Annotated in this window: 51 protein-coding genes (1 of these 51 running past the window's edge); 38 read left to right on the top strand and 13 right to left on the bottom strand. The window is 60.5% G+C overall.

Annotation, left to right across the window (positions count from 1 at the left end):
- The 4 genes in view from AC3WJW_RS27920 to AC3WJW_RS27905 are tightly spaced (at most 39 nt apart) and all read right to left on the bottom strand, a layout consistent with a single transcriptional unit that may run on beyond the window.
- On the bottom strand, positions 1–2,761 hold the 5' portion of the coding sequence (locus AC3WJW_RS27920; RefSeq protein ID WP_493728232.1) for an RHS repeat-associated core domain-containing protein. It extends 1,442 nt beyond the left edge of the window; the window shows 2,761 of its 4,203 coding nt (coding positions 1–2,761); the start codon lies at positions 2,759–2,761; the stop codon falls past the left edge of the window.
- A gap of 3 nt (positions 2,762–2,764) precedes the next feature.
- Positions 2,765–3,232, bottom strand: coding sequence for a DUF1795 domain-containing protein (locus tag AC3WJW_RS27915; protein ID WP_258681540.1), 468 nt, complete (start codon positions 3,230–3,232; stop codon positions 2,765–2,767).
- Between the two features lie 39 nt (positions 3,233–3,271).
- Positions 3,272–3,856, bottom strand: a complete 585-nt coding sequence (locus AC3WJW_RS27910) for a DcrB/PsbP domain-containing protein (RefSeq protein ID WP_258681543.1) — start codon at positions 3,854–3,856, stop codon at positions 3,272–3,274.
- A gap of 11 nt (positions 3,857–3,867) precedes the next feature.
- Positions 3,868–5,718, bottom strand: coding sequence for a type VI secretion system Vgr family protein (locus tag AC3WJW_RS27905; protein ID WP_493728231.1), 1,851 nt, complete (start codon positions 5,716–5,718; stop codon positions 3,868–3,870).
- Between the two features lie 711 nt (positions 5,719–6,429).
- Here AC3WJW_RS27905 and AC3WJW_RS27900 point away from each other — a divergent pair.
- The 7 genes from AC3WJW_RS27900 (at position 6,430) to AC3WJW_RS27870 (ending at position 12,015) form a co-directional block, all read left to right on the top strand.
- Positions 6,430–7,884, top strand: coding sequence for a polymorphic toxin type 46 domain-containing protein (locus tag AC3WJW_RS27900; RefSeq protein WP_493728230.1), 1,455 nt, complete (start codon positions 6,430–6,432; stop codon positions 7,882–7,884).
- The gene (locus AC3WJW_RS27895; protein ID WP_218483827.1) at positions 7,881–8,177 is read left to right on the top strand and encodes an immunity protein Tsi6 family protein; all 297 of its coding nucleotides are present in this window, start codon (positions 7,881–7,883) and stop codon (positions 8,175–8,177) included. The genes AC3WJW_RS27900 and AC3WJW_RS27895 overlap by 4 nt, the downstream gene beginning before the upstream one ends.
- A gap of 445 nt (positions 8,178–8,622) precedes the next feature.
- The gene (locus AC3WJW_RS27890; RefSeq protein WP_493728229.1) at positions 8,623–8,856 is read left to right on the top strand and encodes a hypothetical protein; all 234 of its coding nucleotides are present in this window, start codon (positions 8,623–8,625) and stop codon (positions 8,854–8,856) included.
- A 144-nt stretch (positions 8,857–9,000) separates the two neighbouring features.
- Positions 9,001–9,465: an SMI1/KNR4 family protein gene (locus AC3WJW_RS27885; protein WP_493728228.1), complete on the top strand. Its 465-nt coding sequence runs from the start codon at positions 9,001–9,003 to the stop codon at positions 9,463–9,465.
- 52 nt (positions 9,466–9,517) lie between these two features.
- Positions 9,518–10,633 (top strand): ADP-ribosylarginine hydrolase Tri1, encoded by a 1,116-nt coding sequence (gene tri1 / locus AC3WJW_RS27880; protein WP_493728227.1) that lies wholly within the window; start codon positions 9,518–9,520, stop codon positions 10,631–10,633.
- Between the two features lie 76 nt (positions 10,634–10,709).
- Positions 10,710–11,618, top strand: coding sequence for an immunity protein Tsi6 family protein (locus AC3WJW_RS27875; protein ID WP_493728226.1), 909 nt, complete (start codon positions 10,710–10,712; stop codon positions 11,616–11,618).
- Positions 11,619–11,736: 118 nt separating this feature from the next.
- Positions 11,737–12,015 (top strand): DUF6966 domain-containing protein, encoded by a 279-nt coding sequence (locus AC3WJW_RS27870; protein ID WP_493728225.1) that lies wholly within the window; start codon positions 11,737–11,739, stop codon positions 12,013–12,015.
- Positions 12,016–12,281: 266 nt separating this feature from the next.
- Here the strand turns inward: AC3WJW_RS27870 and AC3WJW_RS27865 are convergent, their stop codons facing one another.
- The 4 genes from AC3WJW_RS27865 to AC3WJW_RS27850 form a co-directional block, all read right to left on the bottom strand.
- The gene (locus tag AC3WJW_RS27865) at positions 12,282–12,755 is read right to left on the bottom strand and encodes a hypothetical protein (protein WP_493728224.1); all 474 of its coding nucleotides are present in this window, start codon (positions 12,753–12,755) and stop codon (positions 12,282–12,284) included.
- Between the two features lie 5 nt (positions 12,756–12,760).
- Positions 12,761–12,985: a hypothetical protein gene (locus tag AC3WJW_RS27860; protein WP_493728223.1), complete on the bottom strand. Its 225-nt coding sequence runs from the start codon at positions 12,983–12,985 to the stop codon at positions 12,761–12,763.
- A gap of 46 nt (positions 12,986–13,031) precedes the next feature.
- Positions 13,032–13,574, bottom strand: coding sequence for a CbrC family protein (locus AC3WJW_RS27855; RefSeq protein ID WP_218500409.1), 543 nt, complete (start codon positions 13,572–13,574; stop codon positions 13,032–13,034).
- 127 nt (positions 13,575–13,701) lie between these two features.
- On the bottom strand, positions 13,702–15,867 hold the full coding sequence (locus tag AC3WJW_RS27850) for a M48 family metallopeptidase (RefSeq protein WP_493728222.1): 2,166 nt from the start codon (positions 15,865–15,867) through the stop codon (positions 13,702–13,704).
- A 702-nt stretch (positions 15,868–16,569) separates the two neighbouring features.
- Here AC3WJW_RS27850 and AC3WJW_RS27845 point away from each other — a divergent pair.
- From AC3WJW_RS27845 to AC3WJW_RS27735, 23 genes are all read left to right on the top strand, one after another.
- The gene (locus tag AC3WJW_RS27845) at positions 16,570–17,322 is read left to right on the top strand and encodes a hypothetical protein (protein WP_007978741.1); all 753 of its coding nucleotides are present in this window, start codon (positions 16,570–16,572) and stop codon (positions 17,320–17,322) included.
- 68 nt (positions 17,323–17,390) lie between these two features.
- Positions 17,391–17,924, top strand: a complete 534-nt coding sequence (tssB, locus tag AC3WJW_RS27840) for a type VI secretion system contractile sheath small subunit (RefSeq protein WP_007978739.1) — start codon at positions 17,391–17,393, stop codon at positions 17,922–17,924.
- Positions 17,925–17,934: 10 nt separating this feature from the next.
- Positions 17,935–19,437 (top strand): type VI secretion system contractile sheath large subunit, encoded by a 1,503-nt coding sequence (gene tssC / locus AC3WJW_RS27835; RefSeq protein WP_007978737.1) that lies wholly within the window; start codon positions 17,935–17,937, stop codon positions 19,435–19,437.
- 25 nt (positions 19,438–19,462) lie between these two features.
- Positions 19,463–19,945 (top strand): type VI secretion system baseplate subunit TssE, encoded by a 483-nt coding sequence (gene tssE / locus AC3WJW_RS27830; protein WP_102701753.1) that lies wholly within the window; start codon positions 19,463–19,465, stop codon positions 19,943–19,945.
- Positions 19,945–21,777, top strand: a complete 1,833-nt coding sequence (gene tssF / locus AC3WJW_RS27825; RefSeq protein WP_493728221.1) for a type VI secretion system baseplate subunit TssF — start codon at positions 19,945–19,947, stop codon at positions 21,775–21,777. Before tssE ends, tssF begins: the two co-directional genes overlap by 1 nt.
- Positions 21,741–22,811, top strand: a complete 1,071-nt coding sequence (tssG, locus tag AC3WJW_RS27820) for a type VI secretion system baseplate subunit TssG (protein WP_493728220.1) — start codon at positions 21,741–21,743, stop codon at positions 22,809–22,811. Before tssF ends, tssG begins: the two co-directional genes overlap by 37 nt.
- On the top strand, positions 22,808–25,411 hold the full coding sequence (gene tssH, locus AC3WJW_RS27815; RefSeq protein ID WP_493728219.1) for a type VI secretion system ATPase TssH: 2,604 nt from the start codon (positions 22,808–22,810) through the stop codon (positions 25,409–25,411). Before tssG ends, tssH begins: the two co-directional genes overlap by 4 nt.
- A gap of 23 nt (positions 25,412–25,434) precedes the next feature.
- Positions 25,435–26,181, top strand: coding sequence for a type VI secretion system lipoprotein TssJ (tssJ, locus tag AC3WJW_RS27810; RefSeq protein WP_493728218.1), 747 nt, complete (start codon positions 25,435–25,437; stop codon positions 26,179–26,181).
- Entirely contained in the window at positions 26,178–27,521 is a 1,344-nt protein-coding gene (tssK, locus tag AC3WJW_RS27805; protein ID WP_007978722.1) for a type VI secretion system baseplate subunit TssK, read from the top strand. The genes tssJ and tssK overlap by 4 nt, the downstream gene beginning before the upstream one ends.
- Complete coding sequence (gene icmH, locus AC3WJW_RS27800) at positions 27,518–28,231, top strand: type IVB secretion system protein IcmH/DotU (RefSeq protein WP_102701748.1); 714 nt, start codon at positions 27,518–27,520, stop codon at positions 28,229–28,231. The genes tssK and icmH overlap by 4 nt, the downstream gene beginning before the upstream one ends.
- A 30-nt stretch (positions 28,232–28,261) precedes the next feature.
- Positions 28,262–32,134 (top strand): type VI secretion protein IcmF/TssM N-terminal domain-containing protein, encoded by a 3,873-nt coding sequence (locus AC3WJW_RS27795; RefSeq protein WP_493728217.1) that lies wholly within the window; start codon positions 28,262–28,264, stop codon positions 32,132–32,134.
- Between the two features lie 31 nt (positions 32,135–32,165).
- Entirely contained in the window at positions 32,166–33,092 is a 927-nt protein-coding gene (gene tagF / locus AC3WJW_RS27790) for a type VI secretion system-associated protein TagF (protein WP_493728216.1), read from the top strand.
- The gene (gene tssM / locus AC3WJW_RS27785; RefSeq protein ID WP_493728215.1) at positions 33,089–35,563 is read left to right on the top strand and encodes a type VI secretion system membrane subunit TssM; all 2,475 of its coding nucleotides are present in this window, start codon (positions 33,089–33,091) and stop codon (positions 35,561–35,563) included. Before tagF ends, tssM begins: the two co-directional genes overlap by 4 nt.
- Positions 35,564–35,726: 163 nt before the next feature.
- Positions 35,727–36,245, top strand: a complete 519-nt coding sequence (locus tag AC3WJW_RS27780; protein WP_428605106.1) for an Hcp family type VI secretion system effector — start codon at positions 35,727–35,729, stop codon at positions 36,243–36,245.
- 94 nt (positions 36,246–36,339) lie between these two features.
- Positions 36,340–37,425, top strand: a complete 1,086-nt coding sequence (gene tssA, locus AC3WJW_RS27775) for a type VI secretion system protein TssA (protein WP_493728214.1) — start codon at positions 36,340–36,342, stop codon at positions 37,423–37,425.
- A gap of 458 nt (positions 37,426–37,883) precedes the next feature.
- Entirely contained in the window at positions 37,884–38,474 is a 591-nt protein-coding gene (locus AC3WJW_RS27770; protein WP_007978708.1) for an amino acid synthesis family protein, read from the top strand.
- A gap of 44 nt (positions 38,475–38,518) precedes the next feature.
- Positions 38,519–39,352: an alpha/beta fold hydrolase gene (locus AC3WJW_RS27765; RefSeq protein ID WP_007978706.1), complete on the top strand. Its 834-nt coding sequence runs from the start codon at positions 38,519–38,521 to the stop codon at positions 39,350–39,352.
- Positions 39,349–40,830: an aldehyde dehydrogenase gene (locus AC3WJW_RS27760; RefSeq protein ID WP_493728213.1), complete on the top strand. Its 1,482-nt coding sequence runs from the start codon at positions 39,349–39,351 to the stop codon at positions 40,828–40,830. Before AC3WJW_RS27765 ends, AC3WJW_RS27760 begins: the two co-directional genes overlap by 4 nt.
- A 12-nt stretch (positions 40,831–40,842) precedes the next feature.
- Complete coding sequence (locus tag AC3WJW_RS27755; protein WP_007978701.1) at positions 40,843–41,328, top strand: flavin reductase family protein; 486 nt, start codon at positions 40,843–40,845, stop codon at positions 41,326–41,328.
- Between the two features lie 146 nt (positions 41,329–41,474).
- Positions 41,475–42,926: an NAD-dependent succinate-semialdehyde dehydrogenase gene (locus AC3WJW_RS27750; protein WP_493728212.1), complete on the top strand. Its 1,452-nt coding sequence runs from the start codon at positions 41,475–41,477 to the stop codon at positions 42,924–42,926.
- A 19-nt stretch (positions 42,927–42,945) separates the two neighbouring features.
- Positions 42,946–43,335 (top strand): carboxymuconolactone decarboxylase family protein, encoded by a 390-nt coding sequence (locus AC3WJW_RS27745; protein WP_104447626.1) that lies wholly within the window; start codon positions 42,946–42,948, stop codon positions 43,333–43,335.
- Positions 43,336–43,423: 88 nt separating this feature from the next.
- Entirely contained in the window at positions 43,424–44,176 is a 753-nt protein-coding gene (locus AC3WJW_RS27740; RefSeq protein WP_007978695.1) for a GntR family transcriptional regulator, read from the top strand.
- 1 nt (position 44,177) lies between these two features.
- Positions 44,178–44,741, top strand: a complete 564-nt coding sequence (locus AC3WJW_RS27735; protein WP_493728211.1) for an NUDIX hydrolase — start codon at positions 44,178–44,180, stop codon at positions 44,739–44,741.
- A 524-nt stretch (positions 44,742–45,265) separates the two neighbouring features.
- Here the strand turns inward: AC3WJW_RS27735 and AC3WJW_RS27730 are convergent.
- Together AC3WJW_RS27730 and AC3WJW_RS27725 are read right to left on the bottom strand one after the other, a co-directional pair.
- On the bottom strand, positions 45,266–46,024 hold the full coding sequence (locus AC3WJW_RS27730; RefSeq protein WP_493728210.1) for an HvfC family RiPP maturation protein: 759 nt from the start codon (positions 46,022–46,024) through the stop codon (positions 45,266–45,268).
- The gene (locus AC3WJW_RS27725) at positions 46,017–46,859 is read right to left on the bottom strand and encodes an HvfB family MNIO-type RiPP peptide maturase (protein WP_493728209.1); all 843 of its coding nucleotides are present in this window, start codon (positions 46,857–46,859) and stop codon (positions 46,017–46,019) included. The genes AC3WJW_RS27730 and AC3WJW_RS27725 overlap by 8 nt, the downstream gene beginning before the upstream one ends.
- A gap of 434 nt (positions 46,860–47,293) precedes the next feature.
- On the opposite strand from AC3WJW_RS27725, the gene AC3WJW_RS27720 reads away from it, so the two are divergent.
- Positions 47,294–48,340: a class I SAM-dependent methyltransferase gene (locus tag AC3WJW_RS27720; RefSeq protein WP_493728208.1), complete on the top strand. Its 1,047-nt coding sequence runs from the start codon at positions 47,294–47,296 to the stop codon at positions 48,338–48,340.
- A gap of 133 nt (positions 48,341–48,473) precedes the next feature.
- Positions 48,474–49,316: an NAD-dependent protein deacetylase gene (locus tag AC3WJW_RS27715; RefSeq protein WP_493728207.1), complete on the top strand. Its 843-nt coding sequence runs from the start codon at positions 48,474–48,476 to the stop codon at positions 49,314–49,316.
- A gap of 116 nt (positions 49,317–49,432) precedes the next feature.
- Here the strand turns inward: AC3WJW_RS27715 and AC3WJW_RS27710 are convergent, their stop codons facing one another.
- A complete protein-coding gene (locus tag AC3WJW_RS27710; RefSeq protein ID WP_493728206.1) occupies positions 49,433–50,332 on the bottom strand; it encodes a LysR family transcriptional regulator in 900 nt (299 codons plus the stop codon).
- Between the two features lie 229 nt (positions 50,333–50,561).
- On the opposite strand from AC3WJW_RS27710, the gene AC3WJW_RS27705 reads away from it, so the two are divergent.
- Genes AC3WJW_RS27705 through AC3WJW_RS27695 form a run of 3 tightly spaced genes read left to right on the top strand, consistent with a single transcriptional unit; the run spans position 50,562 to position 53,155 of the window.
- On the top strand, positions 50,562–51,260 hold the full coding sequence (locus AC3WJW_RS27705; RefSeq protein WP_007975747.1) for a CoA transferase subunit A: 699 nt from the start codon (positions 50,562–50,564) through the stop codon (positions 51,258–51,260).
- Positions 51,261–51,296: 36 nt separating this feature from the next.
- On the top strand, positions 51,297–51,962 hold the full coding sequence (locus AC3WJW_RS27700) for a CoA transferase subunit B (RefSeq protein ID WP_007975748.1): 666 nt from the start codon (positions 51,297–51,299) through the stop codon (positions 51,960–51,962).
- A gap of 11 nt (positions 51,963–51,973) precedes the next feature.
- A complete protein-coding gene (locus AC3WJW_RS27695) occupies positions 51,974–53,155 on the top strand; it encodes an acetyl-CoA C-acetyltransferase (protein WP_493728205.1) in 1,182 nt (393 codons plus the stop codon).
- A 275-nt stretch (positions 53,156–53,430) separates the two neighbouring features.
- Here AC3WJW_RS27695 and AC3WJW_RS27690 read toward each other — a convergent pair whose 3' ends face one another.
- A complete protein-coding gene (locus AC3WJW_RS27690; protein WP_493728204.1) occupies positions 53,431–53,961 on the bottom strand; it encodes a chalcone isomerase family protein in 531 nt (176 codons plus the stop codon).
- Positions 53,962–54,129: 168 nt separating this feature from the next.
- Here AC3WJW_RS27690 and AC3WJW_RS27685 point away from each other — a divergent pair, with 168 nt between their 5' ends.
- From AC3WJW_RS27685 to AC3WJW_RS27675, 3 genes are all read left to right on the top strand, one after another.
- On the top strand, positions 54,130–54,924 hold the full coding sequence (locus tag AC3WJW_RS27685) for a hypothetical protein (RefSeq protein WP_493728251.1): 795 nt from the start codon (positions 54,130–54,132) through the stop codon (positions 54,922–54,924).
- Positions 54,925–54,982: 58 nt separating this feature from the next.
- On the top strand, positions 54,983–55,900 hold the full coding sequence (yddG, locus tag AC3WJW_RS27680) for an aromatic amino acid exporter YddG (RefSeq protein ID WP_493728203.1): 918 nt from the start codon (positions 54,983–54,985) through the stop codon (positions 55,898–55,900).
- A gap of 323 nt (positions 55,901–56,223) precedes the next feature.
- Positions 56,224–56,790, top strand: a complete 567-nt coding sequence (locus AC3WJW_RS27675; protein ID WP_493728202.1) for a DcrB/PsbP domain-containing protein — start codon at positions 56,224–56,226, stop codon at positions 56,788–56,790.
- A gap of 3 nt (positions 56,791–56,793) precedes the next feature.
- Here AC3WJW_RS27675 and AC3WJW_RS27670 read toward each other — a convergent pair whose 3' ends face one another.
- The gene (locus AC3WJW_RS27670; protein ID WP_493728201.1) at positions 56,794–57,510 is read right to left on the bottom strand and encodes an alpha/beta hydrolase; all 717 of its coding nucleotides are present in this window, start codon (positions 57,508–57,510) and stop codon (positions 56,794–56,796) included.
- Positions 57,511–57,671: the final 161 nt, after the last annotated feature.

Below are 57,671 nucleotides of genomic sequence, written 5' to 3'. Positions count from 1 at the left end.
CGCTGATGAGCTGCCCGTCGAGGTTGAGTTGGTGCAGGTGGCCGCTGCCGTAGTACAGGTGATTGAGGTGTTGGCCGGTGGGCAACGTCAGCGTGGTGAGGTTGCTCAGTGGGTCGTACTCGTAGGACAAGGCGCCTTGCGCTGTGGTCTCCTGGATCAGGCGGCCGAGCAGATCGTAGGAGAATTCGAGGGTTTCTTCGCTGACGCCGAGTTGCTTGCCCTGCACGGTCGGCAGGCGCTGGATCGACAGCAGGCGATCCGCGTCGTCGTACAGGTAATCCTGACGGGCATCGGTATTGAGTTTGGCGAGCAGGCGGCCAATCGCGTCGCGCTCGAATTCGGTGCGACGCTGTGGCCGTTCGCCGCGCTCGCCGTAGCCGGTTTCGTCGACCTGGGTCAGATGCCCGCCGAGGTTGTAGCTGAAGCGCCGGGTCAGGTTGTCGATGCGCTTTTCTTCGACCAACCGGTCGGACGCATCGTAGGCGAACTGGTACGCCGCGTTGTTTTCGTTGATCAGCGCAGTCAGGCGAATCGCCGGGTCGTACTCGTAGCGAATGCGCTGACCCTTGGCGTCCTGGCGGCTGCTCGGCAGGCCACGGGCGGTGCGTAGCAGGCGCGTGGTTTGGCCTTTGCCGTCGGTATGGCTGAGCAATTGGCCGAGGGCGTTGTAGGTGAAGGATTCGGCGCTGCCGTCCGGGTGATGGATGCGCAGCACTTCGCCGTCGGGCTTGCGTTCCAGCGTGGTGGTCTGACCCAGCGCGTCGGTGACGGCGACCAGGTGCTGGCGCTCGTCGAAGCGGTATGTGGTGTTTTTACCCGAGCAATCCTGGAAGCGCTCGACCTGGGCCAGGGTGTTCCACCACAGGTATTTGGACTTGTGGGTCGCGTCGATGATGGTGTGTGGCAGGCCGTCGTCGCCGTTGAGGTATTCGGTGGTGTGACCGAGGGCGTCGACTTCGGCGATGAGGTTGCCCTTGGCGTCGTAGCGGGCCTGCCAGACGCTGCCGTCCAGGAAGGTGGTTTCTGTGACCAGCGTAGTACCGAGGTGGTACTTGTATTTGATCTGGCGGCCCAATGGGTCGGTTTCTTCAAGCAAACGCGAAAAGTTGTCGTACTTGAACCCCAACCGGTTTCCATCCGGCAGCTTGAGACCGGTCATGTTGCCCGCTTCGTCGAGGTCGATGGCGTACTGCTCACCGCCGAAGTCGCGACTGGCAATCACGCGGCGATCTTCGTTGTAGTGGATCTGGAGCTCGCGCCCCAGTGCGTCAGTGGCCCACGAGGTGCGCTGCTTGAAGTCGTAGCGGTAGTGAAAGTGTTCGCCATCGCTGGTCCAGTGCTCCACCACACGCAGCTGGCCTTCAATGGTTTCCCAGCGGTAATGACAGCTCAGGCCCAGGGCGTTGCTGTGGCTGGCCATCACACCGTCGGCGTAGCTGAAGCGGCGCATCGAATCGCTGTTGCGATTGATCACCTCGATGAGTTGGCCGTTGTCGTCATAGCGATACTGCACCAGGGTTTCAACCGCCTGGTTGTCGACGACGCGCTTGACGTCGGTCAGGCGCCCCAGCGGGTTGTCATAGTGCAGGTGCACCCGAACACCACCCGTGGCGCTGATGTCGGTCAGCCGGCCTTCTGCCGTGCGGGTGAAATGCAGGTAATGCCCGAGGGCATTTTCCAGGCGTTGCAGCGGGACATCGCTGTTGTCGTCCGGCACCTCGCCGAAGTAGAAGAACAGGTTGTCGAGGGTTTGCAGCAGGTAATGGCCGCCTTCGGTGCGGACCAGGTGGAGCTGCTCATAGGGGTTATAGATGCGATCACCTGGCTCCACATCCACAAAGGGCACGCTGCGCCCCTGGTTATCCGTGAGGTAGACGAAGCTGCCGCTTCTGCGCAGGCTTTGCTCCCAAGGCAAGACCCAGCCTCTGCCGAGCACGCTGTCGACGGTCAGATCGCTGGCATAGAAGCGAGACCATTCAATCGGCATGAGCCCCGGGAGCGCAAAGTCGGTTTCTCCGGACTCGGGCAATAGCTTGCGCCCGCTGGTAAGGTCGACGGGGTTACCGCTCAAACCGCCGATTGCGCGCTCAACGGCCGGACCGATGACAAAGCGCCCGGCCAGATAGCTGGCCGCCACGGTCGCTCCAAACTTCAATGCGCAAGGCCCGGCAGCCTTCAGACCTTGCGTCATGCCCAATCTGAAGATCGGACCTACTGCGCGGCCCATCGAGGCGACAATCATCAGCACGTCGACGGTGACCCGCAGCCAGCCGGGAATTTCTTCGTCGACATCCAGATAGCGCTCTGTCCCGCCGCCGATGAACACATTGTTCGAGCCGCTGGAGATCTTCGCGCCACAGGTCAGTTTGTCCCCCTTGCGCGAAGCCGCCACATTGTTGATGAAAACGTTGGAAGAGCCTTCGGCAACCATGACCGGCGCAGGGTGTTTATCGCACGTGCCCATGCTCAACTTTGCGTGGGCGGCATTGCGGCTGTTGATGAACACATCCGTCGAGCAGCCTTCAAGCTTGATCCCCCCGGCGGGCGAACTCATTGCCGACCCTATGCTTTCGCCAATCATGGGGACGAAACTGGCAGCCAGTCCTACGGCAATTCCCAGCAGAATTCCGCCGAGCCCCGCCGTGCAGATCATGAATGCGGCTGCCGTCGCAATCGCAAGCCCGATCACTGCACCGGCGAGAAAACCGCCGAGCGCACTGGTGTGTTCAATTTCATCGCCCCAACGCGCAGCTTCGAACATGGGTTACTCCTGTTCGGCACTGTCGGTGGACACCGTATCGGCCTGGCGCGGTTTGAAACTTGCCAGCAGCTGCAGCCAATTCTGGTTTTGTGTGACGCTGAAATCAGCCTGGCTGGTCGTGGAAAACACAAGGATGCGACCGGGTTCGATTTCGAACGCTGCCTGCCGTTGGTAAACCGGTCGACCATCGTTCATGTAGTAAGCATCCACCTGGATGCCGGAGAGCGGTTGCTCCCCGGACAGCGCTGCCGGCTTCTTGCTGAGCAAGGTATAGCCGCGCAGTTTGGCGGCAATGAGTTTTACCTGGCGCTCGATGTAAGCCTTCAGATCCTCTGCCGGCAGCATGTTGTCGCGCGACAGTGTGATGTTCAGCGGCGCAGGAATGCTGTTGCCGAGCACAAACATGTTCACCGTGCGGTCCTGAAAACCTTCCGGCAAAGTGATGGATCCTTCCTGAAGCTGATAGTCCATTGGGCGTGCGTTCCGTGAATAGGTGAAAGAGGAAAAGGCTTAGTCAGCGCTGATGTTTTCGAGCATCGTCTCGAACTCGATCAACCAATCGGCAAGCTCTGCATGAGCGGGATTGATCATCGTCGACATGCTCAACCATTGGCGCTCGTTACCATTGTCGGGATGGATGACTGCGCTGGTCGTTCTGCCGTGGCGACGCTCCTGTCCCGCCGTGAAGATATAATCCAGGGTAATCGCCGGACTGCCTGCCAGCAGGCAATCGCTCTGCCGCACGATGGTGACGTCGGGGTGGTTTTTGCGCAGGTTCTCCACATACAACTGCACCGAACGTTGCAGTGTCAGCCCTTCAGGTGCAGGACGACGCTTGACACTGAACGTGACGGGATGACCCTGCTTTTCGAGCGTTGTATCGATGTCGCGGAAGTTGAAGCCTTGCGGCATTACCAGATTCAGCCCCGCGACTTTCAATTCATTGCGCGCCAATTGAAGCGGTACCACCGCTACCGGCTCAGGCTCGATGACCGCGGGCGAAGCCTCGGCAGCCTCCTGCAACTGCTGCCGCGCAAGTGTCTCGGCCGCGAGCCGTTTTTCGGAAATACGGTCGTAGATACTGGTCCTGACCATGGTCTGATTTCTCACTTGTTGATATCGACACGGTCACCGTGGACATAGGTGTTCTTGCCAAGAATATCGATGGCGTCGCCTTTTATTTCGATGCCTTGTGGGGTCAGCTTGATACTGCTGCCCCCCACCTGAAGAATGATGTGCTGATTGGCACTGACCTGAATGAACTGGTTGTCGACCTGAATCGTCAGCGAGCCTTCCTGGACATTCATCACCGTGTCTTTCTTGATCGTTTCGGTGTGCGTGCCACCGACCTTGATCGTGCGGTTGCTGCCGACGGTATGGACTTCATCGACCTCGATCTCGGTGTCCATGTTGCGCTCGGCATGCATGATGATCTGCTCGGCACCTGCTTTGTCTTCGAAGCGGAAGAAGTTCGCCGTGCCGCCGTCACCCTTCATCGACCGAGTCAAAAAACCACTCTGGGTCTTGTTCGCCGGCAACGACCAGGGCGGGGTGTTCTGGCTGTTGTAGAGGCTGCCCATGACCAGCGGGCGGTCGGGGTTGCCGTCGAGGAACACCACCACGACTTCATCGCCTACCCGGGGAATCTGGATGCTGCCGAAGCCGCCGCTGGCACCGGACTGCGCGACGCGGACCCAGCAGGAGCTCTTGTCGTTGTGCTCGCCCTTGCGGTCCCAGTGAAATTGCACCTTCACGCGGCCGAGTTCGTCGGTGAAGATTTCCTCCCCCGGCGGACCCACGATGATCGCGGTTTGCGGACCCGAGATGGTCGGGCGCGGGGTGGTGAGTTGAGGGCGGAAGACGATCTTTTTGCGCACGCAGGAGAAGGTGTTGTAGTAGCTGGCCTGGTGCCCGTTGAGGTAGTTGTTGTGGCCTTCGCTTTCGACGCTCATCAGCAGGAACTGACGCTCATCGGCAGGGCCTTGATCGTGATCGTAATGCTGCAGCAGTTCGAAGGTATAACCGGGCTTCATCGCGCGGCAGTTACTGGCGCCATGAAAGCTCTTGCCCTTGAGTTCAAGCGCTTCGACCCGCAACCGCAGCAGCGCTTCGCCTTCGTCGTAGGTGCCGTGGGTGTATTGACCGGGGAAGTCATAGATTTCGAATTCGTCGACATCGCCCTGCTTGTTCAGGCTCTTCATGGCGACCGGTAAGCGGTTGGACGGCTGACGATAATCGAAGGTCTGGACCGCGATTTTCCCCGACTGCAACTGGCGGTTGCCGCTCCATTGGGTGATGGAGTCGGCGGTCTCGGTGACCGATGCAGTGTGGAAACGGATCTGCGGCTGCTCAGGCAACGGCACCAACGTAGTGGAGTCGTCGCAGATGATCATGGTGTGGCCTTCGGCGGTGTGCTCGAAGTAGTAAAACATCCCCTCTTCTTCCAGCAGGCGCTGGACAAAGTTGAAGTCGGATTCGCGGTACTGGGTGATGTAGGTGTAATGCTTGAGCGGCTTGCTCAGGCGGAACTCGTGCCGGGAAAACGCGGTGCACAAGGCAAACACCTGGGTGACGACATCTTCCACCGTGCAACCCTGGAAAATGCGCGTGTCGAAACGGTTCTTCAGCATGGAGAACCAGGGGTTCAGCGTCGCCGTGTAGCGGGCCATGCCACCATCGCTGCCGATACTGGCAAAACGCGTGAGATAGCCTGCCAGGTAACGAGGCGTGGTGTCTGCCAGTTCGATTTCAAGAACCACGTGCTGACCCATCATCGACTTCAACTCGACGTCGGAGTCCTGGCACACCAGCAGCAACTCGAAGTTGTACGCACGCGACAGACCTTCAGTCCCCTTGAAGGACTCAAGCAACAATTGCTGTTCGGGGTTGGCGAGGTTCTTGAACTTGAACAGGCGCCGATTCTGCGGGGAAAGCATTGCGGCAAGGTCCATCAACATGTGTATCTCCTTGAAAACAGTGGAAAGCTACCGCCCTCTCTCAACCACTGCACATAACGAATCAGATAAGAGGGTCAAAACCCTGTCTGCCACATCATCGATCAGGGCGAACACCTCGCCGCCCCATGTTTTCGGACTGTGGCAATTTGCAAGTCTTGTAAGCGACTGCCTCTAAAAACGCTTCATTTTCATCGGGTCTGTTTAAACGCCGAGTGAAATTCCTCACACGAAACAGGCGCCAGAAACTGCGACCGCAAGGCAGTATGAAAGTGCCATCACTCAGTAAAATATTTGCGAAATTTGTCACACTTTTGCAGGCATCACAGATGCTCGAACGCGGGAAGGAGACACCCATGTCATGCACTGTGTCAACCCGCACGCCATATATGCGCGCACTTCCATGCACCTGGAACTCAGCTCAGGATAATCCCTGAAAAATAATTATCGCGACACTGGCCGACCAGAAACACTGATATATCAAGGATGAACGGGAAGTTAGCGGCCACTTGTTGGCGACTAATGCCTTATTGCCATCATTGCCGAATGAAACGCGAATAACAAAAATGGGATCCATGTTGAAATTTTTTACCCGCCCCGCAGTCTGAAGTGCGGCTAATAGCCATCACTTTGGCAATGATGTGAAGTCGGATATTCGACAGCTCGACCGCAGCAACAAGGAAGCGCCTTTCCCCCAAGGACAGTGACGAGTAAATGGATCTTTTAGCCAACGTGCCCAGCTGGGCCGATGTCGAACGTAACCTCGACCAGAAATTCAACGAGCTGAACCAGGGCGTCAACGACGGCTTGCAGAGCGTGCACGACAACTGGAACGGCTTCACCCGGCGTGTCAGCAATGGCGCGAGCCAGGCCTACGGCTACATGGGCGGTCGTCGCATCGATGCGGTGCATCAGGCGATGACCCTCTCCTACCCGATCATCCAGATGGACCTCAAGCGCAAGTGGGCCTCGATTGAAATCGAGCAGATCCTGCCGGTACTGCTGCAACTGGTCAAAGAAGTCTCGATGATTCTCGGCGGCAGCGTGGCGATCGGCACCGTGGCCGGCGGCGCAGCGGGGGCCTTCGCATTTGGCGTCGGTGCTGCCCCCGGAGCTGCTGCCGGGGCCGGTATCGGCTTGCAGGTCGGCAACCTGATTCTCATGGGCCTGGGCCTGTCCGCCATCGCCGAATATTTTTACCAGGGCCTGCCCGCCTGCCTCTCGACCTTGCAGGAAGGCATCGCCACGGCCTGGCACGCCGAAGAAGGCCTCAAGCCGTCCGGCCTCGACCCCAGCGGCGGCTCCGCGGCACTGGTCCAGGAACGCGTCGAACGCGCGGCACGACAACTGGCTCGCGGGCAGGAGCAGCTTGTACTCCTGTTGCTCACCGCCATCGTCACCTACCTGACCCGGGGCCAGATGAAAGCCGGTGTGATGAACAGCATGGAAAACATCGCGACCCGCAGCGCGAAGCTTCAGGCGGAGATATCGAACAAGCAGTTGGCAGGTTGGCTGGCAAGGAATGAGCAGAAGTTGCTGGCTCGGGATGAGTTGCGGGTGAAGGAGCCGACGCCTTTGGCGAAGGCTGAGGAGCCGCAGACGTTACGTGAGATTCCGGCGCAGCAACCGACAACCAAGCCCGCCAATCAACCGCTTATGGACTCAGCCGCACGTCGAGATTACTTAAATAAGAAATTTGGCCGAACGGGCGACGTGAAACAAGATATCTATATACGTGGAAACCAGGAAACCGCAGAAAATTTCTTCAAATCTGAAGGTTACAAACCAGCAGATTACGAAAACTACATGAACGGCTTGGATTTTTCTCAACCGGTATATGTAGAGACCATTAATCGAGGCAAGAAGCTCTGGCAGTACCAAGTACCAGAAGGAAGGCAAGGCATTTGGTATTCTCCTACCCCAGAGGTGGTACCATCACAGCTGGGGATCAACCCCCTCGGTGAGATCTACAAAACGAAAACTGTTGTTCCGAAGGTCATAAACAGTTATCAAACCACGGAAAAAGTTACCTTGTTACGCAGCACATCTGCCCCGATTATGGACACGTGGTCCGTGCCGTCAAAACCTTTTCCAGCAACGGGGGGGGCACGACAGATGACATCTGGCCAGAAAGATCTGTTTAACTTAATTACTCCAGGTACACCATGAAACCAACAACACCACTTGAGTATGTTGAAAAAGCGATCATAGTCACGACTGATAGGCGTGATGGATGCCCACAGTTTTCGGTCTACACATCATTGCTCACGCAACTAGAGTATGTGAAAGCTGTATTTGACGGTTCCGAAAAAGACAAGTCCGGACTCCATAAACTTAGTATAGGAGCGATTGCTTCAAAGGAATTTGAAGAGAATGATCCAGAACTAGCCCGTGCACTCAAGGATGCGTATTACGTCGCGATACAGTCTGCACGAGGTCTGAAGATCAAGCTACCCGAGTAAATTTGGTGTCCGATAGCGCATGACAAATTCACACCTGACCGAACTACTTATTACGCTCAAAGAAATTTTTCACAGTGAGAACTGCCGAAATTTTAATTCGGGAATAAATGCGATAATCCGCATACTTTCCGATGACCCTTCACCGAACAGTAATGAATGGACACAAGCGACTTCAATTTATAGGACCATGGCAGGCAGTAAATCAGGTTTCTCAGACTTCTACATTGATCGAGGGACCTCTGAACAACGAATCGCAGCTAACGCAAGACTGGATGCTATTCGACAGATTTTATGGGACGCATTTGAGCGGGTCTGAAATCAGGCGATATGTCGTGACAGATCATTGCCTGGCGCCGAGTTTTTTTTAAAAGCTCTTGTTGTTCTTGGGTTTTCAGATGGGGTTCACGATCAGCGACGCAGCACTACAACGTCCCGAGAGAATTAAATGGCAATAGCGAAGGGTGAGCGTTTCGCCAACGAAGACATTTTCATTGACTACTCATACGAAGAAGTCACCTATCGATGGGACCATCATTCGAAGCTGATATTCGTACGTTTCTACGGCAACGAAGAGAGCAGTCATCCAGTCCCTCATGACAACCGTTTATTCAATGAAGCTCTGTGCTGCGGCGAGGAGATCACCCGCCAGGACTACAATAGAGGTCGCTCTCGCCGATGATGGTACGTGATGTCACGCTATCGACGGCTACACCTCTGCAATGTGGTAAATACCGCTTCGCAAAATTCTGGGACCTTCACTGCACTATGGAAAGATGAGCATTGACAGATTGACAACAGTGGCAAACAACGTCCGAGACAGGCAATGAATAAACCACCAACATTTGAGCTAGAGAACCTGATCAAACAACATCCGGATATCGCCGCGTTTGGATCCCCCGCTGACGCCGTATCTGATGACTGGCTGGTAAAAGCCGAGAAACAAATCCGCCATAAACTGCCTGCATCCTACAAATGGTTCCTTCTCAATTATGCAGGAGGAGAAATCGGGACCGAGGAAATATATAGTATCTATGGAATGGACTTCGAGGACATCAATGGTGGAGATATAGTTTTCCAGCACATCAATGGCCTCAAACACAAATCAACAACCGCTAAAAAAGTAGTCATCAGCGAAACCGACTTTGGCGAGGTTTTTTTCTTCGACTACGATACATATAACGCCGAAGAATGCCAGATTTTCGTTAGAATTCCGTCGGGGCAAAACTTATTGTATGCGAACAACTTTTACGAATTTCTCACCAAGAGAATTAAAGCGCTTTTGCCATAAGGGACGCTTTGTCGTGAAACATCATTGCCTCGCACCGAGAGGTTAAAAAACCATGTTTGATCTAAGAAGCTCCAACGAAGCGCTCACCCAATACACTGAGCGATACGACCACCTGCTCCCACCGCCCTCTCCTCAACTGCGCCAGCGCATGGATTACATGTTGCAGCCGGACGCACCCAGATATCCGAACAGGAAGCCTGAGTGGCTGACTTCCAGGCCTTGCACCCTCACTGAAGAGCAGGCGCTGGACCGCGCAAAGGGTTGCCTGCTGGGGCTCTCGATTGGCGACACCGTGGGTACAACGCTCGAGTTTCTGCCCCGTGATCGTGAACATGTCAGTGACATGGTTGGCGGTGGCCCCTTCAAGCTGAAACCGGGTGAGTGGACTGACGATACGAGCATGGCACTGGCTCTCGCAGACACTTACGTTGCAAACAATAAATTCGATTTCCGCGACTACACGCAGAGGCTTTGTCGCTGGTATACAAATGGCGAAAATAGCCATAACGGAAAATGCTTTGATATTGGCAACGCCACTCGCGCTGCGCTTGAAGGTCGATTGGCGCAGGGCGTCGACTGGTACGGCAACGATCATCCATCCACAGCCGGCAACGGATCGATCATCAGACTGGCACCGACCGCCATCTTCCGTCGCCACTCCTTGTCCGGCACCTGGCGGGAAAGCTCGGCACAAAGCCGTTGCACTCACAAGGCTGCAGAAGCCGTAAATTGCTGCGAACTGCTCGGCGCTCTACTGCACCTGGCCCTCAATGGCGCGGACAAGGAAGAAACCTTGTCGTCAATGATTCGCGCCTTGTATCCCCGCCCCTTGATCATCAACGCTGGCGAATACAAACAAAAAACCCGCGATCAGATCCGCTCCTCCGGCTACGTCATCGATACGCTGGAAGCAGCTCTGTGGGCGGTCTGGAACACCGACAACTTCAAGGATGCAATCCTGTTGGCGGCCAATCTGGCAGACGACGCCGACAGCGTGGCAGCGACCGCCGGCCAGATAGCCGGCGCTCTGTCCGGGGTGACGGGCATGCCTGAAGAATGGGTCAAAACCGTCGCCTGGTCAGAGCACATTCAGGACCTGGCGCAAAAGTTATTCGAAAGCGCCCCACTCCATGACGAGATGGATGAAGTGATTTATGGGAATCACTGAAACGGCAAGTACTCCCTGGAAATTGTTGTCAGTGGATAGTTTTACTCAAAATCAAAACACTTGAACGGCTACCCCCATGTCAAAATTACTGCAGCGCTTGAAAACCTTTTTCGTGCAAAAGACCGCTCCTCCACCCGCCCCCACCGAGCAGGTTGTCGATACAGCCACCTTGAGCGAAGTGGACAAGCCACCTTCCCGAGTGGAAAGGAACCTGTCCTGGCTGCCGATCAATCGAGAGCCAGAAGTGTTTGTACTGCTGATGCCCCCCGCCTGCCCGGACCTGACGCTAGTGGATGCCCTCCTCTTGCAGCGTTATCGGGTATTCGTCATCGCAAATGACCGGGCCGGATGGACATCAGAGACGACGATAAACCGCGATTACGCCAGCCAACTGGCGCGTGACCTGTACGGCAAAGCGACAGATCTTGGCTATTGTCGAGGCACGGAATCCTCGTTCGAAATCTATTGGCTTGTGCAATGTGCGGCCATTGTTTCGCTGCTGGCCCATGGACCACAATCGGAACAATTCCTGACCTATAGAAAACACGTTGATTACAATCGAGACTCTGCCCGGATCGGAGAGCAGGTTCGAATGTTTGATCAATACGTGGCGTCGCGCAGCAATCAAAACGCTGATACCGAGAGGGACCGCCTCTTGAAAACGCCGATAACTGCCCTCGACTACATCGACAATGCGATAACCATCACCGCCCTGAGATTCAACGGCTGTCCAGAATTCCAGATTTATTCAAGCTCGCTGATCCAATTGCAATTCATCAAGAACGTGTTGCTGGGCGTTGAAAAAGATAAAGCCCGGTTGCACGATTTGACCATCGGCGTTTGGGCCGGCAAAGAGTTTGAAGCCGACGATCCTGAACTTGCTGGCGTACTGGGGGATGCCTTCTACATTGCCGATCAGATTGCACATGGCCTGAAGATTCAGCTGCCTAACGGATTGCCGCCGGAAAGTCTTCCTCGTACATAGCATTAAATACTGGGTATTGATCAGTGGTAACTGGAATGGCCTCAGCTACTCGGTCGATTGGAACCATGGTTCCGCCAACGTTGTGCAGTTGATAAATGATTCGCTCAGGACTGGCGCCATGAAAGACATCTGCAAGATCTCCTCGAACCTTGCCCGAACAGCAGAACTGCTGAGGAGATTCGGTCACCCACAATGGGCCGACAGACTTGAGGAGTGCAGCCTTGCGCTGCCCCAGGATGCGGCGTACGCACTGTCTCGACTGATGTCGCTGTACGGCGGCATGGGCTCGATCAACGACGTTGTTCTGTATGAAGACGCAAAGCCCTTGCTGGCCGAAAATAACGAACTTCAGACGCTGCTATCAGACCTCCATCAGCTCTGCGCAGGGTGCCATTGAACTTCGCACCCCACGCTTGCAGGCCAAAATCGGCCATGTGCCAGATCGGCAATGGCGCCTTTAGGTTCGCAAATACCAAGTGCTCGGGCGTCCGCAACAACGCCGTCTTGTTCGCCCGCTTGAGCATGCGCAACGAGAATGGCAGCAGGCACGCCATCAATACGACCAGCCCCCCCGCCAGCAACCAGTATCATCGATTTGCCGATGCAGTGGCCGGCGCTGGCGATTGCGGTTGTCTGTGCAGTAATTGCCTTGCTGAAGAAAGCTTACCGACCGCTCGCCAAGGGCGGTCGCGTTTCGACTTGTTCAAGGCTTACACGGTAGGTGGTGTAAGTGTCGCCGTCTTCAAGGTAAAGGTTGCTCTGGTAATTCGAGACTGCGCCTTTGAGTTTGATGTGCAGGCCGTTGGAGACACGCTGGATTACCACGTCTTTCAAGTCAGTGTCCGAGACCAGGAAGGGCGGGGTCTTTGCGAGGAGCACCTTCATCGTCTCATTATTCCTGCCGTCGCCATTGTTGACGTAGAACCTCAGGCTTTTGGGCTCATCTGCATCCCTGGCATCTTGAACGATGTAGATCGACTGCCCCGGAATGAAGTCTTGCTTCAGGACTATCGCAGAAGGAAATTCCGGTTTGTGCAGGTATGCATAGATGACAACGCCTACAAGGCAGAGCAAAAAGATAATCGCGAGATACTTTTTAACTCTGACTACAAGCGTTTGCAGTTCGGTCTTATTCATGGGATTCAACTGTAATCGAAGGTGAATAGCACCAAGCCTTCAATCGGCTCGTAGAACATGACGATCATGTCTGCGCCGGCCGGGTTTACGGTGCTGATATCCAAGCTGAACAAAGGGTGCAGATGGTTGGCCAGCTCCAGTTGATCGGCGACAAACACGTCTTCAACAGGCGGGAACGGCAGCATGCCGGTGGGGACTTTGGTGAAGTCGGGGGTGTGATCGTCGGTCATCAGTGATTCATCCTCGTGGGTCGCCACGGATCGAGCACTTTGGGTATCAATGGCTGTCTTGGTAAGCGCCCAGCGTGGCGCAGTGGCGACATTTGAACAGGTAGGCGGTAGGCCCATGATCCTTATCCAGGACATTGAAGAACGCTTGCCACTGCGGACCGTCCTCCAAGCCTGTCGAGTCCTGAACGGCAGCGATGGCTGCCGGGCCCAGTTCAAGCAACTCTGCATGGCCGGCCTTACCGACAAACTCGGCTGCGTCGTCGCAGTGAGTGAACCAGCGCTCTTGCTGCCAGCCATTAAAACCAGGCGTGCGCTGGCTGACTTCGGCGATCTGCGCCTCGCTCAGCGTGTCTTCGCCGTCCAGGCCGATACTCTCGTCATCGACAAACGTCGCGCCCAGGCGCTGGTGCGCACTCCCGTCGGCAATGCACCAAGGGCAGATGCAGTTTTCGTATTCATCAATGGCGTATACCGGGCCCACATAAATGAAGCCTCGCGCCTGATTGCAGCTCACGCAAGTGGCGCAAGAGGGTTGCACCGAACCGCTACCGACGGGATCGGGATGGTAAATAAAGTGGGGCAGTGTCATGTACGCATCCTTGTAAAATGTATGCCTTTCAAAACAACCAACTGCAAGGGCTGCTATCAGATCTTCATCAGCTTTGCGCAGGGAGCCATTGAACCCGGAACCCCACGCTTGCCGATGCTGAAAGCCTTCAAGCCTGCTCGAATCGCTGCTGCAGCAAGTGCCGTGCAGTGCCTGCATTCAGATAGGTGCCAATCAGGTCCGCCAACTCCTGGTCCTTGAGTTTTTTGTCGTCACGGCAGATTTGAAGCAGCTGCAACTGGACCCAGCGCTTCTTCTTGTCGAGTTTCGCATCCGGCGAAAAGAACGAACGCGAGGCCAACTCAGGCATGGGGGCGTCGTCTTCCAGCAGCAAATTCAAGTGCACCCCGTGCCCCACTTGCAGACCAAAATCGGCGACGTGCTGTATTGGCAATGGCGCCTTGAAGTTGGCGAACACGAAGTGCTCGGGCGTCAGTAGCAACGCAGTCTTGTTCGCCCGAGTGAGCATGCGCAAGGAGAGCGGCAGCAGGAACGCCATGCTGATCAAGAGCAGAATGCCAACCAACTTCATTGTGGCATCCGCGTCCACGAAAACCTGCGGCAACAGGTACGGCAGGATCAGCAGGCCCACACCCAACAACATGAAGAGCGAGAAGCAACCCAGGGTAATCCACCCGCGCAATCGTGCGCCTTCATGCAGCCGGACTTCCTCCATGGCATTGCCGGCATGGCTACGCAACGCTTGCACAACCGCCGCATCCTGCTCCACGTAGTGGCCGAGAAAGTCCTCGGTAATGCGCGCACGCAATGCCTGGGGATCGGCGAAATAGTGATCCATCGCGGCGCTGGCCTGTGCCGCGATGATCGGGCGGGTGCCGCGGCTGACGGCCTCTTCGACCGTGACTTGCAGGGACGCCAGCCGCTCGCGGTTGGAGGGGTGAGTGTCCGACGGATGAGGCAGGCTGGCTGCCATTTCCTCCTCGGGCAGGGTCAGCGGCTGCGCGGCCAGTTCCTGCAGTACGCTGCCTGGCAAGTCGCGGGTCAGGACGTGTTCGGCGCTGGGGTTGGTCGCGCGGACCACATGGGTCGAGACACCCTGGTGCAACAAGGGGTCGATGGCAGAGATGCGCACCAGCGCCGAAGCGATGGCGATATTTCCCGTCAACTGCGCACCCGCCGCGTCCGCCGCCAGCTCCCGCACGCGGCTCCAGTGGCTCACCGCATGATCGAAACGCTCCATGAAATACTCGCCGAGCATGAAAGCCGGCCACAGCGTCGTGCGTTGCAGCACATCGCTTTGCAGCATGGTCTCGGCAATCACCCCGAGACTGCGGCCGATCCCCTCGTAGATCGGTACGAAGCGCAGGCTGTACTCGGTATCGGCACCGGCGAAGTGCGCCAGTTCGTGACCGATGACCGCGCCGGTTTCTGCCGAATCGAGCAAGCCCAGGTACATCATCGGCAGGTGCAGGGTGCGGCCCTTGAGCGCAGTGCCTGACGGGAGCAGGTTGACGTCGCTGGAGGTGACGTAAAAACCTTCGGTCATACCCAGCACGATGTGCTCGGGTGCCAGCGCGCCGAGCTGGTCCGCCAGTTCGCGAACAAAGGCCCACAGCGCTGGTGCCTGTTCCGGTGTGACCACCTGGCCGAGCACGCTCATCGGCGTGGACTGGAACATGTGCAGCATGACCGGCAGCTGCTTGCCCATCTGCCAGATCGAATACAGGAAACCGAGCATCAGCATCAGCACGATGAGCATCAGCTTGAATTCACCCGTGGCCATTTTCCCCATGTGCCACAGCCCCAGGCCTTCGAAACCGAGGATGGCCGCTACCGCCGCGCCCATGGCGACGATGTGCCCCACCAGCAGGTACGGCAACAGGCGGCTCACTAGGCTGAAGGTGTGCAGCAATCGTTCACGGGAATGACTCGCGCGGGCACCGGCCCAACGCAGACCCAACAACCCCAGCACACCGACCAGCGAGGCCAGCAGGCCGAGGACGATGACACCTTTGGCCAGGTTGTTCATCACGGCTGCCACCGGTTGCAGGATGGTCAGTTCATGCTCGGCTTGGGTAATGAGCGACAAAGCCTGGTGAACACCCATGCGTTCACCGTTGATATCGACCTTGGCCGAGCGTGAGAACGGCTTGGCGACCATCGCTTCGATTTCGGGACGCATCACGCCCAACTCGGCTTTGGCTTCGGCGAAGTCCCGAATGCTCTCGGTACTGCGTTGCAACTCCCAGACGCCAAACAAACCAAGGCAAAGCGGCAGGAGAATAAGTACGGCAATGAGTTTCAACGTTCTCATGAGACAGGGCCTCAATAGTCGCGTCGCCTGACATCCGTGGCGAGCATAAATTCCATTTAACAAAGGCCCGAAAGCCCTCACGCTATTGCACGGCCCGACATGAAAGTTACGGGGTGCAGTCGTACCTGGCGCGTTATACAGAAATATCGACGATATGTAACGCCAAATTGCCCGAACACTCGTTCAGCAATGGAAAGAACACCTTGTATATCCCGGATTCTCTGAGATGCCATCACTTCCTTGCCGGCTATATGACACTTATCCTTCAATCTTTTCTTTAACGGCCCCTCAAGCGGGCATTGGGTGAACCGGTTCACCTTTTTCAAATTATTTTCAATTAAAAATTGGATCCATTACGTGCCTGAAACCATTGAATTAATTGGGTTTCAGACACTTTCGCCATTCAGATCCAGCAAGTGATGGCAACAGGACATCATTGCGACATGTATCAAAAAAAAGAAAAAATCCGCGCCTCGTAGGAACTTTCCTACACACCCTGCTGCCATACACGACGTTACTGGCAACTCGATATCCATATGCCAGCATCGCACTCCCAATGATTCCTGGCAGTGTGATTTTTTGATGTCAAACATCAGCAATCACAACTCGTGAACAGGTGTTCACTCGAGAAATTAGTCGCTGCGCACGCACTCCCGTGTATATCCGGGTAGTGGTCGCGAAGTGTTCAAGGACGATGTACCGATGACTCAGACGTTTTTTGATGTTGAAGCATTGATCCAGCTGCGAAGCCAGACCCGGGCCATTTCCGATGCGCTCAAGGCGCAGGCTTCGGATTACCTGGCGACCCTGGCTTTGCTGATTCGTCCGCAAGCGTTTTTCGGTGAATACCTGCAAGGCGCGCAACGCAGCAGCGGGCGCGAGACCCAGCACCATTTCAAGGAACTCAAGGAGCTCTTCGACCGCATCGGCTCGGCCGCTCCGTTCCAGCTGGTCAATGAACTCGAAGTGCCCCTCAACCTGCTCAGTACCACCCCGCAATTGTTTGCGCTGGAGTACGACAAGGTGCTGTCCCAAAGCGGCCAATCCATTCGCATCACCAGCCCCGTGCGCTGGGTGGTGGGCTTCAGTTCGTTCGACCTGGCCCGTTTTCGCACCGTCATCAAAGACCCCAATCGCAGCAGCGCCGAGCTGTACCGCTTCGTGGTGCATTACCTGGTGCTGTTCTACTGCCTGAGCAAGTCGCCCGGCATCAGCCGCCTGCTCGAAGGCCTGCGTTTCCCCGTCAGTTTCGAACGCCTGAAGGAGTTCGGCGACCTGCCCTTCTGCGTCATCAGCTCGCCGGTTCGCTCGCAGTTGCCCGACGAGGCCGTGATCCGCAGCAGCACCCAGATCGCCGGCAACACCAGCTTCGAGGAGCTGGTGGGGCACGCCAACATCATGGAAATGAACGATGAAATCCGTCAGCGCCTGCTGCTGACGATCGAAGGAATGTAACGCGCTCGGCCACCCATTGAACCGACACGCAAACGACTTGCAGCGAATTGTTCGCACAGGAGATCACGATGGCGAAGAAGGAAAGTACCCAGCACAAACTCGACCGCGTCCGCGCGCCTCGGGTCCATATCACCTACGACGTGGATATCGGTGACGCTCAGGAAAAGAAAGAGCTGCCCTTTGTCGTCGGTGTGCTGGGCGATTTCTCCGGCAACCCGCTGGAGCCACTGCCGAAGCTCAAGGATCGCAAGTTCATTTTCATCGACCGCGACAACTTCAACGGCGTGCTCAAGGGCATCAAGCCGCGCCTGACCTACCGCGTCGACAACACCCTGGCGAAAAACGGCACGCAGCTGGGCGTCGAGCTCAACTTCAACGCCCTCGAAGACTTCGAACCGCAGAACGTGGTCAAGCAGGTCGAGCCGCTGCGCAAGCTGCTGGAAGTGCGCAACAAGCTGGCGGACCTGCGCAACAAGATGGGTGGCAACGACAAGCTCGAAGAGCTGCTGATGGACGTGTTGCAGAACACCGAGAAGTTGAAAACCCTGGGCAAGGAATTCGGCCGTGAAGCCGCCGTTCCGGCCACCGACGGCAAAGCGTAGGAGCCTGACGATGAACGACAAGCAAACCGTGACTCAACAGGACAGCACGCTGGTTGAAGTGGACAGCTTCACCGCGCAATCCTCGTTGCTCGACAGCATCATTTCCGAAAGCCGCGTGGCCCGTTCCGAGACTGAACGCACCCGTACCCGCGACCTGATCGGCGAACTGGTCAACCAGATCCTGGAAGGCGAAATGACGCCGAGCAAGGACCTGATCGCCGTGCTCGATGCGCGCATCGCCGAGATCGACGCGATGCTCTCCGAGCAGATGAACGAAATCATGCACGCCAGTGAGTTCCAGCAGCTGGAAGCCTCCTGGCGCGGCCTGAAGTATCAGGTGGACCAGACCGAGACCAGCACCACGCTGAAGATCCACTTGCTCAACGCGTCGAAGAAAGACCTGGTGCGCGACCTCAAGGCCGCTTCCGAATTCGACCAGAGCGCGCTGTTCAAGAAGATCTACGAAGAAGAATACGGCACCTTCGGCGGTGCACCGTTCGGCATGCTGCTGGGTGACTACGAGTTCAACCGCAGCCCGGAAGACATGTACCTGCTCGAAGAGATCTCCCACGTCGCCGCGGCCGCCCATGCGCCGTTCATCTCGGCGGCTTCGCCTGAGCTGTTTGGCTGGGATTCGTTCACCGACATGTCCGGCCCACGGGATCTGGCGAAGATTTTCGACACCGTCGAATACGCCAAGTGGAAGTCCTTCCGTGCCTCCGAAGACTCGCGTTATGTCGGCCTGACCCTGCCCCACGTGCTCGGTCGCCTGCCTTACGGCCCGGATACCACGCCGGTCGAGGAATTCAACTTTGTCGAAAGCGTCGACGGACGCGACCACAACAAGTACCTGTGGATGAACGCCGCCTACGCGCTGGGCACCCGGGTCACCGATGCGTTTTCCCGTTACGGCTGGTGCGTGGCGATTCGTGGCGTCGAGGGTGGCGGCCTGGTGGAAGGCCTGCCGACCCACACGTTCAAGACCGATGACGGTGAAATCGCCCTCAAGTGCCCGACCGAGATCGCCATCACCGACCGCCGTGAAAAAGAGCTGTCGGACCTCGGCTTCATTCCGCTGGTGCACTGCAAGGGCACGGACTACGCCGCGTTCTTCGGCACCCAGTCGGCGCAGAAGCAGAAGCAGTACAACACCGACATCGCCAACGCCAACGCCCGGCTTTCCGCGCAGTTGCAGTACATCTTCGCCACCTCGCGCATCGCCCACTACATGAAGGCGATCATGCGCGACAAGATCGGCAGCTTCGCCTCGCGCAAGGACGTCGAGCTGTTCCTCAACAAGTGGCTGTCGAGCTACGTGTTGCTGGACGACACCGCGAGCCAGGAAGCCAAGGCCAAGTTCCCGTTGCGCGAAGCCCGCGCCGAGGTGTTCGAAGTGCCGGGCAAGCCGGGGGTGTACAAGGCCGTGACCTACCTGCGCCCGCACTACCAACTGGACGAGCTCACCGCTTCGTTGCGCCTGGTGGCTGAATTGCCGCAATCGACCCGCGGCTGATCGAGCACATTGCCAGGGAGGCAATATGAGTAGTCAACACAAGCTGTTGCCATCACTGCTGGACCGGTTGCTGGACGATCGTCCGCATCAGTCCATCGAAGCGTCATCGCAGCGCTTGTGTTCGCTGGCCGATTACAAGGCCAGCATCGTTCGCGACCTGGAGATCCTGGTCAACACCCGCCAGTCTCTGGTCGCCAACGAGCTGGAAGGTTTCGTCAATCTGGGCGGGACCATCCTCGACTACGGCATGCCGGATTTCACCAGTCGCAGCGTGCTTGACCCCAAGGATCGCCTGTTGATCCAGCGGCAACTGGAGAAGGCGATCTCGGTCGGCGACCGGCGCTTTCGCAGCGTCAAAGTCCAACTGCTTGCCCAACAGACCGGCCAACGCATGCTGACCTTTCGCGTGGACGCGGTCCTGCGCCTGCAGGACGTCACCCGTCAGGTGTCCTTCGACGCGGTGCTGCAGGTCAACACCCAGGAATACAAAGTGCAGAACCTCAACTGATGCTCGACGATCTGCTGCCCTATTACGAAAAGGAACTGTCGCACCTGCGCTTTTTGGGCCAGGAGTTCGCGAGCCAGTATCCGAAAATCGCTTCGCGGTTGCTCATCGAGGGCGATAACTGCGAAGACCCGCATACCGAGCGCTTGATCGAAGCCTTCTCGTTCCTGTCTGCACGCGTACACAAAAAACTCGATGACGAACTGCCGGAAATCGTCGAGTCGTTTCTCGAAGTGCTGTACCCGCACTACCTGCGCCCTACCCCGTCGATGTCGATCGTCGAGTTCAACCTGGGCAAGCAGGAAAAAGTCACCGAAGCCTTCCGTGTGCCCCGGCATACCGAAATCAGTGCCAACCCGATCGATGGGGTGGTGTGTAAATTCCGCACCTGCTACCCGGTCGAGCTGTGGCCGGTGGCGGTGCAACAGGCATCGTTCATCGAGATGGAACGTTCGGCGTTCAACGGTCACAGCGCCGACCTGGTCGCGCGCTTGCGCATCGGCCTGGTGGCGACCGGCGACGTGATGTTCGGCAAGCTGGAACTGGACCGCCTGCGGTTCTTCCTCGACGGCGAAAGCACGTTGATGCTGCAACTGTACGAACTGCTGTTCAACAACCTGGCCAAGGCCACGCTGAGCTTCGAAGATCAGGGCCGCACCCGCGAAGTCGCCTTGCCGGCCAACGCGCTGAAAACCGTCGGTTATGGCCTGGACGAAGGCCTGGTGGATTACTCGGAGCGCTCGTTCCTCGGTTACCGCCTGCTGCACGAGTACTTCACCTTCCCCGACAAGTTCATGTTCTTCGACCTGTCGGGCTTTGCACGGATTCTGGCGGGCAAGGACGTCGAGAAAGTCGAGGTCAATTTCTACTTTTCCGACTACGACCTGAGCGACCGCCTGGCGCGCCTGACGCAGAACATCGGGCGCAACAACTTCAAGCTCAACTGCACGCCGATCATCAACCTGTTCCGCCAGCAGGCCGAGCCGATCAAGTTGACCCACGCCCAGCACGAGTATGCGGTGACGCCGGATGTGCGCCTGCAAGGCTCGGCCGAAGTGGTGTCCATCGATCGCGTACGACGCGTGCGCAAGGTGGGCAGCATCGACCAGGTGGGCACTTGCCATCCGTTTTTCGAGCCCCGTGGCGATCAGGGTCCGGGCCAGAGCTTCTGGATTGCCCGGCGTCGAGCCGTACAGACCGGCCAGCGCGATGGCTCGAACGTGTTTATCCGGGTGGTCGATCGAGAACTGGGGCTGATGGAGGCCAACAACGATACGTTGAGCATCCGCCTGACCTGCAGCAACCGCGACCTGCCGCTGATGCTGCCTTTCGGTGGCGAGCGCGGCGATTTCACTATCCCGGGCAACTCGGTGATCAAGGACATCCGTTGCCTGCGCAAGCCCACCGCCACCGCTCGCGTGCCGCTGGGCAACGGCGTGATCTGGCGGCTGATTTCGCACCTGTCGCTGAACCATATGTCGCTGGTGTCCCGTGGTCGCGAAGTGCTGCTGGAGCTGTTGTCGCTCTACAACTACCGCAACCTGTCGGCACTGCGCAAACAGATCAACGGCATCGTCTCGGTGAGCAGCGAGCCGGTGGTGGCACGCATCGGCCACCCGCGGCCGAACTTCGTGCGCGGCGTCGGCATCACCCTCAATTTCGATGAAAGCCAATACACCGGCAGCGGTGTGTTCCTGTTCGGCATGGTGCTCGATCACTTCTTTGGTCAGTACTGCACCATGAACAGTTTTACCCAATTAACCCTTCGCACCTTGCAGCGCGAAAAGAGAGTCGTCCAATGGCCACCGCGAACCGGCGATCAACCCCTGGTCTGATCGACCAGGCAAGGGCTGAGCCGCACCGATTCGAGTTTTTCCAATTGGTGCGCCTGCTTCGCCTGCATTACAGCAGAACCGGGCGCATGGACCTGGAAACCCGACCGCACGAAGACCCTCTGCGTTTTCGCTCGCAGCTGTCGCTCAACTTCCCGGCCAGTGAAGTCAGCGATCTGCAGTTCGAGCGCGAAGGCAAGGTGTCCGTGGCCGGCCTGCCGCTGTCCGAGATGCAAGTCACCTTCATGGGCCTGGTCGGGCCCTCGGGTGTGTTGCCGCGACCGTACACCGAGCTGCTGATCGAGCGGCACGTCCAGTACCGCGATGACGCGGCCCATGCCTTCCTCGACATCTTTTCGCACCGCATGACCACGCTGTTCTACGAGGCCTGGCAAAAGTACAAGTTCTACATCGAGTACGAACGCAACGGAACTTCGGATTTCGATCGCTACCTGCTGAACCTGGTGGGTTTCGGCCCCGAGGCGCAGAAGCAGAAATTCGACCAGCAAGGCTCGCCCCTGCGCCGCGAACTGTTCAGCTATTTCTCCGGCCTGTTCGCCCAGAAACCACGCAACGCCCTGAACCTGGAAGCGATGCTGTCTTTTTATTTTTCGCTGCCGTTCAAGGTCAAGCCGTTTGCCGGTCGCTGGCTGAAACTCGACGCCGGCCAATGCACGCAACTGGGGCGCAAGAACGCCGTGCTCGGGCAAAGCGCCGTCGCCGGCAACCGGGTCTGGGACTACCAGTCGTGCGTGCGCATCGAGATGGGTCCACTGGAGCTGGCCGACTATCAACGCTTCCAGCCAGGCACCGAGGACTACCGGAAACTGGTGGAACTGGTGCGTTTCTATGTCGGTGCCGAACTCGACTTCCAGTTCGCGCCCAGGCTCAAACCCCAGGCCGTGCCCGTTGCCCGCCTGGGGCGTCAAGGCAACGTTTCGCTGGGCTGGCTCGGCTGGCTCAAGCGCCCGGACGCCGACGTCGAGCCATCCCGTTGTGCCCTCTTCCACATTCCTTTTGATGGGGTCTCCCTGTGAACCTGAAGTCCCTGTTTGCCAAGCTCAACGACACCAGCCGCGCCGCCACTGAAAGCGCCGCCGCCTTGTGCCTGTCGGAACACCATTACGATGTCGAAATCGAGCACCTGTTGTTGCAGCTGCTCGACAGCCACGACAACGACCTGCCGGCCATCCTGCGTCATTACGACGTGGTGCCTGAACGCTTGCAGGCGCAGCTGGTGACCGCACTGGGGACGTTCAAGAAAGGCAATACACGCACGCCGGCGCTGTCGCCGCACCTGACCCGCATGATCGAACAGGCGTGGGTCCTGGCCTCGATCGAGTTCGGCCAGGCGCAGATCCGCACCGGTCATCTGTTGCAAGCCTTGCTCGATGACGACGAACTGCGCCGCGTGGTGGTCGCCAGCGCCGCCGAGCTTGAGAAAATCAACGCCGACGACTTGCGCGTCAACCTCGGCGCGCTGGTGGACAGCAGCGCCGAGTCGAAACAGGCCAAACCGCTGGGCACGTCCGACGTCGCCAGCGCCGGCACGGTAAAAGGCAACGGCAAGACCCCGGCCCTCGATCAATACACCATCAACCTCACGCAAAGCGCTCGCGAAGGCCGGATCGACCCGGTGCTGGGCCGGGAGTTCGAGGTGCGGCAGATGGTCGACATCCTCACCCGCCGCCGCCAGAACAACCCGATCCTCACCGGTGAAGCCGGCGTCGGCAAAACCGCCGTGGTCGAAGGCCTGGCCCTGCGCATCATCCAGGGCGACGTACCGTCCGTGCTCAAGGGCGTCGCCATCCACACCCTGGACCTGGGCTTGTTGCAGGCCGGTGCCGGCGTGAAGGGCGAATTCGAAAACCGTCTCAAGTCGGTGATCGAAGAAACCAAGCGCAGCCTGCACCCGATCATTCTGTTCATCGACGAAGCGCACACCCTGATCGGCTCGGGTGGCCAGGCCGGGCAGAACGATGCCGCCAACCTGCTCAAGCCAGCCCTGGCCCGGGGCGAACTGCGCACCATCGCCGCGACCACCTGGGCCGAGTACAAGAAGTACTTCGAGAAAGATGCCGCACTGGCGCGACGCTTCCAGGTGGTAAAGGTCGAAGAGCCGGACGAAGACAAGGCGATCCACATGCTGCGCGGCCTGCTGGCCAAGATGCAGGAGCATCACAAGGTCACGGTGATGGACGAAGCGCTGGTGCAAGCGGTGCGCCTGTCCAATCGCTACATCACCGGCCGCCAGTTGCCGGACAAGGCCGTCAGCGTGCTGGACACTGCCTGCGCCCGGGTGGCCCTCGGTCAATCGGCGCAGCCGGGACCGCTGGAAGACTGCAAACGCCAGATCGACAACCTGCAGGCGGAAATCGCGGTACTGCAGCAGGAAGCCGCCAAAGGCAGCGACCACGCCCGGCGCCTGACCGCCCTCAATACCGAACTGCAAAGCGCACAGCAGACCCGCGACGCCCTCGAACAACAGTGGCAACGCGAACTGCAACTGGTGGAAAAACTCGGTGCCCTCAGCCACCCGGAGAATCAGACACCGGATGCCCAGGAGATTGCCGCGGTGCGCGCCGAACTGGCCAGCGTCCAGGGTGAGCAACCGCTGGTGCATGCCCTGGTGGATGGCGGGACCATCGGCGAAGTGATTTCCGGCTGGACCGGCATTCCGCTGGGCAAGATGCTGCGCGACGAAATCGAAACCGTGCAGCGCCTGCCGGCGTTGCTGGGCGAACGGGTGCTCGGCCAGGACCACGCACTGCACGAAATCGGCAAGCGCATCAAGATTTCCCGCGCGCGCATGGAAGACCCGAACAAACCGATCGGCGTGTTCCTGCTGCTCGGCCCGAGCGGCGTCGGCAAGACCGAAACCGCACTGGCACTGGCCGACACCCTGTACGGCGGCGAGCGCAACGTCATCACCATCAACATGTCCGAGTACCAGGAAGCCCACACCGTCTCCAGCCTCAAGGGTTCGCCACCGGGCTACGTCGGCTATGGCGAGGGCGGCGTGCTGACCGAGGCGGTGCGACGCAAGCCGTACAGCGTGGTGCTGCTTGATGAAGTGGAGAAAGCCCACCCGGACGTGCTCGAGCTGTTTTTCCAGGTGTTCGACAAAGGCGTGCTGGATGACGGCGAAGGTCGCGAGATCAACTTCCGTAATACCGTGATCATCCTCACGTCCAACACCGGCACCGACCGCATCATGCAGTGGTGCCTCAATGCTCAGCCGCAACCGACGCCGCAGGACATCGTCGAAGGGCTGCGAGACGAGTTGAACCAGGTGTTCAAGCCGGCCTTCCTCGGCCGCCTGACCATCGTTCCCTACTACCCGGTCAAGGACGCGATTCTCGAGCGCATCGTCGCGCTCAAGCTTGCGCGCATTCGCCAGCGCTTCGAGCGCAATCATCAAGCGCAGTTGAGCTATGACGAAGCACTGGTCAAGGCGATTGCCTCGCGCTGCACCGAGGTCGACAGCGGCGCCCGCAACATCGACAACATTTTGTCCCAGACCCTGATGCCGGAACTGGCCCAACGGGTGCTGGAGCGCATGGCGCAGGACAAACCGATTCAGAGTTTGAACATCGAGTTGGGCAGCGACGGCGATTTCGCCTATCGCCTGAGCTGATCGAGCATTAACAGGTAGTGGTCATGGACAAGAAATATTCAGGGAAGCGTCCCGCAAGGACGACGTTGGCCAAATGCCTCACGGCGGTGGCGATGATGACGGTACTCAGCGCCTGCGGCGTCACCGACCGGGTCGGCAAGCGGGTCGACAACACCTGGGCCGGCGACATGCTGTTCGAGGATAACGAGAAGGTCATCCTGACGTCCGACGGCGGCAACCAGCTCAACCCCGACGCGGCTGGCAAGCCGCTTTCGGTGGTGCTGCGGGTGTACCAGCTGACGTCGCTGGAACGCTTTGCGTCGGTGGATGCCGACTCGCTGTGGGACGACCCGCAAAAGGCCCTCGGCAATACCCTGATCGAAAACCGCGAAATCACCTTGTTGCCGGGCATGGGGCAAGTCGACAAGTGGCCGCTGAACAAGGCGGCGGGCTATGTCGGCGTCGCGGCTTTCTTCCGCAACGACGAGAACAGCCGCTGGAAGGTCGCGTTCGACGCCAACTCCCTGCGCAAGGACGGCATCTGGTTCTCCTCCGACGGCTTGCGTGTGCTGGTGGACAACAACACGGTGTCTGCCGTCAGTGGTGTCGATGTCCTCGATAAACCCAAGACCCAGGAACAACTGGCCAAAGCCGCTGAGCAACCGGCCGAACCCACGCTGACCGAGCGCGTGCAGGACGCCGTGGTACAGAAAGCCCAGGACCAGGCGAGTGCCTCCGCGGAAAAAGCCGTGGAATCGAAATTGAATTCATTATTGGAAAGCGCTCAATGAGTAAGCAAAGCCGGGTGATGTGGTCCGAAGGCATGTTCCTTTTGCCACAACACTTCCAGTATCAGGATGAGTTCCACCAGCATCAGCTGGCGCAGGCGACCCTGCGCAACACGCCTTTTCACTGGGGCGTGCAGTTGCTCGAAGTGGACGAGGAAGCCCTTGCCACCGGTTCCCTGCAGCTCAAGCGCCTGAAGCTGGTGTTTCCCGACGGCAGCCTGTTCGACGCACCGCAGCACGACCCGCTGCCGGCGGCCCGTGACCTGAAGGACCTGCTCAAGGGTAACGACCTGAAGGTCTACGCCGCGCTGAAACTGCCCGAGCCATTCGGCCTCAATTACGTCGAAGACGGTCAGGAGCAGAAGACCGGGCGGCGCTTTCGCAAGCAGTTCGACACCTTGCCGGACCTCAACGAAGGCGACCTGGAAAACGAAATCACCAGCCTGCGCCTGAACGTGGTGATGCTGATCGACGGCGACAACCTCGATGGCTACACCTGGTGCCCGATTGCCCGGCTGTCGCGCAACAACATCGGCGGCTTCAACCTCGACGGGCATTTCGTGCACCCGACGCTGCACCTGGGCACCCACGACACCCTGGTCGGACTGGGCAAGCGTTTGCTCGGCGCCCTGCAATCCAAGAGCAAGGCGTTGTCGGGTCGGCGTCGCGAGCGCGCGGACCAGATTGCCGAATTTGGCTCCAGCGACGTGACCCTGTTCTGGCTGTTGAACACGGTGAACCGTGCCCACCCGAGCCTGGCGCACCTGCTCGCGCATCCGCGCCTGCACCCCGAGCGCTTGTATCTGTTCCTGGCCGAACTCGCCGGCGGCTTGCTGACGTTCTCGCTGGATACGCAGCTCAACGACATCCCCGAATACGACCACCACGACCCGGCGGCCTCGCTGGTCAAGCTCGATGAAATGATTCGCGTGCTGCTCGACAACGTCGTGCCGAACCAGTGTGTGGTGATCAACCTGACCCAGACCAAACCCTCTTACTGGCAAGGGCAGTTGCACGACCCACGGCTGGCCGAGGCGGACTTCTACATCTCCGTGCACGCCGACATGCCGGGCGCAAGCCTGCTGGAGCTGGTGCCACGGGCGTTCAAGGTCGGCTCGCCGGAAGACATCGAAGTGGTGGTCAACAGCGCCATGCCCGGCGTCACCCTCAATCACTCGACCCGCCTGCCCAATGCGATTCCGGTGCGACTGGACAATCACTACTTCTCCATCGAGCCCCATGGCCGGGTGTATGAACGAATGATGAGTGCCCAGGCCATCTCTTTCTACGCGCCCAGCGCCTTCACCAACCTCAAGCTTGAACTGATGGCGGTACTCAAATGACCGAAGCCGTACTGCAAGGCGCCGTTGCGGCCGCCCGTGAAAAACCGACGCTCAAAGACCTGGTGCAAGACTTCATCAGCATGGCGCTGATCGTGCGCAAGGGCCGGCAAGTGACGTCGGTCAGCGCCTTCGAGGCCAGTGTCGACACCTTCTTCAAGGCACTGGAGCGCGATGCCCGCAGCGCCAACTACAGCGTCGAACAGGTGAAGGACACCCAGTACGCCCTGTGTGCGTTCCTCGATGAAAGCGTGTTGCGCTCCGGGGACAACGAGTTGCGCCGGCATTTTGAATTGCAGCCGCTGCAGTTCCGCTATTTCGGCGTGCACCTGGCCGGCGAAGGCTTCTTCGAAAAAATCGATGCCCTGCGGGGCGACGTCAAACAGCACCTCGATGTGCTCGAGGTCTACCACCTGTGCCTGGCCCTGGGTTTCGAAGGCAAGTTCAGCCTCGGGCAAAAGGATCAGCTGCGTTACCTGGCCAATACCCTGGGCCAGGACATCGCGCGTTATCGCAAGACGCCCAAGGCCCTCTCGCCTGACTGGGCGTTGCCCGACCAGGTCTCGCAAATGCTGCGCCATGAAGTTCCCCTCTGGCTCTACCTGGCGCTGATTGCGCTGGTCTGCGCAGGTGTCTACCTGACGCTGGACTGGTTGCTGGCCAAGGACGTAGCCGCGTTGTCCGAACAAATCAGCCAGCTGTTCAGTGCCTGAGCACAGGTCAGGTAACCGAGTCAGGAAGACATGAAGACATTATTGCGTTTGTTGAAAAGCTTTTGGTTCCTCGTTCCCGCCCTGTGGCTGGCGAGCCTGGCGGTCTGCTGGTTCGTCGCGCCGCATGTGATCTGGCTGCGCGGTTATGCGCCGGAGGCGATGGCGATCGTCAGCGCCTTCTACCTGCTGATCATTGTGCTGCGTCAGTACAAGCGTATCCGGGCCGAGCACAACCTTGAAAACCTGGTGCAGATCGAAGTCGATCGTTCGCTCAAATCCACCGGTGAGTTCCGCGATCAGCAGGTGCTGCGCGAACGCCTCAAGCACGCGATTGCGATGCTGCGCACCGACCGCTCGGCCGGTGGCGGCGGCTCGTCGGCACTTTACGATTTGCCGTGGTACCTGGTCATCGGCATGTCCGCGGCGGGCAAGACCTCATTGCTGACCCGCTCGGGCCTTTCCGCAAGCATTGCCAGCAGCGCCAACGACACCGAAAGCGGCACCCAACATTGCGATTGGTATTTCAGCCCCGAGGCCGTGATGATCGATACGGCCGGCCGTTACCTGCGCGACGACCCGTCGGCCAGCGAGTTCGCCGCCTTCCTGCGCATGCTGAAAAAGCAACGCAGCAAGGCCGCCGTCAACGGTCTGGTGCTGGTGGTGAGCCTGCCTGAACTGCTGGCATGCAGTGCGGCCGAGCGCAACGAACTCGCCGCGCAACTGGTGTCGCGCATCGAGGAATACAACGCTTGCCTGGACGCCAGTCCACCGATCTACCTGATGCTGAGCAAGACCGATCAGCTGCCGGGCTTCAGCCAGGCGTTCGAGGGCCTGGACCTGAACGAACGCCAGCAACCGCTGGGCATGACCTTCGGTTTGTCCGAGATCCGCAACCAGGGCCTGCGCCCGGTGCTGGATGCCAAGCTGGCCAACCTGCACAAGCATATTCGCCGTCACGTCGACGCCCAGATGATTGCGCTGGGTGCCGATGCCAACAGCGCACTGCTGAACTTCCCGAACTATTTCGCCGAACTGTCCGGGGTGCTGGAGCAGTTTCTCCAGCACTTCGCCGAGACCGGTCGCAGCGGTGCGCCGCTGTTGCTGCGCGGGCTGTATTTCACCAGCGCCCTGCAGACCGACCAGCAGTTGGGCCAGGTGTATGAAGACGACCTGGCCGAGTCGTTCGCCCTGCAACCGGAACATGAGCAATCGGAGCAAAGCACCGGCAAGAAAATCAGCGACCGCAGCTATTTCATTACCGATACGTTCCGCCGGGTGATCTTCCCGGACCGCGACCTGACCCTTTATCAGTCGCGCCTTGGCAAGAACACCTCCGTCAGCCCTGCCCTTCTGGGTCTGGCGGTACTGGCCGGCGTCGCGTTCATTGGCTGGCAAGCCCTGTCGTTCCAGAACAACCGTCAGTGGCTGGCGACGTTGCGCGAGCAACTGAGCGAGCTGCAACAGTCCCCGGACCGTGCCGGGTTGCTCGCCTCGGGCCAAGGCCTGGAGCTGTTGCGCGAGCAGCTCTCGGCCATCGAGAAGAACCGTGCCAAAGGCGTGCCGTTGCAGTTGGGCGCTGGCCTGTATCGCGGTGACGATATCTACCGCGTCGCGCAAGCCGCCTATCTGCAACAACTGCGTACCCAGGCGCTGGAACCCGTCACCTTGCAACTGCAATTGCAGATGCGCGCCTTCAATGAGTTCGCCAAAACCATGGACCCGCAGAACAGCTTTGCCTCGGCGTCGTCCAAGGCCGACGCTGCCAAAGGCCGTGCCCAAGGCCTGAAGCTGCCCACCCGCCTGAACGGCTTGCCGCGCAGTACCGGTGAGGCGGCCAGTCGCCTGAGCGGCGCGGCCAAGGGCGCGGCCAACAAGGCACGCGGCGAAGCGCTGGCAGCACTGCGCAACCCGGCCACGGCCAGCGATGCCGCGGATTTGTCGGCGACCACCGGCGGACTGTCGTTGTCCGAGGAAATGCTCGGGCGACTGGATGAGCGACAAGTCGCGTCCATCATCGAGTCCTATAACGCACTGAAGCTCTACCTGATGCTGACGCAACCCGGCACCCACCCGGACCCGGAGTTCGTCGGCGCTGCGTTGCCGGTGGCCTGGGCCAATACCGCCAGTGCCGACAATCCTGTCAGCACGGCGGTGATCCAGGACAACTCGCCGGTCTACGTGCAATTGCTCAAGAATGGCCAGGCACCGTCCTTGTCGCGTAACGAGCAACTCATCAGCGAAACCCGCAACAGCCTGAAGTCCTTCATGATTTCCAGCTCGCTGGTGGACCGTGAATACCTGCGCCTGCAACTCGAATCCAGCCGTCAGTTCCCGGCCGTGGGCTTGAGCGACCTGGTGCCGCTGCCCGGCCGGCAGTTGCTGTACGGCACCGAGGCGGTGCCGGCGATTTTCACCCGCCAGGGCTGGGAACAGTTCGTCAAGCCTGAGCTGATCAAGCTGGTGTCGGGCAACCTGCAGAACGAATCGGACTGGGTGCTCGACGGCGAAGGCGGCGACAGCATCGTGCAGAAAGCCAATTTCATCCGCGAGTTCATGACGCGCTACAAGCGCGACTACACCCAGGCCTGGTACACCCTGATCGACAGCGTCGGTGTTCGCCATTTCACCGACATGGCCAACGCGACCCAACAGCTGGCCCTGCTCAGCGACGTGCAGAACTCGCCGGTGAAAATCCTCCTGGCGGCGGTCAACGACAACACCCAATGGGATGTCCCGGCCCCCCGGGAAACACTGCCGGCGGGCGGCAAACCCGATGACGGCTTCTGGAGCAGCGTCAGCGGGATTTTCGATGGCAAGAACACGTCGCCCAGCGCGCTGATTTCGCCTCTGCCGGCGGTCGATGACGGCAGCCTGGCGAAGCGCTTCGAGCCTGTGTCGCGGGTGTTCGCCGTGCAAAACGCCGAAGGCGCCGACAGCACGATCATGGACCGCTACCTCGCGGCCTTGCGCAAGCTCAAGGTGCGGATGAACAACATCCAGCGCTCCCAGGACGTTGGCAAGAGCAGCAAGCAACTGATCAGCGAAACCCTCGAAGGGCTGCCAAGCGAAGTGACCAGCGTGCGCAACTATGTCGAGACCACCGTCGACACCAGCCAGGGTGGCCTGTCCGAATCGTTGCAGGGCCTGTTCAGCCTGCCGATCCAGTTTGCCTGGGAAACCCTGCGCGACCCGGCCGGCCAGCAGATTGCCAAGGCCTGGGCACAGCAGATCGCCAAGCCGTGGGAGCAGGTCATGGCGCACCGTTACCCGATTGCGCCAGGCAGCCGCAATGAAGCTTCGGTCAAGGACCTGCAGCGTTTCGTCGACCCGGAGTCCGGGCTGCTGCCGAACTTCAAACGCAACGAAATCGGCAACCTGTCGGGCGGCGAAGGCCTGGGGATGAGCAGCAACAGCAAGGCAACGCCGCTGGTCAACCCGAACATGGTCAACAGCATCGACAAGGCCAGTTCGTTGGGCCAGGTGATCGCCAGCCTGTCGGACCGCGACAACGGCTTCGAGATCATGCTCGAGCCCTCCGCCAACCTGACCGACATCATCTTCACCCTCGATGGCCAGGTGCAGCACTACCGCAACGGCAAGACCAGCTGGAGCCGCTTCTCCTGGCCGGGCACCACCACCACGCCGGGCGCACGCCTGGATGTGGTGACCCTGACCGGCGAGCGCATCACGGTGTTCGACTACCCGGGCCGCTGGGGCCTGCTGCGCATGAACGACAGCGCACGGGTCAGCGATCTGGACGGCATCCAGCAACGCTTCAGCTGGAACACCGGCAGTGGCCCGGTCAGCCTCGCCGTGCGCAACTACGGTGGCGTCAAGTTGACCGACCTGGCCAACGTCAAGGCCTTGAGCGCGCTCAACGCCAAAGAAGGTCAAGCGCTGTGAGCCGTCGAACCTTGAACCCGGGAACCGGCCAATGATCGGCTGCTTCGGCAAGGTCCCCGCGAGCCCGGACTTCGTCAGCCTGCAAGGTGCGGGCGACGAGGTCTGCGAGTTCGATAGCTGGCTGCAAGGGGCGCTGGCCGCCCTGCAGCATCGCGAAGACTGGCGAGCGTTGTTCGACGCTTTGCCGGTGTGCTTTTTCAGCTATCGCGCGCGCAGCGGCAACTGGTTGCTGGGTGGGTTGATCAGCTCGAGGGATTCGAGTGGACGGCGCTACCCGTTTTTCATTTTCCAGACGCTCAAGGCCAGCGAAGCCGAACCGCTGGTCAATCCGTTCACCCTGGGCGAACTGTTCAGCGGGCAGATCAGGCCGCTGCTGCACATGGCGGTCCAGGGCGAAAGCACTTCGGTGCTGTTCGAACGCATCAAGGCCCTGCGCCCGTTGCAAGGACAGGACTTCGAGTTGTTCCGGCGCGTGCATGACAAGTTCCTGGTGAACTTCAACCTGGGCGACATCGCCTGCGCGCTGCAGGGCACCTACCCGGAATTCGTCACCAACGCCGTGCTGACCCGACTCCAGGCCCTGAGAAGGCACCTCGATCAGGCCACGCCGATCGGCATCACCCTGCCCTTGCCGGCGGAACGGGGGTTGAAAAACCCGACCGCCGATTTGTGGGTCACCTGGCTGACGCAAATGACACCCGAACGCGCCGTGCCGCAGATCAACCTGCTGGCGGACGACTTCATGCGCCCCCGGCTGATCTGCTTTGCCTCACGCAATACCAGCGATGCCTATCGCCTGCTGACCGGCATCCACGAACGCTCGCGGAGCTACGACGTGCTGGCGTCATTCGATGCCTTTGACGAGCACCACCGCACACACGCCTTTCCCGAAATCGACCGCCCTCTGGGTGACGTTATCGACCGTTTTGTCGATGCCCTGGATTCGAAGTCCGTATGAACAAGATCAAGTATTACTTCTTGCGCTATCAGCCCTACATCCTGGGGGTGTGCTTTTTCCTCACGATCTTCGTGGTGTGGGGCATCGGGCGCGCGTTCGGCTTCAGTTCGCTCAACAGCCTGTTGACCGGCATCGGTGTGTTCCTGGGACTGTCGGCAGGCTATGTACTGCTGCTTTATCGCGGCGTGTCCCGGCATCACAACCTCGAAGGACTGCTGCGCGAGGATGCCGACCAGGCCGTGTTGAACGCGAGCCCGGCGGACCGCGAGGAAGTCAGCCTGTTGCGCGAGCGCCTGTTGCAGAGCATCGAGCGCTTGCACAGCAACAAACCACGGGGCAGCAACCCCAAGGATGCGCTGTATGCCCTGCCCTGGTACCTGGTGGTCGGCCAGCCCGCGGCAGGCAAGAGCACCATGCTCTACCAGTCGGGACTCAATTTCCCTTACGCCGAGCGCGAAGGCGTGCGGGTCGCCGGTCTGGGTGGCACGCGCAATTGCGACTGGTTCTTCAGCTCCGAGGCCGTGCTTCTGGACACCGCCGGGCGCTACATGAACAACCAGGAAGAGGCCGGCAAATGGCGCGCGTTCCTGCAACTGCTGCGCCAGCATCGCCAGCGCCGGCCGCTCAATGGCCTGATCGTCACGGTGAGCATCCACGACATCCTGCAAGCCTCGCTCGAAGATCAGGAGCGCATCGCCAAGCGCCTGCGCGAACGCATCCAGGAAACCCATGCCTTGCTGGAAGTGCGCCTGCCGGTCTACCTGGTGTTCACCAAGTGCGACCTGGTGCCGGGCTTCGCGCCCTTCTATCGCCAACTGGACGAGACCGCCCGTGGCGAAGTGATGGGCAAGACCTTTTCCCACAAAGGCTATGAGCAGGCCGACTGGGGACAGCGCTTCGGCGTCGCGATGGACGAACTGGTCAGCTATTGGCAACAGGTGGCGAGCCAGCAACTGGTCACGCAGGACATCCAGATCACCCGGCAGGATTCGGCGGTGTACCGTTTCCCGCTGGAACTGGCGGCCCTCAAGCCACGGCTTCAACTGTTCGTCGATGCCCTGCTGCGCGCCAACCCTTATCAGAGTGCAGAACTGCTGCGCGGCTTCTATTTCACCAGCGCCCTCGATGCCGACCAGCCGGAACTGGGCGGACATGCACGCCAGGTGACAGAGCGCTTTTCGCTGGAAGGTGACCGGGAGATCGCCGACGGCAATGTGCAGCCGCGCCCGTTGTTCATCAACAGTCTGTTCCGCAAGGTCATCATTCCCGACCAGCACCTGGTGGCGCTGTACACCACCAATCACCGGGAGCGTCGGCGCAGGGCCGCCTGGATCGGCGGTGCCGGACTGGTCGCTATGTTGCTGTGCAGCCTGTTGGGCTGGTCGTACGTCAACAACAAGAACACCCTGCAGAGCCTGTCCACAGAACTGACCCAGGCCGCCGCCGACGATCACTCGGCCACTGGGCAATACACCGCCTGGCAAACCCTGGATCGCCTGCGCTTCTGGACTGCGCACTACTATGCGCAACACCACGACCAGGGCGTGCCGCTGCGCCTGCGCCTGGGGCTCTATCAAGGCCACAAGGTCGAGCCACTGGTGCGCAGCCGCTATTTCGAGCGCCTGGAAAGCGTGATGCTCAAGCCCACGGCCGACAACCTGACCCGTTCGCTGTATTTGCTGACCACCCTCAAGGTCTATCAGCGCAACGCCAAAGAGTTGATGCCCGTGACCGGCGTGGACAGCGTCGAACCCAAGGCACTGCCCAATGACAACCGGGCGCAGTCCATCGCCGGTTTCGGCAAGGCGACGCTGGACACCTACGTCATGCTGTCGCGTGCCCAGCGTGAAAAGGCCGACCCCGGGTTCCTGAAAGCGAAAATCCCGGATTACTGGTACCCGGCGATTGCCCGTCAGGTCGGCAACGCCAGTGTCGCCGCCTCGGACTATGAGTTCGCCAGCCGCCAGATCAATTTCTACAGCGACCAGATCCACGAACCGGACGTGCCGCGGATCCTCGACAACGCGTTCCTGATCTCCAGCTCGCGCAACTACATCAACAGCCTGCTGACCCAGTCGTTACGCTCGATCGAAACCATCACGCTGGAGTCGGACACCCTGTTCGCCTTCGCCCGTGCGGATTTCCAGAGCCTGAAGACTGAAGGGCAAAGCCAGCTGAGTGCGATCGCCGGCAAGCTGCTCAGCACCCCCAACATCGGAAAAATCATCATCGCCGGGCACGCCGATCAACTCGGCGATCCCCAGGGCAACCTGCAGGTGTCCAAACAGCGGGCGCAAACCATCAAGACCTACCTGGTGGGCAAAGGCGTACCCGGCGAGCTGGTGGAAGCGATCGGCGAAGGCAGCACCAAGCCCCTGGTCAAGTGCGACATGCAGCAACCCAGGGCCCGGCTGATTCAATGCCTGGAGCCTAACCGGCGGGTAGAAATCGAAGTGCGGGCACTCAACTGAGCAGGCGCGCCTTGTGAAGAAATACCGGCATCCGGGTGATCTCGACGAGAGGCCCGGGCCGGCATAAGACACCTCTCTTGATCGTTTCAAAGAGGTTAAAGCGAAGGGCTGTGACTTGCTCGCAAGTCGCCTCCCTTTAAATGAAGGTAAGGAGAAAATAGAAATGGCATTTGACGCATACATCCAGATCGACGGCATTCCAGGTGAAGTTCTGGACGACAAACACAAGGATTGGATCGAAGTGCTGGGCTACGAGTACGGCGCCACCCAAGCGACTTCCGCGACGGCCAGTTCGTCGGGCGGTGCTTCGTCGGAGCGTGTTGCGTTGAGCGACTTCAGCATCCGCAAAGCCGTGGACAAGGCTTCTGCCAAGCTGTTCGAAGCCTGCTGCAAAGGCACTCACATCTCCAAGATCCAGTTGAACGTGAACCGCGCCGGTGGCGACAAGGTGACCTACCTGACCATCAACCTGGAAGAAGTCGTGGTGTCTTCCGTGAAAGCGGTCGCCGGCGGCAGCCAGAACGGTGAAGACAAAGCCGTTGGCGATCTGCCGATCGAAGAAATCAGCTTCAACTTCGCTCGCATCAAGACCACCTACACCCAGCAGAGCCGTGCAGATGGCCAGGGCGGCGGTAACGTCACCGGTGGCTGGGACCGCACCGCGAACAAGGTTTTCGCATAACACCGTGGTAACGACGGGCCGCGCAAGCGGCTCGTTTTCAGCACCGTGCCTGCCTGGCGGGCACGGTGTTCTTTTAGCCTGATCAGAGTTTCCCATGTCTGAATTTCTCAACGACCTTTCGCTGGCCGAACTGACAGCGCCCATCAACGAGGGGAGCGGCGAAGACCTGAGCTTTTCCACCTTGTTCGATCAGGTGAAAGAAGCACGGCGAGCAGACCCCGATTACCTGACCCAGGGTGACTGGCAAACCGACCTGAAGTCATCCGACTGGGACCTGACCCTCACCCTGGCTGCACAGGGCCTGACTCGCCAGAGCAAGGACCTGATGCTCGTCGCCTGGCTCAGCGAAGCCCTGGCGCACAAGTACCATTTCACCGGTATCACCTTCGGCCTGACCCTGGCCGAACGCATACTGGACAATTTCTGGACCGACCTCTTCCCGTCCCTCGAGGATGGGGTCGATGAACGCGCTGCCCGCCTGGCATGGATGAAAACGTCGCTGGCGGATGTGGTGGGCGGACTGCCCATCACCCAGGGCCTACAGTACGGCCTGCTGCGCTATGACGAATCCCGGCACGTGGAAAACCTTGGGTTGCAGAACCCCCAGGCCATGCGAGCCGCCCTCGACGAAGGCAAGATCAACGCCGAGGTGTTCCAGCGCTCAGTGGTGCTGACCGACTCCGATCACCTGCGCCTGAAGGCCGGCGAAATAGCCGCCAGCCTCAACGCATGCCAACGTCTGCAGAACACGGCCGACAGGCTGTTCGGCCATGACGCGCCGAGTTTTGCCGGGCTCCATGACGTGCTGTCCCGCGCCGGCCAACTGGCCGAGAAACTGCTCAAGGATCGCGGCATCGAACTGAACCCGGCCCCTGCCGCGCCCACCCCGGCCGTTTCCGAAAGCGCTGGAGTACAACCCACAGGTGCTGCAATGACCCAGACCCAACAAGACCTTCCAGTCACGCCGCTGCGCACCACGCCACAGACCCGCGACGAGGCGTTCACCCTGCTGGCGGGTATCGCGCAATTCTTCAAGCAGACCGAACCCCAGAGCCCTGTCCCCTACCTGATCGAACGCGCGATCAAATGGGGCAACATGCCGCTCGAGGGCTGGCTGAATGATGTGATCAAGGACAGCAATGTGGTGGACAACATCCGTGATGTGCTGGGGACCAAGTAACCAAGGGTTCTTGCCCCTGACGTTCACCGCGAGGCGAGCTAACGCTCGGCCTCGTTGTTTGGTGGTGCACGCGTTCCCCTGTAGGAGCTGCCGAAGGCTGCGATCTTTTGATCTTGATCTTCAGCAATCTCCAGATCGCAAAAGCAAAATCAAGATCAAAAGATCGCAGCCTTCGGCAGCTCCTACAGATCTGTTTTCTCCGTGAAGAACCTTTTTTGGCAGCTTCGCACTGGAGGGCCCCGCGGGAGCAAGCTCCCTCGCCACAGATAAAGTATTCGTCCCCTCCTGAACAACTCCCCCCACGCGACGTAAACCCGCACCTGCCGTTTGTCCGCTGCGACCGGTGGCGCACACTTTTGCACGCCATCCAGCCAGAAACTCCGTTCGGGGACTTGTGCTTCCGGTATTATGGTATACCATCAGACGCACAGACACCCAAAACCTCTACGGAGCAGCTCATGAGTTTCGAAATCCGCAAGATCGTCAGCTATGTCGAAGAAACCTTTATTGAAGGCGGCAAAGCCACCGATAAGCCCGTGACCATGGTCGGTCTGGCCGTGGTGATGAAAAACCCCTGGCTGGGCAACGGTTTCGTCGAAGACCTGAAACCACAGATCCGCGCCAACTGCTCCGACCTCGGCGCACTGATGGTCGAGCGTCTGGTGGGCATCATCGGCGGCGCCGAGAAGATCGAGGCTTATGGCAAGGCTGCGGTGGTCGGTGCCGATGGCGAAATCGAGCACGCTTCGGCGGTGATCCACACCCTGCGCTTCGGCAACCACTACCGCGAAGCGGTCAAGGCCAAGAGCTACCTGAGCTTCACCAACAAGCGCGGCGGCCCGGGCACTTCGATCCAGATCCCGATGATGCACAAGGACGACGAAGGCCTGCGTTCGCACTACATCACCCTGGAAATGCAGATCGAAGACGCCCCGCGTGCCGACGAAATCGTCGTGGTCCTGGGTTGCGCCGACGGCGGCCGCCTGCACCCGCGCATCGGCAACCGCTACATCGACCTGGAAGAACTGGCCGCCGAAAAAGCCCAGTAACCGGCCGGTAGAACGACAACAAGAAGGCATTGCAGGAGCGCTCCATGATTCGGCTCACCGCTGAACTCACCCCGGCTGGCACCAGTTACCTGGCGACCGGCCAAGGCCAGCCCGTGGTCTTGATCCACGGCGTGGGCCTGAACAAAGAAATGTGGGGCGGCCAGATCGTTGGCCTGGCCACGAAGTACCGCGTCATCGCCTACGACATGCTCGGCCATGGCGCCAGTCCGCGGCCAGAGAGTGGCACACCGCTGCTCGGCTATGCCGACCAGTTGCTGGAGCTGCTCGACCACCTGCAATTGCCCAAGGCAACGGTGATCGGCTTTTCCATGGGCGGGCTGGTGGCGCGGGCGTTTGCCCTGCACTACGCGCAACGCCTGGAAGGCCTGGTGGTGCTCAACAGCGTGTTCAACCGCAGCGCCGAACAGCGCGCGGGGGTCATCGCCCGCACCAGCCAGGCTGCCGAACACGGGCCGGACGCCAACGCCGAAGCGGCGCTGTCGCGCTGGTTCAGCCGCGAATACCAGGCCGCGAACCCGGCGCAGATCGCCGCGATCCGCCAGACCCTGGCCGGCAATGACCCTCAGGGTTACCTGACCACCTATGAACTGTTCGCCACCCAGGACATGTACCGCGCCGACGACCTGGGCAGCATCCGCGTGCCGACGCTGATCGCCACCGGCGAACTGGACCCCGGCTCGACCCCGGAAATGGCCCGGCAACTGGCCGAACGCATTCCCGGTGCGACCGTTGCCGTCCTCGCCGAGCAACGGCATATGATGCCCGTAGAATCGCCGCGCCTGGTCAACCAGCTGTTGCTGGAGTTTCTGCAGGCCGCGCACTCCCAACAAAACCAGATCAAGGGGATCGTTGCATGACACTCGCACGCTTCCAGATGTGCATCGGCGGTGAATGGGTCGATGCCCTGTCCGGCAAGACCTTCGAAAGCCTCAACCCGGCACTGGCCGAACCTTGGGCCGAATTGCCCGATGCCGACGAAGCCGATGTCGAGCGCGCCGTGCAGGCAGCGCAGACCGCTTTCGACAGCCCGGCCTGGCGCGGTTTGACCGCCACCGCTCGCGGCAAACTGCTGCGACGCCTGGGCGACCTGATCGCCGAGAACAAGGAACAACTGGCGCAGCTGGAAAGCCGCGACAACGGCAAGCTGATCCGCGAAACCCGTGGCCAGGTGGGTTATCTGCCGGAGTTCTTCCACTACACCGCAGGCCTGGCGGACAAGCTCGAAGGCGGCACCCTGCCGCTGGACAAGCCGGACCTGTTTGCCTACACCGTGCACGAAGCCATGGGTGTGGTTGCCGCGATCATCCCGTGGAACAGCCCGCTGTACCTGACCGCGATCAAGCTCGCTCCGGCCCTCGCCGCGGGCAACACCATCGTGATCAAGCCGTCGGAGCACGCCTCGGCGACTATCCTCGAACTGGCGCGCCTGGCCCTGGAAGCCGGGATTCCGCCGGGGGTGGTCAACGTCGTCACCGGTTATGGCCCAAGCACCGGCGCCGCCCTCACCCGCCATCCGCTGATCCGCAAGATCGCCTTCACCGGCGGCGCGGCCACGGCGCGGCATGTGGTGCGCAGCAGCGCGGAGAACTTCGCCAAACTGTCGCTGGAACTGGGCGGCAAATCGCCGAATATCATCTTCGCCGACGCCGACCTCGACAGCGCGATCAACGGCGCCATCGCCGGGATCTATGCCGCTTCCGGGCAGAGCTGCGTCTCCGGTTCGCGCCTGCTGGTGCAGGATGAAATCTACGACGAGTTCGTCGCTCGCCTGGTGGAACGCGCCCAGCGCATCCGCATCGGCAACCCCCAGGAAGACAGCAGCGAAATGGGCCCGATGGCCACCGCGCAGCAACTGGCGGTGGTCGAAGGCCTGGTGGCCGATGCCATTGCCGAAGGTGCGCGCCTGCGCCTGGGCGGCAAGCGTCCGCAGAATCTGGGCGACGGCTGGTTCTACGAACCGACGCTGTTCGAGTGCGACCGCAACTCGATGAAGATCATGCAGGAAGAAGTCTTTGGCCCGGTGGCTTCGGTCATCCGTTTCAAGGACGAAGCCGAAGCCCTGGCGATCGCCAACGACTCGCAGTTCGGCCTCGCCGCCGGCATCTGGACCCGCGACCTGGGCCGTGCCCACCGCCTGGCCCGGGACGTGCGTTCGGGGATCATCTGGGTCAACACCTACCGCGCGGTCTCGGCCATGGCGCCGATCGGCGGATTCAAGAACAGCGGCTATGGACGCGAAAGCGGCATCGATTCGGTGCTGGCCTACACCGAGCTGAAAACCGTGTGGATCAACCTGTCCCAGGCACCGATGCCTGATCCCTTCGTGATGCGCTAGGAGTCCTGGAAAATGATCGAACCCGGCATTTACAAAGACGTGATGAGCTCGTTCCCGTCCGGAGTCACGGTGGTCACCACCCTGGACCCGGACGGCGGCATCGTCGGCATCACCGCCAGCGCCTTCAGTGCGTTGTCGATCGACCCGGCACTGGTGCTGTTCTGCCCCAACTACGGCTCCGACACCTACCCGGTGCTGCGCGACAGCAAGCAGTTCGCGATTCATTTGCTGTCCGCCGAGCAGACCGCCGAAGCCTATGCCTTCGCCGGCAAAGGCAAGGACAAGGCCAAAGGCATCGAGTGGCACCTGAGCGAACGGGGCAACCCGATCCTGGCCAAGGCGACGGCGATCATCGAGTGCGAACTGTGGCGCGAATACGACGGCGGTGATCACGCGATCATCGTCGGCGCGGTGAAGAACCTGATCCTGCCCGAGCAACCGGTGACGCCGATGATCTACCACAAAGGCAAGCTGGGCCCGCTGCCTGCCCTGGCTTGATGATTCACCACAAAACCCTGTGGGAGCGAGCTTGCTCGCGATGACGGTGTATCAGTGACATAGATGTTGAATGTCAGTCCGCTATCGCGAGCAAGCTCGCTCCCACAGGTACCGCGGTGCATATTCTTTTTTTGTCAGGAGCCGGCATGAGCCCAGCAGCCTCGTTACTGTTCCGCCAGCAGGCCTACATCAATGGCCAATGGCTGGAGGCGCCCGATGGTGCGCAACAGGACATCTTCAACCCGGCCACCGGCGAGTTGATCGGTCGGGTGCCGAACCTCGGCGCCGGGCATGCGCGCCTGGCCATCGAGGCCGCCAACAAGGCCTGGCCGGCCTGGCGCGCGCTGACCGCCAAAGAGCGCAGCAATGCGCTCAAGCGCTGGCATGCCCTGATGCTGGAAAATGCCGACGCCCTGGCGGAAATTCTCACCCTCGAACAAGGCAAGCCACTGGCCGAAGCCAAGGGCGAAATCCTCTACGCCGCGAGCTTCATCGAGTGGTTCGCCGAGGAAGCCAAGCGCATCTACGGCGACACCATTCCCAGCCACAAGGGCGATGCGCGCATCGTGGTCAGCAAGGAGCCGATTGGTGTGGTCGCGGCCATCACGCCGTGGAATTTCCCGGCGGCGATGATCACCCGCAAGGCCGGCCCGGCGCTGGCCGCCGGTTGTCCGTGCATCGTCAAACCGGCTCCGGAAACGCCGTTCTCGGCACTGGCCATGGCTGCGCTGGCGGAACAGGCCGGCATTCCAGCGGGTATTTTCAACGTGATCACCGGCGACGCCATCGCCATCGGTGGCGAGCTGACCAGCAGCCCTCTGGTGCGCAAACTGTCGTTCACCGGCTCCACCGCCATCGGCAAACTGTTGATGGCCCAGTGCGCGCCGACGCTTAAAAAAGTCTCGCTGGAGCTGGGCGGCAACGCGCCGTTCATTGTCTTCGACGACGCCGATCTGGAGCGAGCCGTCGACGGTGCGTTGATCGCCAAATTCCGCAACGCCGGGCAGACCTGCGTCTGCGTCAATCGCTTCCTGGTGCAGGCCGGCATCCACGATGCCTTTGTCGCACGCCTTGCCGAACGGGTTTCGCAGCTCAAGGTCGGCAGCGGTTTCGAAGAAGGCGTCACCCAGGGCCCGCTGATCAACGAGCGTGCCGTGGCCAAGGTCGAAGAGCACGTGCAAGACGCCCTGGCCCAGGGTGCACGATTGCTGTGCGGCGGCGAACGCCATGCGCTGGGCAACGGCTTCTTCCAGCCGACCGTGGTCACAGGCGTCACCCCACAGATGAAAGTCGCCCGCGATGAAACCTTCGGTCCGCTGGCGGCGGTGTTCCGTTTCGACACCGAGGCCCAGGCCATCGAGATGGCCAACGACACCGAATTCGGCCTCGCCGCCTACTGCTACACCCGCGACCTGGGCCGCGCTTGGCGCATGAGCGAGGCGCTGGAGTACGGCATGGTCGGGATCAACGAAGGGCTGATTTCCACCGAAGTCGCGCCGTTTGGCGGCATCAAGTCCTCGGGGCTGGGCCGTGAAGGCTCGAAGTACGGCATCGAGGATTACCTGGAACTCAAATACACCTTGATGGGCGGCCTTTGAGCCCGCGGGAGCTACGCAAATGAACAACGAAAAATACGAAAAAGGCCTGAAGATCCGCACCCAGGTGTTGGGCGAAGCCTACGTCAAGCGCTCCATCGAGAACGCCGACGACTTCACCCGCCCCTTGCAGGAGATGGTCACCGAGTACTGCTGGGGTCATGTCTGGGGCCGTGAGGGTTTGTCCCTCAAGGAACGCAGCATGATTAACCTGGCGATGATCTCGGCCCTCAACCGGCCCCATGAACTCAAGCTGCATGTGCGCGGCGCCTTGCGTAACGGCCTGAGTCGTGAGCAAATACGCGAAATATTGCTTCAGGTCGGCATTTATTGCGGTGTCCCCGCTGCCGTAGACAGTTTCCGGCTCGCCCGTGAAGCCTTCGCCGAAGCCGATGCCGAGGCCTCCAGTTAACCCTTGGCTGTTTGATCCGACCGAGCACAGGGATTCCCGTAATCGAAGTGCTCTTTTTGCATGGACAGCCACAATCAGAGCGGACCCCATGAAACGCCTGCCACTCGACGACAGCTTCAAGGTCAATCGCAACCCCGTCACCCTGCGCGAAATCGTGCTGGATAAACTGCGAAGCGCCATCATGAACTTCCAGCTCCTGCCGGGAGACCGTCTGGTCGAACGCGATCTGTGCGATCGCCTGGGCGTCAGTCGTACTTCCGTGCGCGAAGCCTTGCGTCACCTGGAATCCGAAGGCCTGGTGGAATTCGCCGATGCCAAGGGCCCGCGTGTCGCGATCATTACCCTGGCCGATGCCGTGGACATCTACGAACTGCGCTGCGTACTCGAAGGGCTGATCGTGCAACTGTTCACCCTGCGCGCCAAGGCCAAGGACATCAAGGCCCTGGAAAAAGCCCTAGAGGAAAACCGCAAGGCGCTCAAGGACGGCGAGCTGCAACAGGTCATCGACTCGGTGCAGGGCTTCTACGACGTGCTGCTCGAAGGCTCGGGCAACCATGTCGCGGCCACTCAGCTGCGCCAGTTGCAGGCACGCATCAGCTACCTGCGCGCGACCTCGGTGTCCCAGGAAAACCGTCGCGGCGCCAGCAACCAGGAAATGGAACGCATGGTCGAGGCGATCAAGGGCGGCGATCCACTGGCCGCCCACCAGGCTTGCGTCGACCACGTGCGCGCGGCCGCGGCCGTGGCCCTGGACTACCTCAAGCGCAAGCAGGAAGAAACCGGCGACGTCCCGGCGATCACCCTGCCCATCGCGCTGAAAGAACCGCGCATAGGTCGCTGAGATGTTCAGCCCGAGCTTTTGCCCCAAGTGCGGCAGCGCTGATCTCGGTCAGCAGCTGCCGCCGGGCGATACGCACGAGCGCCTGATGTGCCGCGGTTGCGGCTACATCCACTACATCAATCCGAAAATCATCGCCGGCTGCATCATCGAGCAGGACGGCAAGTACCTCCTGTGCCAGCGCGCCATCCCGCCGCGCCCCGGCACCTGGACCCTGCCTGCGGGCTTCATGGAAAGCGGCGAGACCACCGAACAGGCGGCCTTGCGCGAGGTCTGGGAAGAAAGTGGCGTGCGTGCGGAAATCGTCTCGCCCTACTCGATATTCAGCGTGCCGCAGATCAGCGAGGTGTACATCATCTTCCGCGCCACCGCGCTGGAGATCACCGGGCAATACGGGCCGGAAACCCTCGACTACAGGTTCTTCGCGCCTGAGGAGATTCCTTGGGACAGCATCTATTACCCGGCGATCCGGCAGATTCTCGAGCGTTATATCGAGGAGCGGCAGGCCGGGGTTTATGGCATTTACATGGGCAATGATGACAGCGGGAAGATTCACTTTATTCGCTGACAGTCGTGGTTTTTTCCGTGTGCATATCCGTTTTTGCGGTAACGGCTACTACTAATAGTTCCTCCGTTACGGCGGGTTACTTGGAAAAACGGAACGCCGCCCGGCCTGTAGGAGCGAGCTTGCTCGCGATGGAGGTCAACGATGATGCGGGGAGCCTGACACCCCGCGGTGCTCTCAGGTTTTTCGTCGGAACGCCGCCCGGAGCAAGCTCGCTGCCCGCCGCCATCGGCCATCCATACCGGCCGAGCTGGTTCTGATGGGAGAGTGTTTCCCTGTAGGAGCTGCCGCAGGCTGCGATCTTTTGATTTTGATTTTTGACGATGTCGACAGAGCAAAAGATCAAGATCAAAAGATCGCAGCCTTCGGCAGCGCCTACAGGCCGAGCGTTAGCTCGCCTGCCGCTCTTGATCTTGATCCACCCGCCCCCGGATGAATACCGGAGCGAAGGAACCCCGAGCCTTGGCGAGGGGCCGGACGTAAGGGCGAAACCATAAGTCGTCGTTACCCAGCAAATGGATATGTACTCAATCGACAACCCCCACAACCCCCTCCCCATGTAGCTGCCGCAACAACACCAACCCACCCTCCAGCAACCCCGAAGCCCCCACCGCCCCCGCCTCCACCGCCACCCCCTGCAACTGCTCACGCCCGGTCAACTCGGGAAACTCGTCAATGCGCTGCAACAACCGCCACGCCAACGGACTCAGCTCGGAAAACTTCACACCCCAGTCCTCGGCGCGACGCACGAGCAACAACGTCGGCTGAACCGGCAAGACGTCCGGCTGATAATCCGGCCCCACCCGTTGCACCGGCCAGGCATACGCCAACGGCCAGGCCAGCGGCGACACCTGCAAGGCCCGATCCAGCAGCAACGCCGCATCACCGGCAGCCACAGGCTCTGCGTCGGACTGTTGCAGCGCCATTTCCACCCACTCGTAATGCGCCAGCTCCACCATGAACGGCGGCCACGGCCCATCGGCCAACGCCTGAGGTTCAGTGGCAAGAAACTCGACAAACTCCTGAGCGATTTCACCGAATTTCGGCGTGCGGGCGCGATAGTCCCGCAGAAAAATCCGCACCAGCGAACGCCAATCCTCATCCCCGAGAATCTTCACCAACACCGGAAAGGTGCCACTGAGCAGCGAAGACAAGTTGGCGAACACCAGATCGCGGTAAACCTGTGCTCGCGCCGGGTCCATTTCGGTGGGTGGCGCGTTGTGCTCAGGGTCGCGCAGGTACAGGCCCATGGTGGTTTGTTGCTGCACAAGACTCGACTTATCCACGGTTCATGCCCTCCTGCTGCAGGCGGCGAATGGTCTGCAATTCCGCCACCAGTTCGGCAAATGCCGGAAAATTGAAATCGCGCTCCAGCAAGGTCGGTTGCGCACCGAACCGGGCGTAGGCCTGGGCCAGCAACGACCACACAGCCGGTTTCACCGAAGCGCCATGGGTATCGATTTTCAAGGTATCGGACTCATCGAAATGCCCGGCGATATGCATGGCCACCACCCGTCCCGGGTCGATGCCGGCGAGAAACGCCTGGGGATCGAAACCGTGGTTGATCGAGTTGACGTACACGTTGTTGACGTCCAGCAACAGGTCGCAATCGGCCTCACGCAGCACGGCATTGGTGAACGTCACCTCGTCCATGTCCTGTCGGGGAGCGGCGTAGTAAGAGACGTTTTCCACCGCCAGGCGCCGACCGAGGATGTCCTGGGCCTGGCGGATACGCGCGGCGACGTGGTGCACCGCTTCTTCGGTGAACGGCAGCGGCAACAGGTCGTACAGGTGACCGTCATCGCTGCAGTAACTCAGGTGCTCGCTGTACAGCGGCACGTTGTAGTGATCGAGAAAACCCCGGACTTCCTGCAGAAAACCGACGTCCAGCGGCGACGGCCCACCCAGGGACAGGGACAGTCCGTGACAGGACAACGGATAACGCTCGGCCAGTGCCCGCAGCGCCGCGCCATGGGCGCCGCCGATGCCGATCCAGTTTTCCGGCGCGACTTCCAGAAAGTCAAAGTTGCCTGCCGGTGCGGCCTGAAGGTCTTTGAGTAAACCGCGACGCAGGCCAAGCCCTGCGCTGGCCTTGGCTACGGGGGGAATGGATGTCTGCATGGTATCGATCTCGCCTGTGTCCAAGGGCGCGGGCCGGTGCCCGCCTTGAGGCACAGTTAATCGAAGGGGTGTATCGGGACTGTGTTCGGCTGGGCCCTGAAGTTGCGCGGGACTGTATCGAAAGACAGGTTGGATACAGTGAGATACATCACGCCCTCCTGTGGGAGCGAGCCTGCTCGCGAAAGCGTTTTTACAGGCGAAAAGCCTTTGCCTGAGCCACCGCGTTCGCGAGCAGGCCCGCTCCCACAGGGTCCAGTGTCGGTCAGGAACATGTTGCTTTCGTCGCGCCAGGCCGCGCGGTACAAGGCCCGAACTAAACTTACTGCACGCAGGACCCGCTTGGTGCCCTGCACACCCCCACGACCACCGCCCAGCGGCGCATGCCTCGCCAGACAATGCCTCTGGACCGTGATCCTGCCAAAGGAGCACACGTGATGGACGAGGCCAGACTCAACGACTTCATGGGCAAACTGGTGAATGACATGGGCGGCGCGGCGATGCTCGCCAACGTCATCCTCGGCGAAGAGCTCGGTCTGTACCGGGCGATGGCCGACAGCCAGCCCATCACCCCCGAAATCCTCGCCGAGAAAACCGGCTGCAATACCCGACTGCTGCGCGAATGGCTCAGCGCCCACGCCGCCTCCGGCTACATGGAACACCGCGACGGCCAGTTCCGCCTTCCGGAGGAGCAAGCCCTGGCCCTGGCCATCGAAGACTCTCCGGTCTACATCGCCGGGGGCATAGGCGTGGTCGCGTCGTTTTTCCACGACAAGGACAAGCTGGTCAACGCCATGCGCGGCAACGGTGCCCTGCCCTGGGGCGAGCATCACCCGTGCATGTTCAGCGGCACCGAACGTTTCTTCCGCCCCGGCTACAAAGCCCATTTGATTGCCGAATGGTTGCCGGCCCTCGACGGCGTGGTGGCCAAACTGGAAGCCGGGGCCAAAGTGGCGGACATCGGCTGCGGTCACGGCGCCTCGACGGTGATCATGGCCCAGGCATTTCCGGATTCGCGCTTCGTCGGCTTCGACTATCACGCGCCATCCGTCACCGTCGCCACTCAAAGGGCCGAAGAAGGCGGTGTGTCCAGTCGGGCCCGGTTCTTCCAGGGCACGGCGAAAAGCTACCCCGGCAGCGACTATGACCTGGTCTGCTACTTCGACTGCCTGCACGACATGGGCGACCCGGTGGGCGCGGCCAGACATGCTTATGAATCGCTGAAAGACGACGGCACCGTGCTGCTGGTCGAGCCCTACGCCAATGACTTGCTCGACGACAACGTCAACCCGGTCGGACGCCTGTTCTACGCCGCCTCGACCTTCATTTGCACGCCGAACTCGCTGTCCCAGGAAGTCGGCCTCGGCCTCGGCGCCCAGGCCGGTGAAGCGCGGTTGCGCAAGGTGTTCAGCGAGGCCGGGTTCAGCCGTTTCCGTCGGGCCACGGAAACACCGTTCAACCTGATTCTGGAGGCACGTAAATAACCCCCGAGGGTTGTAGGAGCTGCCGAAGGCTGCGATCTTTTGACTTTGCTCTTGAAAAACAAGATCAAGAGATCGCAGCCTGCGGCAGCTCCTACAAAAGGCCATGCCAATCTGCGCCCCCGGAGTGCCGAACATGCTCGACAGCCTGATCCACGAACAACTCGACCGCCTCCATCAACGCATGGCCGACGCGCCGTTTGCAGTGCTGACCGGTGCCGGCATCAGCACACCGTCGGGCATCCCCGATTACCGCGACAACCAAGGCGTGCGGCGGGGCCGGCAGCCGATGATGTACCAGGAGTTTCTCTCCGCCCCGGAGTCCCGGCGACGCTATTGGGCGCGGGCGATGGTCGGCTGGCCACGGGTGCGCCTGGCGCGGCCGAACGTGGCCCACGACACCCTGGCCCGGCTGCAGGGCACGCGACAGATCAGCGGGTTGATCACCCAGAACGTCGACACCCTGCACGACCAGGCCGGCAGCCATGACGTGATCGAACTCCACGGCAGTTTGCACCGGGTGTTGTGCCTCGATTGCAGGAGGCTCTGCGAGCGCGATTCGATCCAGCGCTTGATGGAAACCCGCAACCCGTACCTGGCCGGCGTCGACGCGGTGCAGGCGCCGGACGGCGACACCCTGCTCGACCCGGCCTTCGAGGCACGTTTCCAGGTCCCGCATTGCCCGCATTGCACCGGGGAACGGATGAAGCCGGATGTGGTGTTTTTTGGTGAAAACGTCGCGCAGGCCACGGCGACCAGGGCGATGGCGGCCGTTGAACAGGCTGCCGGGTTGTTGGTGATCGGGTCTTCGTTGATGGCCTATTCGGCGTTTCGCTTGTGCCGGGCGGTGGTGGACCAAGGCAAGCCGTTGATCGCGATCAACCTGGGCAAGACCCGGGCGGACGACATTCTGGATATGAAGATCGAAGGGTCATGCGAGCAGCTCTTACCCCTATTGGCCCAACGCCTCAACAACTGACCAAACACCACCCCCTGTAGGAGCTGCCGCAGGCTGCGATCTTTTGACGTTGCTTCTTAAAAACAAGATCAAAAGATCGCAGCCTGCGGCAGCTCCTACAGGGATGACGTAGGGTTTCAGAGAGACAGCCGTTGCCCCAGGTTTTCTTCTTTCAGTACATCAAACAGCGCCTGCGCCGCCGCCGACAGTTCGCCTCCCGGCAACGTCAATACGCCAAGCGCCCGCTCCACCACCGGATCGCGCAAGGTGATGCAGCGCGCGCCCAGCTCACGCATCTGCCCGGCACACAAGGCCGGCACCGCGCTCACGCCCAGGCCGCTGGCGACCATGCGCCCGACCGTTGCCAATTGATGGCTTTCAAACTCCACCGACAGCTTCATGCCGCGGGCCTGCAGGTGCTCTTCAAGCATGACCCGCACGGTGGAGGGTCGCTGCAAGGTAATGAACGGCTCCTTGAGCAGGGTCTGCCAATCGATGTCATCGAGTTCGGCCAGTGCCGAGTCCAGGGGCACCACCGCGACGAATCGATCGATGTACAACGGCGTGAATTGCAGCGGCGAACTCTGGGTCGGCTCGAACGCCACCCCCAGTTCCACCTGGCGGTCACGGACCATTTCCAGCACCTGCTCGTTGATCACGTCATTGACCGTCACGTTGACGTTCGGATAACGGGCGCGGAAGGTCTTGAGGATCGGCGGCAGCAGGTTGCCGGCGAACGATGGCATGGCTGCCAGGGTCACGCGACCGCGCTGCAGGGTGAAGCGTTGACGCAGCTCGTCCTCGACGTTGTCCCAGTCGGCGATCAACCGGCGCGCCAGCGGCACCAGGGATTCGCCTTCGGCGGTGAGCGCCACGTTGCGTGTGTTGCGGGTGAACAGGCGCCCGCCGAGGCCCTCCTCCAGCGCCTTGATGGTCAGGCTCAGGGCCGATTGCGACAGGTGCAGGCGTTCACAGGCCACGGCAAAGCTCAGGCTCTGGGCCACGGCCAGAAAGGCACGGATCTGCTTGACGGTCATACTCGGTCTCTCCAGGGTCTTGTAGGAGCTGCCGAAGGCTGCGATCTTTTGATTTTGATCTTGCACCCAAAAACAGGATCAAAAGATCGCAGCCTTCGGCAGCCCCTACACATTGTTGAGTTTTATCTATTAATCAACCTTAAAAATCAACTTAACAAATGAATACTTCGGCGAGACACTCCTTCCCATTCGGCTAGCCAGCCGCCCACAAAGAATAAAAGAGGTGCATATGGCAGGTTTCGACAAGCGCGTGAGTTCCTACGAGGAAGCTCTGGCAGGTCTTGAAGACGGCATGACCGTGATCGCTGGCGGCTTCGGCCTGTGCGGGATCCCGGAAAACCTGATCGCCGAGATCAAGCGCAAGGGCACTCGCGACCTCACCGTGGTTTCCAACAACTGCGGCGTCGACGGTTTCGGCCTCGGCGTACTGCTGACCGACCGCCAGATCAGCAAAGTGGTGGCGTCCTACGTCGGCGAAAACAAGCTGTTCGAAGAGCAACTGCTCAAGGGCGAAATCGAAGTCATCCTGACCCCGCAAGGCACCCTCGCCGAGAAAATGCGCGCGGGCGGCGCCGGCATTCCGGCCTTTTTCACCGCCACCGGCGTTGGCACTCCGGTTGCCGAAGGCAAGGAAGTGCGCGAATTCCATGGCCGCAAGTACCTGATGGAAGAGTCCATCACCGGCGACTTCGCCATCGTCAAAGGCTGGAAAGCCGACCATTTCGGTAACGTGATCTATCGCCACACCGCCCAGAACTTCAACCCGCTGGCGGCCACTGCCGGCAAGATCACCGTGGTCGAAGTCGAAGAAATCGTCGAACCCGGCGAGCTGGACCCGGCGCAGATCCACACCCCAGGCATCTACGTCGACCGGATCATCTGCGGCACGTTCGAGAAGCGCATCGAACAGCGCACCGTGCGTAAGTGATCCCCTGCCCCCGGACCGAATGAAGGAATAACGACAATGGCACTTTCCCGCGAACAAATGGCTCAACGCGTCGCCCGCGAAATGCAGGACGGCTTCTACGTGAACCTGGGCATCGGCATTCCGACCCTGGTCGCCAACTACATCCCCGAAGGCATGGAAGTCATGCTGCAGTCGGAAAACGGCCTGCTGGGCATGGGTCCGTTTCCTACTGAAGAAACCATCGATGCCGACATGATCAACGCCGGTAAACAAACGGTGACCGCGCGCATCGGCGCTTCGATCTTCTCCTCGGCCGAGTCCTTCGCGATGATCCGCGGAGGCCATGTCGACCTGACCGTGCTGGGCGCCTTCGAAGTGGACGTGCAAGGCAACATCGCCTCGTGGATGATCCCCGGCAAGCTGGTCAAGGGCATGGGCGGCGCGATGGACCTGGTGGCCGGCGCAGACAACATCATCGTCATCATGACCCACGCCTCCAAGGACGGTGAGTCGAAGCTGCTGTCCCAATGCAGCCTGCCGCTGACCGGCGCCGGTTGCATCAAGCGCGTGCTGACCGACCTGGCCTACCTGGAAATCGAAAATGGCGCATTTGTCCTCAAGGAACGCGCACCTGGCGTCAGTGTCGAGGAAATCGTCGCCAAGACCGCTGGTAAACTGATCGTCCCGGACCACGTTCCGGAAATGCAGTTCGCTGCCCAGTGAGGAATCATTCCATGCAAGAAGTCGTCATTGTTGCCGCCACGCGCACCGCGATCGGCAGTTTCCAGGGTTCCCTGGCCAATGTTTCTGCCGTTGACCTGGGCGCTGCGGTGATCCGCCAGTTGCTGGCGCAGACCGGCCTGGACCCGGCCGAAGTCGATGAAGTGATCATGGGCCAGGTGCTGACCGCCGGCGCCGGGCAGAACCCTGCGCGCCAGGCCGCGATCAAGGCCGGCCTGCCCTTCGCCGTTCCGGCCATGACCCTGAACAAGGTCTGCGGTTCGGGCCTCAAGGCCCTGCACCTGGGTGCCCAGGCGATTCGCTGCGGCGATGCCGAGGTGATCATCGCCGGCGGCCAGGAAAACATGAGCCTGGCCAACTACGTCATGCCCGGCGCGCGCACCGGCCTGCGCATGGGCCATGCACAGATCGTCGACACCATGATCAGCGATGGCCTGTGGGACGCGTTCAACGACTACCACATGGGCATCACCGCCGAGAACCTGGCCGAGAAGTACAGCCTGACTCGCGAGCAGCAGGACGCGTTCGCCGCCGCCTCGCAGCACAAAGCCATCGCCGCCATCGAAGCCGGGCGCTTCGTCGATGAAATCACCCCGATCCTGATCCCGCAGCGCAAGGGCGATCCGCTGTCCTTCGCCACCGACGAGCAGCCACGGGCCGGCACCACTGCCGAATCCCTGGGCAAACTCAAGGCGGCCTTCAAGAAGGACGGTTCGGTGACCGCCGGCAACGCTTCGTCGCTGAACGACGGTGCCGCCGCCGTGATCCTGATGAGCGCCGAAAAGGCCAAGGCCCTGGGCCTGCCGGTACTGGCAAAAATCGCGGCCTACGCCAACGCGGGCGTTGACCCGGCGATCATGGGCATCGGCCCGGTGTCGGCCACCCGTCGTTGCCTGGACAAGGCCGGCTGGAACATCGACCAGTTGGACCTGATCGAAGCCAACGAAGCCTTCGCCGCGCAATCGCTGGCGGTGGCCAAGGACCTGGAATGGGACTTGAACAAGGTCAACGTCAACGGCGGCGCCATCGCCCTGGGCCACCCGATCGGTGCTTCGGGTTGCCGCGTGCTGGTGACCCTGCTGCATGAAATGCTCAAGCGTGATGCCAAAAAAGGCCTCGCCACCTTGTGCATCGGTGGCGGTCAGGGCGTGGCCCTGGCGCTCGAACGGGCTTAAAGCGTTCAACAGACGGCGCGGGGACCCACGAAGATCCGTTGCCGTCTGGACAAACACCCGGTGCGATGCAAGTCGCACCGGGTTCTTTTTTGCCTGCGTTTTTTCAGTTGGACCGCGTTATCGTTCTTCGCGAGCAGGCTCGCTCCCACAGTAAATGTTCAGTGAACACGAATCCCCTGTGGGAGCGAGCCTGCTCGCGAAGGGGCCCGACGAGTCACCCCAAGAACTGCAGAATCAACCCACTGTCCGCCCCACTGATGACCACAAAGCAAAGTCTACGGAGCCATGCCCAGCAACTGCTGGCGCAGCTCGGGGTTGCTGGTGCGCGGATCGAGCCAGATGGCAAAAAATGCCTGGGCGAATTGCAGGTCCTTCACATCACGCAGCAACTGCTGGCCAAGAAAAAACCGTGCGCCCTGCCCCGGCAGATAGACGCCGGTCAGCCGCGTACCGGCCTGCACATCGACGAACGACTGCTGCATCTGCGCCTGCCAGGACGCCAGTTGCCCGTCACTGACAGCGGTACCGGCCAGTCGCTTGATTTCCCTGACGCTGGCGCTCACCAGATCATCACGGGAAATGCTGCGCTGGTAGATCAGCTCCAGGGCGAACGGCTGATCGCTCGCCAAAGGCCGCGAGGTACTCCAGAGCCGCGCGCTGTAGACATCGAAGCCGTACTTGCGAAACTCGCCACTGCCGAGCAGTTGCGCACCGGGCAACGCATCCTGCCAATTGGCCAGGGCCTGCCAGCTCAGCAAGACAAGCAGCCACAGACCATGGCGCAAGGGTGATCGTTGGCGTTTCAAGGTGAGCTGGCCTCCTCGTGGGATGCGTTGATAAAACGTCTGCACAAAAGAGCCCTCCTTAGAATTTCCGAAAGGCTCTATTTTTGTATACAAAATCCGCATACGCATAAAGCAATCTACCCGCTGCAATGTTACCGTTGCCACCTCACACAGGTCGGAGACGTGCGCGTGTTGATCCTCAAACTTCTGGTGATTCCAGGCTTCCTGCTGCTGATTTCCCTGGCTGGCAAACGCTGGGGACCGAGTGTGGCCGGTTGGTTTTCGGGGTTGCCGGTGGTGGTCGGCCCGATCCTGTTGTTCCTTGCCCTTGAGCAAGGCCAGGCGTTCGCTGCGCAATCGGCCACGGCGGCGCTGTCGGCCATGTTCGCGATGATTGCGTTTTGCGTGACCTACGCCCGGGTCGCACAACGGGCTGGATGGCCACTGGCGCTGCTGATCTCGCTGTCGGTCTGGGCGTTGGTGGCGGTTGTCCTGTCGCTGATCCCGGGATCCCTGGTGTTTTCGTTGTGCGCCGCCGCGACCGCGCTGCTCGCCGCGCCTTATCTGTTCCCCGCCGTGCAACCGGTGCTCAGTGGCCCGGGGCCGAAATCCGACAAGCTTGTGCTGCGCATGGTGGCCGGTGCATTGCTCACCCTGGTCGTGACGCTGCTGGCCAGCACGGTCGGCGACCGCTGGAGCGGTCTGCTGGCGGTGTTCCCGGTATTGGGCAGCGTGATGGCGGTGTTCTCCCAGCAAACCCGTGGCCCGGCCTTTACCGCCGCGTTGCTGCGCGCCACCGCCACCGGCATGTATTCGTTCGCCGCGTTTTGCCTGGTATTGGCCCTGGCCCTGCCGTCGATGGGGATGAACGCCTTTGTCCTGGGCGTTGCGGTGTCGGTGGCCATGCTGGGGGTGACCAAACGCTTGCTGGCGCGGCCGGTCGGTCCGACGACGGACACTGGAGGAACGGCCATCAAGCGCTAAGCTGCATGATGTCATCGGGCCAGGATGTTGCCCGCCTCTACGCGCTGAAGGAACAGACATGACTGCATCTCGCTTGCGCACTGCCCGATCGGCGACCGCCGTGGGCGTGATTGCGATCTTCCTCTGGTCCTGCCTGGCGTTGTTGACCACCCTCACCGAAGGCATCCCGCCCTTTGAACTGCTGACCTTGAGTTTCGGCGTGGCGTTTGCCGCCAGCCTGATCACCCTCGGCCGCCACGGCATGAACGGGTTCAGCAGCTGGCGCCAGCCCTGGGCTGTCTGGGCCACCGGTTTCGTCGGGATTTTCGTTTATCACGCGCTGTACTTCTTCGCGCTCAAGGTCGCGCCTGCCGCCGAAGCCAGCCTGATCAATTACCTGTGGCCGTTAATGCTGGTGCTGCTCTCGGCCTTCGCCGCCGGAGAAAAACTGCACAAGCGCCAGGTACTCGGTGCGGTGCTGGGCCTGGCCGGCACGGCGTTCATCATGCAGCAACGCGCCACCCACACGGCGGCGACCATGCCCGTCGCCGGGTACCTGGCGGCACTCGGCTGCGCGCTGATCTGGGCCGGCTACTCGGTGTTCAACCGTCGTTTCAGCGCAGTGCCCAGCAGCATCATCGGTGGAATCTGCGGCATGTCGGCCGCTGCCGGACTGGTCTGCCACCTGGCCTTCGAAACCACCGTATGGCCTGACTTCAATCAATGGGCGGCGATAGTCGTCCTCGGCCTGGGGCCGGCCGGTCTGGCGTTCTTTGCCTGGGACCACGCCACCAAACACGGCAACCTGGCGACGTTGGGGGCGCTGTCCTATCTGGCGCCCTTGATCTCGACCCTGCTGCTGATCGTCGTCGGCCATGGCCATGCCACCCCGATCCTGATCGTGCCGGCGCTGCTGATCATCGCTGGCGCGGTGATTGCCACCGCACAGGCGCCCGAAAAAGCAACCGCAACCCGTTCGATGGTTTCGCACGAGTAGCACAACGACCCCGTACGTCAATCGAACGGGTTTGCTTCAACATCAGCCTCAGTTCCAACCCCTGACCGACTGAGGCCAGCTCCAGCCTTCAAGGGTGATGAAATAAGTGATCAATGTGGCGAGGGGGCTTGCCCCCGTTGGAGTGCGAAGCGCTCCCAAAATTTTCGAAAGTTGCCGAGACTCTGGGGTCGCTACGCAACCCAACGGGGGCAAGCCCCCTCGCCACAAGTGCTCACATGACCGCTCGTTAGGGCACGCTGGAATGCAGCACAACCTCCGTGGGATGATCGCGCCCCACCGCGCGCCCATCCCTGGAGATTCCGATGTCTTTGTTGAGTAAAAAAGCCCTTGTCCTGCTGTTGGCAGCCGCTACCGGCCTGGGGGCTTTGAATGCGCAGGCCGCCAAGGCCACTTCCGGCGATGCGCCAGCGCAGAAAGTCTCGATGCTCGGCAGCAAATTCACCTTCAACCTGCCCAAGGGTTTCAGCGCCAACCCGCTGCCGGCCAGCCCGGACGGTGCCAGTGGCACCCTGTACAGCAATGCGACCACCAAGACCGTGGTGATCGCCGCTGAAAACACCCTGCCCAACGGCATCAGCGTCAAGGACAACGATGGCGGGTTCCTCGACGGCACCGTGGCCGACTTCGAGGCGGCGCAACACAAGTCCCTGCCCGACTACAACAAGCTCAGCGAGAAAACCCTGACCCAGAAGTCCGGGCTGGGCCTGCGCCAGATCGACGGCACTGCCACGCAAGGCGGTGGCATGACCCTCACCACCACGCTGATGGCCGCCTCCGGTACCCGCATGGCGGTGATCCAGGTGATTTCCCGCCCTGGCGACATGGCGGCCCATGAAACCCTGATCAAACAGATCGTCAGCGGAAAATAAGGCTCAGGGGTTAAGACGCTGCAACCAGGCGCTCAGGTCCTGGATCTCTTCGGCACTGATGTTGTGGCCGACACCGGGGTAGCCGTGAAACTCGGGTTCGAGTGACACGCTCTGCAACAGGCTGTTGGCCTCGGTACCGTCGCTGTAGGGAAGGCGTTTGTCCTGCTCGCCATGACCAATGAAAATCGCCAGCGACTGGCGCTTTTCATCCGGTTTGAGCTCGGCCTTGAGCACCGGCAGTATCCGCCCGCTCAACGCCGCGATCCCGCCGAGCGCTTCGGGGTGCCGCAAGCCCACTTCGTAAGACATGATCGCGCCCTGGCTGAACCCCACCAGGAACACCTTCTCGGGCTCGGTGTGATATTTCTTCGCGGCCTGTGCGATGAAGTCCAGCAGCACCTGGCCACTGGACTTCAGATCATCGGTCTCACCGTTGTAGGCCCCTTCGCCCTTCTTGCGGAACCACTGATAGCTGCCCGCCTCCATCACCAAAGGTGCCCGCACCGACAGGTAGGTATAGGGCGCGGGCAAGTCGTCCTTGATGCCGAACAGGTCCTGCTCGTTACTGCCGTAACCGTGAAGGAAAATCACCAGAGGCTGATGGTTCGAATCGGGGGTGGCCTGCGCCAGGTACTTGAGTGGCAGGTCGGTTTGCAGCGGGGTTTGGGCGTGGACGGCAGTGGATGCCAACAGCGTGAGCAGCGCGAGAATCTTCAACATGGGTCTTCCTTCACGGAATGCAGGATTCGCGCAAGAGCCTAACACTGGTCGGTTGGCAGGAACATCTCGGGTGTGGCTGATGCCGCCTTCGCGAGCAGGCTCGCTCCCACAAGGGTGGTGGTGCTTAGGCGCGCAACGTACGAGTCATGCGCAACGCCAGC

Source organism: Pseudomonas sp. GW821-FHT07G06, from assembly GCF_058986625.1.
This window is presented reverse-complemented; position numbering and strand designations above follow the sequence as displayed.

Coding starts and splice junctions, on each gene's coding strand:
- AC3WJW_RS27755 (WP_007978701.1), top strand. CDS start 40,843: ATGATCGAACCCGGCATTTACAAAGACGTGATGAGCTCGTTCCCGTCC.
- AC3WJW_RS27910 (WP_258681543.1), bottom strand. CDS start 3,856: ATGGTCAGGACCAGTATCTACGACCGTATTTCCGAAAAACGGCTCGCG.
- tssJ (WP_493728218.1), top strand. CDS start 25,435: ATGGACAAGAAATATTCAGGGAAGCGTCCCGCAAGGACGACGTTGGCC.
- tssC (WP_007978737.1), top strand. CDS start 17,935: ATGAACGACAAGCAAACCGTGACTCAACAGGACAGCACGCTGGTTGAA.
- AC3WJW_RS27900 (WP_493728230.1), top strand. CDS start 6,430: ATGGATCTTTTAGCCAACGTGCCCAGCTGGGCCGATGTCGAACGTAAC.
- tssM (WP_493728215.1), top strand. CDS start 33,089: ATGAACAAGATCAAGTATTACTTCTTGCGCTATCAGCCCTACATCCTG.
- tagF (WP_493728216.1), top strand. CDS start 32,166: ATGATCGGCTGCTTCGGCAAGGTCCCCGCGAGCCCGGACTTCGTCAGC.
- AC3WJW_RS27850 (WP_493728222.1), bottom strand. CDS start 15,867: ATGAGAACGTTGAAACTCATTGCCGTACTTATTCTCCTGCCGCTTTGC.
- tri1 (WP_493728227.1), top strand. CDS start 9,518: ATGTTTGATCTAAGAAGCTCCAACGAAGCGCTCACCCAATACACTGAG.
- AC3WJW_RS27695 (WP_493728205.1), top strand. CDS start 51,974: ATGCAAGAAGTCGTCATTGTTGCCGCCACGCGCACCGCGATCGGCAGT.
- AC3WJW_RS27865 (WP_493728224.1), bottom strand. CDS start 12,755: ATGAATAAGACCGAACTGCAAACGCTTGTAGTCAGAGTTAAAAAGTAT.
- AC3WJW_RS27890 (WP_493728229.1), top strand. CDS start 8,623: ATGGCAATAGCGAAGGGTGAGCGTTTCGCCAACGAAGACATTTTCATT.
- AC3WJW_RS27795 (WP_493728217.1), top strand. CDS start 28,262: ATGAAGACATTATTGCGTTTGTTGAAAAGCTTTTGGTTCCTCGTTCCC.
- AC3WJW_RS27875 (WP_493728226.1), top strand. CDS start 10,710: ATGTCAAAATTACTGCAGCGCTTGAAAACCTTTTTCGTGCAAAAGACC.
- AC3WJW_RS27895 (WP_218483827.1), top strand. CDS start 7,881: ATGAAACCAACAACACCACTTGAGTATGTTGAAAAAGCGATCATAGTC.
- tssK (WP_007978722.1), top strand. CDS start 26,178: ATGAGTAAGCAAAGCCGGGTGATGTGGTCCGAAGGCATGTTCCTTTTG.
- AC3WJW_RS27915 (WP_258681540.1), bottom strand. CDS start 3,232: ATGGACTATCAGCTTCAGGAAGGATCCATCACTTTGCCGGAAGGTTTT.
- AC3WJW_RS27720 (WP_493728208.1), top strand. CDS start 47,294: ATGGACGAGGCCAGACTCAACGACTTCATGGGCAAACTGGTGAATGAC.
- AC3WJW_RS27715 (WP_493728207.1), top strand. CDS start 48,474: ATGCTCGACAGCCTGATCCACGAACAACTCGACCGCCTCCATCAACGC.
- AC3WJW_RS27870 (WP_493728225.1), top strand. CDS start 11,737: ATGAAAGACATCTGCAAGATCTCCTCGAACCTTGCCCGAACAGCAGAA.
- tssE (WP_102701753.1), top strand. CDS start 19,463: ATGAGTAGTCAACACAAGCTGTTGCCATCACTGCTGGACCGGTTGCTG.
- tssF (WP_493728221.1), top strand. CDS start 19,945: ATGCTCGACGATCTGCTGCCCTATTACGAAAAGGAACTGTCGCACCTG.
- AC3WJW_RS27845 (WP_007978741.1), top strand. CDS start 16,570: ATGACTCAGACGTTTTTTGATGTTGAAGCATTGATCCAGCTGCGAAGC.
- tssG (WP_493728220.1), top strand. CDS start 21,741: ATGGCCACCGCGAACCGGCGATCAACCCCTGGTCTGATCGACCAGGCA.
- AC3WJW_RS27780 (WP_428605106.1), top strand. CDS start 35,727: ATGGCATTTGACGCATACATCCAGATCGACGGCATTCCAGGTGAAGTT.
- AC3WJW_RS27675 (WP_493728202.1), top strand. CDS start 56,224: ATGTCTTTGTTGAGTAAAAAAGCCCTTGTCCTGCTGTTGGCAGCCGCT.
- AC3WJW_RS27735 (WP_493728211.1), top strand. CDS start 44,178: ATGTTCAGCCCGAGCTTTTGCCCCAAGTGCGGCAGCGCTGATCTCGGT.
- AC3WJW_RS27670 (WP_493728201.1), bottom strand. CDS start 57,510: ATGTTGAAGATTCTCGCGCTGCTCACGCTGTTGGCATCCACTGCCGTC.
- AC3WJW_RS27740 (WP_007978695.1), top strand. CDS start 43,424: ATGAAACGCCTGCCACTCGACGACAGCTTCAAGGTCAATCGCAACCCC.
- AC3WJW_RS27765 (WP_007978706.1), top strand. CDS start 38,519: ATGATTCGGCTCACCGCTGAACTCACCCCGGCTGGCACCAGTTACCTG.
- AC3WJW_RS27705 (WP_007975747.1), top strand. CDS start 50,562: ATGGCAGGTTTCGACAAGCGCGTGAGTTCCTACGAGGAAGCTCTGGCA.
- AC3WJW_RS27750 (WP_493728212.1), top strand. CDS start 41,475: ATGAGCCCAGCAGCCTCGTTACTGTTCCGCCAGCAGGCCTACATCAAT.
- AC3WJW_RS27855 (WP_218500409.1), bottom strand. CDS start 13,574: ATGACACTGCCCCACTTTATTTACCATCCCGATCCCGTCGGTAGCGGT.
- AC3WJW_RS27770 (WP_007978708.1), top strand. CDS start 37,884: ATGAGTTTCGAAATCCGCAAGATCGTCAGCTATGTCGAAGAAACCTTT.
- AC3WJW_RS27860 (WP_493728223.1), bottom strand. CDS start 12,985: ATGACCGACGATCACACCCCCGACTTCACCAAAGTCCCCACCGGCATG.
- tssA (WP_493728214.1), top strand. CDS start 36,340: ATGTCTGAATTTCTCAACGACCTTTCGCTGGCCGAACTGACAGCGCCC.
- tssB (WP_007978739.1), top strand. CDS start 17,391: ATGGCGAAGAAGGAAAGTACCCAGCACAAACTCGACCGCGTCCGCGCG.
- AC3WJW_RS27885 (WP_493728228.1), top strand. CDS start 9,001: ATGAATAAACCACCAACATTTGAGCTAGAGAACCTGATCAAACAACAT.
- AC3WJW_RS27760 (WP_493728213.1), top strand. CDS start 39,349: ATGACACTCGCACGCTTCCAGATGTGCATCGGCGGTGAATGGGTCGAT.
- AC3WJW_RS27905 (WP_493728231.1), bottom strand. CDS start 5,718: ATGTTGATGGACCTTGCCGCAATGCTTTCCCCGCAGAATCGGCGCCTG.
- icmH (WP_102701748.1), top strand. CDS start 27,518: ATGACCGAAGCCGTACTGCAAGGCGCCGTTGCGGCCGCCCGTGAAAAA.
- yddG (WP_493728203.1), top strand. CDS start 54,983: ATGACTGCATCTCGCTTGCGCACTGCCCGATCGGCGACCGCCGTGGGC.
- AC3WJW_RS27700 (WP_007975748.1), top strand. CDS start 51,297: ATGGCACTTTCCCGCGAACAAATGGCTCAACGCGTCGCCCGCGAAATG.
- AC3WJW_RS27725 (WP_493728209.1), bottom strand. CDS start 46,859: ATGCAGACATCCATTCCCCCCGTAGCCAAGGCCAGCGCAGGGCTTGGC.
- AC3WJW_RS27745 (WP_104447626.1), top strand. CDS start 42,946: ATGAACAACGAAAAATACGAAAAAGGCCTGAAGATCCGCACCCAGGTG.
- AC3WJW_RS27710 (WP_493728206.1), bottom strand. CDS start 50,332: ATGACCGTCAAGCAGATCCGTGCCTTTCTGGCCGTGGCCCAGAGCCTG.